Source organism: Flavobacterium silvisoli, from assembly GCF_004329815.1.
GTDB lineage: Bacteria > Bacteroidota > Bacteroidia > Flavobacteriales > Flavobacteriaceae > Flavobacterium > Flavobacterium silvisoli.
Window position 1 is genome coordinate 1 of record NZ_SJPE01000021.1, and the last position, 41,100, is coordinate 41,100.

Genomic DNA, 41,100 nt, shown 5'->3' on the forward strand with positions numbered 1-41,100 from the left:
CAAATTTCTCTGGGCTATTCCCCTGTAAAAGGTAGGTTGCATACGCGTTACGCACCCGTGCGCCGGTCTCAAAGTTACAAGTAACTTCTACCCCTCGACTTGCATGTGTTAGGCCTGCCGCTAGCGTTCATCCTGAGCCAGGATCAAACTCTTCATCGTATATTTTTTACTGCACTAAAGCAGCTTTTTTTATAGACAAAGGCTAGGCTTGTTCAAATCTTTCGATTCTCTTACTCTCTTTTTTATTTGTCTTAAAATCTCTTCTAAGACGGCTGTCAATTCAATATGTCTATGAACGTCTATTCTTTACTTATTCGCCTCTCTTTCGGTTAGCGGGTGCAAAAGTAAGCATCTTTTTTTAACCTGCAAGTAAAAATGAAAATAATTTTTAAATTTATTTTTTTCTACTCTTTTACCAGGTTTTTCTAAGAACTTATTCCCTCTTGCGGGGTGCAAATATAGAAATCTTTTTTCTCCCAATCCAAATCTTTTATGCCATTTTTTAGCCTTTTTTTTTAATTATCTGATTCATCGGTTTTTGTAGCTGAATTTTATTGGTATTTATTGAATAAACGAAACGAAACCACTTTGTGGAACGATTTCAATTCTATTACTTTTTGCCTGCAATTGTGGTGCAACAGCCGTTTTATCGGGAAAAATCTGTTTTGCGTAACTTTTAAGAATGTTGGTTTGGTGGCTTTCGACAAAGTTTCGGGGAAAATTCTTTTACTATATATATAGTACTGAGCAGAACCAATCGTCCTGATAGCCCCGATGGGAGTGGCATCCTTTTTTCTTGATCAAGAAAAAAGATATAACGGACAGCGGGAGGATTGCTCCATAATAAAGGTAGCGGTACCGCTCCTGATTTTGAATTTAAAATTTAAACTGTATTTTTAACCTTTATATTTATACTATTATATATGTCTAAACTTGCGCATGTAGGCACGAGTATATTTACGGTGATGTCGCAACTGGCAAACGAATACGGAGCCATCAACCTGTCACAAGGTTTTCCTAATTTTACAGTAGATGAACGATTGACTGAAATTTTGTCTAAACAGGCAAAAGAAAACGTACACCAGTATGCGCCTATGGCTGGGTTTAGTCCGTTGCTGGAGAAAATAGCAATACTGACCCGACAATCGTATAACCGGATTGTAGACCCTAAAGCAGAAGTATTGGTTACGGCCGGCGCAACAGAAGGTATTTTTGCCGCGGTTCAGGCATTGGTAGCAGCGGGGAAAGAAGTGGTGATTTTGGATCCGAGTTATGATTGTTACGAAACCCCCATCCTATTGTGTAACGCCAAGCCGGTTCACGTTTCGTTGCATGATGACTTCACGCCAAATTGGGAGGCGATAAATGCCGCGGTAAACCACAACACCCGAATGCTGATTATTAACAATCCTCACAATCCTACCGGCAAAACATGGACTGCTGCAGATTTTGACCGACTGGAAGCATTGGCTGAGGCGAATCCGCACCTTATTATATTGAGTGATGAAGTGTATGAATACATCACGTTTGAAAAGGCACACCTTTCAATTCATCAACGTCCGAAATTTTGGGAGCGCAGCATCAGTGTTTCCTCTTTTGGAAAATCGTTTCACATTACAGGCTGGAAAATTGGTTATGTTATCGCACCGGAACCATTGATGCGGGAAATCAAAAAAGTGCATCAGTTTTTGGTATTTAGTGTAAACAGTGTTGCGCAGGCGACCCTTTCGGAGTATTTGGATGTGGTGGACCTCAGTGCGCTTGGAAAATTTTATCAGCAAAAAAGAGATTTTTTCAGAGCCTTGATGAAGAATTGTCCTTTGGAGTTATTACCTTGTGAAGGCACCTATTTCCAAGTGGCTTCTTATGCCGGAATTTCAGAAGAAAGCGATTTGGATTTCAGCAAAAGACTGCTTATAGATTATGGAGTAGCCACTATACCGATTTCTGCTTTCTATCCGGACGGGAAAGATTTGAAGCTGATACGATTTTGTTTTGCCAAGGATGACTCCACATTAATTGAAGCCACTAAAAGACTCGAAAAACTACGGTAACAACAGATTGTTTACGTGTTGTCAACCTGATTTTATCAACCACCACTCTAAAAATAAAGTACTTTTGACACATGAATGCATTCCGAACCATTTTAGTACTACTGCTTTTAACTGTGGGTAAAATCAATGCCCAGTCTTCTGACAACAAACTGATTCAGAAAGGCTGGAACGAACTCATCAAAGACAACGAGAACAAAGCCTATCAATATTTTTGGGAAGCCAATGAAAAAGCCCGAAAAGAGAAAAACAGCAAAGACATTGCGGAATCGTACTTTTATTTAGGAATATGTTCTTATGGTTCCAGTTTGGAAAAAGGACTGCAGTTTGCCACCAAATCGCTAAACGAATACCACAATTTGGAAAAGACCGATAAGGAAAAAGCCACCATTGGCAGGTATAAATGTCTTCAACTCATCAGTACTATTTACAGCAGACAAAAAAAATACGATGATGCGCTGCGACTGAGTAAAGAAGTTATTGTTGAATTGGAAAACAAGGATGACTCCTCGGGTACTTTGGGACTTGCCTATAACAGCCTGGGCAGCATTTATGAATTACAAAACAAAGATGAAGAAGCGCAAAAGTACTACAGACTGGCTTTAACTGAATTTGAAAAAGCCAAAAACATTGCCTACTTACCCACTTCATACTGCAAATTAGGAGAGCTTTTTAAGAAGAAAAAACAAAAAGCAATCAGCTTTACCTATTTCAAAAAGGCTTTGGACTTGGCTGAAAAAACCGAAAACAAACAGGCACAAATCATGGCTCTGATTGCCTTGGGAAAATGGCATTTGGACTTTGAACAAAACTTTACCCTAGCCGAGAATTACTGCAATAATGCGCGAATCATAGCTATCGGACTGAGTGACAAGCTATTTGAAATCAAAAGCATTGAAACGTTGATTGACATCAAAAAAAATCAAAATAATTTTAAAGAAGTAAGCCAGTTACAAAGCGAAATCATCATGCTGAAGGACAGTTTTTATTCGGCCGAAAAACAACAAATTGAAAAAAGTCTGGAAGTACAGTTTGAAGTGTCTGAAAAAAACCGAAAACTAAAACTTATTTCAGCCGAAAAGGAAGTCACAAAACTGACCAACTATTTATTGATAAGCGTTTTAGCTATTTTAATTACGGTCTTCTCCTTCTTGTTTTTCTTTTTGAAAAGAATCAACAAACGAGACAAACAACTGCTTGCTGCCAAAGAAGAGTTGGTCGTATTAATGGAAGAACAAAAACTATTAAAAGAGCAACAGTTTCAAAACGACTTGGAACACAAGGAAAGTCAGTTGAGTGCCATTACCATACAAATGTTAGAAAAAAATGAATTGCTGGATGAAATAAAAACCATTCTCAATAAAAAGGAACCTAATGCAGAAACCGAACTCAAAAAACTAGTCAGCAAATACACCATTCAGGACAACAATTGGAAGGATTTTGACAATTATTTTGAAAGCGTCAACAAGAATTTCTACACGAGGTTAAAACAAAAATACCCAGACATCAGCAATAATGATTTGAAAATTTGCGCACTCATCAAGCTGAATTTATCAATCAAAGAAATGGCCTCTATCTTAAACATTTCTCCCGACAGTGTCAAGACAGCCCGTCATCGATTGCGTAAAAAATTACAATTGAACACCGAAGAAAACCTGACAGACTTTATTCTTTCAGTTTAAAACAAAACACTGAAATACAAGAAAATAACAAACATGTACACCTCATGTTTACCTGAAAAACAAACCAAATTTGAAACTTGTTCTTACTTTTGGTTTCAGAAATAAAACTAAAACACGTTTCAAAAATCAATCAAAAAAAAATTGCTATGAAAAAAAATTATCTTTTATGTACAACGCTGGCTCTCATGATAAGCAGCGTGAGTTTTTCACAAGTTGTCAATGGCAACTTTGAAGATATTAAATCCAATTTTCTTCCTGCTAACTGGGGAATGAATTTTGTGCAACAAGTTGGTTTTGATCCGGAAACCGGAGAAAGCTTGGGTGATGATATTCAGTATACTTGGTGTATCCCGTCAATGGTTTATGCTTCATTTGAACCTCAAAGCGGTAATTACGCTATGGAAATTTCAAATGCTTTCAATCTCACTCAAAATGTTGTCATTCCGGGAACGGCCACCATATTCAGCGATCCTGAACAAGACAGTCCGGGCTGGAACCCCGGCATCCCGGTTGAAGCAACCGACAACATTTCGATGATTGGGTTTTATTACAAATTTTTACCGGCCGGCGACGATGAAGCACAAGCCAGAATTTCGGTTTCAGACAGCAACGGCAATGAAATAGGACATGCAACCATCAATATAACGGAGGCCACCAATGACTTTCAATATGTATACCAGCCTATCAGTTACACTTCATCGGCAACTCCGGCTTCAATAATTATTTCATTTACAATGGCCCGAGAAGGCTCCACTCCTACTTTCGGAAGCCGATTAATTGTTGACAATGTGGTAACCAATTTTGATGCTTTACAGGTAGATGACAACGAATTCGATTCTAAAATAGCCGTTTATCCTACTTTGACTGAAAACGAATTGAATGTTGACACCAAGGGATTGACCCAAGGAGAAGTGAATTATAAAGTAATGAATATTGAGGGAAAAGTGGTGAAACAAAATACTGTTTCGGAAGACTCAGGTTACATTTACTCTATGGATGTCAGCCAATTAAGTTCAGGCATTTATTTTCTGAAAATAAACAGCTCATTGGGGCAAATCACTAAAAAATTCATCAAAAAATAGAACATTCAGTTGGTTTAGAATCAATTAATTGTGGAAACCGGATTATGGCCTTGCTGTAGTCCGGTTTATTTTTTTGGGTGCATTTAGTTTCATATATTTACACTCAAGACCTTTGTTCAAACAGAACGAAGTTAAAACACAAAGACTATGAATTTTTCAGCAAAAATGCTACGCGACAATGCGCTGGCCGATAAAGTAATTGTAGTAACCGGTGGAGGAAGCGGCTTAGGCAAAGCCATGACCAAGTATTTTATGGAATTGGGCGCAAAAGTAGCCATCACTTCACGCGATTTGGAAAAGCTAAAAACCACCGCATCCGAATTGGAACAAGAAACCGGCGGAAAATGTTTACCCCTGCCATGTGATGTCCGACATTATGAACAAGTAGAAACCATGCTTTCCGAAGTTTTAAAAACCTACGGAAAAGTTGATGTCCTTCTTAACAATGCAGCCGGAAATTTTATATCTCCCACCGAAAGGCTATCCGCCAATGCTTTTGACACCATAATTGATATTGTACTGAAAGGTTCCAAAAACTGTACACTGGCTTTCGGAAAACACTGGATAGCCCAAAAACAGACCAATTGTAATGTCCTGAATATTGTGACGACTTATGCCTGGACGGGCTCCGGTTACGTTGTCCCAAGCGCCACTGCCAAAGCAGGAGTTTTAGCCATGACCCGAAGCTTAGCTGTGGAATGGGCCAAATATGGAATCAGGATGAATGCCATTGCTCCCGGACCTTTTCCTACCAAAGGGGCATGGGACAGGCTTTTACCGGGTGACTTGGCTGAAAAGTTTGACATGTCCAAAAAAGTACCGCTCAGACGCGTGGGCGACCATCAGGAGTTGGCTAATCTTGCGGCCTATCTGGTTTCTGATTTTTCTGCCTACATCAATGGAGAAGTAATTACAATTGATGGTGGCGAATGGCTTCAGGGTGCCGGACAATTCAATATACTGGAAAAAATTCCACAGGAAATGTGGGATATGCTCGAAGCCATGATAAAAAATAAAGGCAATAAATAGGCTCAATTTAAACCATCACAAACAGGTTTCATTTGGCTAAATTATTAACTGAGAGCCATCACTGCAGCTCAAAACTCGACATGGAAAACTTTACCAGAATGTTAACAAAAATCGCTTGACATACCCATAATTAATTGTATTTTTACCGCTCAAAATCTACGAAAAACAAATGGGTAAAATCATTGCTATTGCTAATCAAAAAGGCGGTGTTGGTAAGACTACCACTTCGGTAAATCTTGCAGCATCACTGGGTGTTTTAGAAAAAAAAGTACTTTTAATTGATGCTGATCCTCAAGCCAACGCCAGTTCAGGTTTGGGTCTGGATGTAGAAAGCATCGAAATAGGAACCTATCAGGTTTTAGAGCACAGCAACACTCCGGCTGAAGCCACTATAGCTTCTTCTTCCCCAAATGTATGGGTAGTACCGGCGCACATCGACTTGGTGGCTATCGAAATAGAATTGGTAGATAAAGAAAACCGCGAGTACATGCTCAAGCAAGCTTTGGAAAGTGTCAAAGACGAGTACGATTATATTTTGATTGACTGTGCTCCGTCATTAGGCTTACTGACATTGAATGCCTTAACAGCCGCTGACAGTGTGGTAATTCCGATTCAGTGCGAATACTTTGCTTTGGAAGGATTGGGGAAATTACTCAACACCATCAAAAGCGTACAAAAAATACACAATCCTAACCTCGATATCGAAGGATTATTATTAACGATGTATGATTCGCGTTTGCGTTTGTCAAACCAAGTGGTAGAAGAAGTGCAGAAGCATTTTAACGATATGGTGTTCAAAACCATCATACAACGCAATGTAAAATTGAGTGAAGCGCCAAGTTTTGGAGAAAGTATCATTAACTTTGACGCCACCAGCAGAGGAGCCACGAACTATTTGAGTCTGGCACAGGAAATTATCAAAAAAAACAGTTAATACCCTATGGCAAAAGCTATAAAGAAACAAGCATTAGGAAGAGGATTATCGGCTTTGCTGAAGGATCCGGAAAACGATATTAAATCCGTAGACGACAAAAATGCCGACAAGGTTGTTGGTAACATCATTGAATTGGATATTGAATCGATAGAAATCAATCCGTTTCAGCCTCGTACCAATTTTAATGAAGAACAATTACAGGAATTGGCTTCTTCCATCAAAGAATTAGGACTTATACAACCGATTACCGTTCGTAAATTAGATTTTAATAAATACCAGTTAATTTCTGGAGAACGCCGTTTGCGTGCTTCCAAACTGGTAGGTCTGACCACCGTACCAGCTTACATTCGTATTGCTAACGACAATGAGTCTCTGGTAATGGCTTTGGTCGAAAACATTCAGCGTCATGACTTAGACCCAATTGAGATTGCGCTTTCCTACCAACGTTTGATTGATGAAATCCAATTGACACAAGAACAAATGAGTGAGCGCGTAGGTAAAAAGCGTTCTACTATTGCCAACTATTTGCGCTTGTTAAAGCTGGATCCGATTATTCAAACCGGAATCCGAGACGGATTCATCAGCATGGGACACGGTCGTGCTATCATCAACATTGAAGATTTAGACGTTCAAACCGATATTTATCAAAAAATCGTAAGCCAAAACCTTTCGGTGCGAGAAACAGAAGCATTAGTCAAGAACTATCAGGAAGGCTTGAAACCTGCGGCACCAAAAGCCAAAAAAGGAGCTACATTTACCGTAGCCGAAGAGCAAAAGAAAGCTTTTGCAACGTTTTTCGGTTCTAAAATAGACGTGAAAGTAGCCGGTAACGGCAAAGGAAAAATTACTATTCCGTTTCATTCCGAAGAAGATTTCAACCGTATTATCAAATTAATAAAGGGTTAGTGCGTCGTGTAATTTACATAACAGTTCTGTTTTTTCTTGTTGGAAATTACTCTGCCTTTTCTCAGGAAATTGCTGATGCTATTATTGCCAAAGACACCATAAAGAGAGAAGAAATTAATCCGTTAGCGCCCTCAAAAGCAGCTTTTTATTCAGCCGTTTTACCTGGATTAGGACAGGCTTACAATAAAAAATACTGGAAAATACCCATAGTTTACGGGGCTATCGGAACCAGTTTGTATTTTTACATTTCCAACAACAAAAAATACCACAAATACCGAGACGCTTACAAACAACGTTTGGCGGGAGAAAAAGACGAGTTCGGATACCTTGATGACAACCGATTGATACAAGCGCAACGTTTTTACCAACGAAACCGGGATTTATCACTCTTGGTTACGGTTGGTTTTTACATATTGAACATAGTCGATGCTAATGTTGATGCACATTTGTTGCAATTCAATGTTAGTGATAAACTTTCTTTTCAGCCGGATATTTACCAAAACGATATCAATTACAAAACCAATGTGGGCCTAACTTTAAACTACAAATTCTAAATGAAAATAGCACTGCTGGGATATGGCAAAATGGGAAAAGTAATCGAAAGGATTGCTTTGGAAAGAGGACACGAAATTGTACTGAAAAAAAGCAGTTCTGATACTTTTGACGGATTGGAAAAGGCCGATGTAGCTATAGATTTCAGCATACCAACAGCTGCGGTAATCAATATTTCAGCCTGTTTAAACCAAGGTGTCCCTGTTGTTTCGGGAACTACCGGTTGGTTGGAAAACTACGACGAGATGACAGCGTTGTGTCAGGAAAAAAAAGGAGCATTTCTGTATGGATCTAACTTCAGTTTAGGTGTAAATCTGTTTTTTGAACTGAATGATTTTTTGGCCAAAATGATGGCTAAGTTCAGTGCGGTTTACAAAGTTTCCATGGAAGAAATTCACCACACCCAAAAGCTCGATTCACCTAGTGGAACCGCTATCTCACTGGCAAAAGGCATTATTGCTCATTCAGAATACCAATCTTGGACAGAAGGAAAAGCAGCCGACAACCAAATTCACATCGAAGCCAAACGCATCGAAAACGTACCCGGCACACACAGTGTACAATACAGCTCTGATGTTGACTTCATCGAAATCAAACACGTGGCACACAACCGCGAAGGATTTGCCATGGGTGCTGTAGTAGCTGCCGAATGGATTATTGGCAAAAAAGGAGTGTTTTCGATGAAAGATGTCTTAGATTTGAAGTAACAAATTCAATCAGAGCCATACCAATTACAAAAAATAATAAACAAATACATTCAGAAAATGACACTATTTCACTGGTTTATATTTTTCCTAGCCGTTCAGATTATTCATGGCTTGGGTACATGGAAATTATACGAAAAAGCAGGAAGAAAAAGATGGGAAGCCTTTGTTCCGATATACAATGCCATCACTTTGATGAAAATCATCAATCGCCCAACCTGGTGGACGGTTTTGTTATTTATTCCAATCATCAACCTGATTATGTTTCCGGTGGTTTGGGTAGAAACTTTACGTAGCTTCGGGAGAAATTCGACAGCTGATACCTGGTTAGGTATTTTCACCTTTGGTTTGTATATTTATTACATCAACTATACTCAGGATGTTCAGCACATCTCCGACCGAAGTTTGATTGCCACCACTAAAACAGGTGACACCGTCAGCTCGCTTCTCTTTGCAGTTGTCGTGGCTACTTTGGTACATACCTATGTAATGCAACCTTATACGATTCCTACTTCATCTTTGGAAAAATCTTTATTGATAGGCGACTTTTTGTTTGTGAGCAAATTTCATTATGGTGCCCGCACCCCAATGACTACTGTTGCAGCTCCTATGGTACACGATACATTGCCAATCATAAAAACAAAGTCTTATTTAAGTTGGCCGCAATTGCCTTATTTCCGTTTTCCTGGATTTCAAAAAATTGAAAAAAATGATATAGTAGTTTTCAACTGGCCGGCAGATACCGTCTACAAATTTTTTGATACTTCGGGAAGAAGTGTCGTTAAACCTATAGATAAAAAGTCAAACTACGTAAAACGATGTCAGGGTACGCCTGGTGATTCGTTACAAATTAAGGATGGTACGGTTTACATCAATGGTAAGGAGTTAATTTTACCGGAAAGAGCCAAAACACAGTATTCATACTTCGTTACATACGACATGAATACACCTATGGATTTTGAATATCTGCTGAAACAAGTGGGTTCTACAGATGGAGCCGGTTTTAAAAATGAAACCCGAGACACTCTTTATCTAAGAGCGCTTACAGAAGATGGCGCAAAAACACTGCGAAAAGTACCCGGAATCAAATCGGTTGTAAAGATTGTAAATAAAGAAGGAGAGCCTAATATTTTTACTCACAATCCGAAATGGAACTCGGATAACTTCGGGCCTATTTATATTCCTGAAGCCGGAAAAACAGTAGCATTGAATCTTCAAACGCTTCCGTTTTACAAAAGAATTATTTCAGTTTACGAAGGAAATACTTTGAAAGTCGTAGGTAATGACATTTATGTAAATGGCAAAAAAGCAACTTCATACACGTTCAAACAAAACTACTATTGGATGATGGGAGACAACCGTCATAACTCAGAAGACAGCCGTTACTGGGGTTATGTACCCGAAGACCATATTGTTGGAAAACCGGTGTTCATTTGGATGAGTTGGGATAGTAATGGTGCCGGATTGGGAAGCAAAATTAGATGGGAACGCTTATTCACTACGGTTAGTGGAGACGGGCAACCACAATCATATTTCAAATATTTTCTTGGATTATTGATTTTATATTTTATCGGAGATTATTTCTGGAAAAAGAAAAAAGCAGATAAAAATTAAGTCTGAAAAATCCTTTTGAACCTCTAAAAGTCATATTGTCCTAACAGGCTTTATGGCTTTTTACATTAAACAAACTATTGAATTATGAGCAACAATATCATCATCCATCCCAGCTATTTCCCTTCGATTAGCCATTTTGTGGCCATGAGCAAAGCTGATGTGGTAACTTTTGAAATGGAAGATAATTTTCAAAAACAAACCAATCGAAACCGGATGTATATTTACAGTCCGAATGGCGTTCAATTGCTCAACATACCCATCAAACATACCAAAATAGCGCACCAAAAAATTAAAGATGTCAAAATTGAAACAGCTTTTGATTGGCAAAAACAACATTTTAAATCGTTGGATGCGGCTTACAGGTCCTCACCTTTCTTTGAGTATTTTGAAGATGATATTCGCCCTATTTTTGAAAAAAAGCACACCTTTCTGATGGATTTGAATTTAGAAACCATGTCAGTGGTGTCAAGATGTTTGGGCTTTGAGTTTGACTACGATGAAACAACGGAATATTTTCACGAAGTGACAGACAAATCAGACTACCGAGGTTTGATTAATGGCAAAAAAGACACTTCAAGCTTTGAACCCTATACTCAGGTCTTTGGCGAAAAATATGGTTATATAAATAATTTAAGCATACTGGACCTGCTGTTTAATGAAGGCCGTCAGGCATTGGATTATTTAAAAAAACAACAACTGTAGGTTTGTTTACTATCCATTAAAAATTTTATTTCTTCTAATCGCCCTGCCTTGTCTGAGTTGCCAAGCATGATAGGCAGAAGGAACATCGTTTGTCCAGTTTTTAATCATCAGGATAATAACCATAATTTCCAAACGGGTTGCTAATCCGATCCAAAAACAAAAAGCAAATAAAACATCCGATTGGCATTGCCAAATTATTTCCAACAAAGTGGCAAAAAGAAATAGGGTCCATATTTTGGCACCTATAGAATGTGTTGCAATTTCCTTTCTGAATTTCAAAAAACACAAGAGATAAGCCATCACTTCAAACCCGAAAAGTATACTCAATTGTAACCGATTATTTTCGAAAAAAGCGGGACATTGTATAAAAGTAGCTATAGCAAACGCAATAAAGAACACTTGATCTACAGTAGAATCCAATCGCCTTAATTTGGGAGTAGAGACATTCAATTGCCGGGCAATTATGCCGTCAAAGACATCGCTTAAAAGTCCAACCGAAAAAAGAACGGTTGCTATTATCCGGTAGTTATCTACTTCGCAGTAACTTAAAAAAAGTAACAAGAAACCAATAAGCAGCCGCAGATAAATCAATGCCAAGGGCAGTCTGTTGATGCTATTTCGAATAAACTTATTCAATAAACGAAAGACGTGTCATGATTGGAAAATGATCTGAATTTTCGAATTGTGAAAAACTGCTGAAGCTTTTTACTTTCATCTTCTTATCGGCAAAAATATAATCGATACGGGCCGGATAGTATTTGAAGCGATACGTTTGACCAAATCCTTTACCGGCTTCCTCAAAACAATCGTGCATGTTGCCTTTGATGTTTCGATAGATGTATGAAAACGGACTGTTATTCATGTCGCCGCAAATGATGAGCGGATAATGACATTCTTTCTTGTGGTTGACTAAAATCTCGGCTTGTTGTTCCTGTTTCTTGAAAGCATCGCGAATGCGGGTGAAAACCTGTTGTGATTTACTCTGATTGATGGCCTCAACATGCTCCTCAATTTCATTAACATCAGGAGAAATTTTGATTGACTGTAAATGAATGTTGTACACTCTGATGGTATCTTTTCCTTTTTTAATATCGGCAAAAATAATGTTGTTGCCGGCTTCCGGAATTTTAAAATCACCCTGATTGAAAATAGGGAATTTTGAAAAAATGGCCTGACCGGTTTTGATGTGATTGCCTTCCATAAAAATGGCTTTGTACTTATACACGCGCAAATCTACTTTAGCATTTTCTGAATATTCCTGTATGCACAAAATATCCGGATTTTGCTCGTTAATGAACGTCAATATGGTCTCGCCTACATTTCTGCCTTTTATCCAATCAAAAAGATTAAACAGACGAACGTTATAGCTCATCACGGTAAAATCTTTTTCTTCTTTTTCGATATCATTGGAGGAAAACTTGTAGAACTTATTGATGAACGTAATCCCGAGCAATAAAATCAACCCCGAGAGCATGACTTGTCTTTTTAATTGCAACAACCAATAAATGAAAAACAAACCGTTAAGAATTAAAAACAACGGCAAAATAAGAGTCAAAACTGAGAGCAACGGAAACATTTTCGGGGCTAAAAAAGGCAGAATATAAGCCACAAACGTCAATACCGTTACAACGATATTACACGCAAAAACAACTTTATTGAACCACGAGAGTTTCTTCATTTGTATTTTTTATTTGCCGGCTTTGAACAAAAATTCTTTTTCTTCGCTGGTCAGACTGTCATAACCCGATTGACTTATTTTATCCAAAATCTCGTCAAGTTGCTGCTGCGTTTTATCTTTGGTAACAATTTTACTTTCTCTTTTTACGGCAGGTCTTTTAGGATTAACATGAACTTTTTTAAACGGAGTAGACTGCTTTTTGGTAAACAAAGAAGCAAAGAAATCTAAAACTGAATTTACAATCCTACTCAAATCGGTTCCGTTTTGCAGCAACCTGATGTAAATATAACCAAAAAGAGCTCCGCTCAAATGAGCAATATGTCCTCCGGTATTATCTAATTGTATTTGCAGTAAATCCAACAAAAGAAGAACTGCTGTGATATGCCAAAGTTTTACGTTTCCGAGCAAAAGCAATCGTACATTCATCAGGGGCTGATAGGTTGTTGCTCCGACTAAAAGTGCCATGATGGCTCCTGAAGCACCTACCATTACCGAAACTTTATTCAAAAAATAAAAACTCACTACAAAGCACAAACCCGAGAAAACAGCGCTAAGAAAGTATAATCCCAAATATTGCTTTTGCGTAAAGAATGTCAGGAATAAACGGCTGGCAAAATTCAGCACCATCATATTAAAGAATAAATGCCAAAAACCACCGTGCAGAAAAGCATAAGTCAGTAACGTCCAGGGATAATGCAAAACAACTGTTGGTTCTGAAACAAGCTGCAGCCAATTTGGAAAAACAAACTGCCCGGTTTTAAACTGATAGAAAATTAATGACAACAGAAAGATGCCAACATTCCAATAAATCATCTTATTGGAAATGCCTCCTATTTTATACTGCCATTTTAAATCTTCTAGTATACTCATAATTTTATGGAAAATTGAAAAACTTGCTGTACAACTGATTCTAACTCCAACGGTTTTTGTTAAACTGATTGCGTTTCCAGTACCACATCATCAGAAAACCTGTTATCGCTCCACCCACATGGGCAAAGTGAGCAATTCCGGTTCCTCCGCTCCCGAAAAGCGAACTGCCTTGAAATCCTAAAAATAAATCCACCGCAATCAATCCCGGCACAAAATATTTGGCCTTGATTGGAATAGGAATGAACATAATCCCCAATTCGGCCATGGGAAACATAAAGGCAAAGGCCGTCAGCAATCCGTAAATAGCGCCCGAAGCACCAAGTGACGGTACATTAAATGAAAAATAAAATTGTTCCAAGGTTGATAACGGCACCATTTCTACAATCTTCTCGTTGTATTTCCCTTCTTTCAAAATGGTAGCAATAACATCATCAGGAATATGGGCATTTTGCAAGGCTTCCAAGGCGTGATGGTATTGCAGGTAATTGAAACCGGTGTGTAATAAAGCCGCACCTAATCCGCAGGAAATGTAAAAGAAAAGAAATTTTCTGGGACCCCAAAAATGTTCCAATGCTGAGCCGAACGAAACCAATGCAAACATATTGAACAAAATATGCATAAAATTGGGCATAGCGGCATGCATGAACATGCTGGTCAAAGGTTGCCAAATCCTGAAATTCGGGTGGCTCGGATAATACAGTGAAAACAATTGATAAGCCACATCGCCCACTATATTTGAGCCTATATAAAATATAATATTGATAATCAGTAACTGCTTAACAGTTTCGGTCATGCGCATCATAAGCTGAATTTTTTATCTAAATCTTCCACACTCATCGTAATGAAAGTTGGTTTTTGAAAAGGCGACACATTCGGTTCCTTGCAGGCAAAGAGGTTGTGCACCAAGTTTTCCTGTTCTCTTTCGGTCAAATACGTTCCGGTTTTTACGGCCAAACTGCGCGCCATCGATTTGGCGATGGTGTCATTCTGGCAAAAACTGCTGTCCGGAATGCCGTCTTGTAAATCACTCAATAACTCTTCCAAAACGATAGAAACCTCACTTTCGGTCACATTGACAGGTAAACCCGAAATAACAATACTGTCTTCAGTAATGGATTCAAAAAGAAAACCGGTGTTTTCTAACGAGTGTTGCAATTCTCTAATCAAATCTATCTCAACAGCCGAAAAATACAATTGTAGCGGGAAAAGCATTTGTTGGCTTGAGGCTTGGTGTACTGTCATATTGGTCAAAAATTCTTCGTACAAAATGCGCTCGTGAGCCCGTTTTTGATTAATAATCACCATCCCTGATTTGATAGGACTGACGATATATTTTTTATGAATTTGGTAAGTTCGCTTAACTTCCTGTTCTATTTCATTTTCTTCAAATAAAGAGGAAGATACCGCATCGTTTTCAAAAGTCATTTCTGTAACCTCCTGCCCTGCTTGTTTTAAACCCACATACAAACTTTCCCAACTGGGCTGAGTTTCCTTTCGATATCCTGATGGAGCAGCGAAAGCCTTAGCTGGTTTTTGCTTCGCCAGTTCCCTATCGTTCGAGTCATCGGCAAACGGATTGAATGTACTATCAAACTGAATGGTCGGATATTCAGCTTCCTTGTTTTGATATTGATATGGTGTATCCAGGTTAGGATCACGATCAAAATCGAGTACCGGAGCCACGTTAAACTGTCCTAAGCTGTGCTTGATGGCCGAACGCAAAATGGCATATAAAGCGTGTTCATCATCAAACTTGATTTCAGTTTTGGTAGGATGAATATTGATATCAATGGTATGCGGCGGTACTTCTAGGTATAAAAAATAACTCGGTTGGGCGCCGTCTTTCAGCAAACCTTCATAAGCAGCCATTACAGCATGATGCAAGTAACCGCTTTTAATGAAGCGATTATTAACAAAAAAGAATTGTTCACCTCTGCTTTTCTTGGCAAATTCGGGTTTCCCGATAAAGCCATGCAGGTTGACAATCTCGGTTTCTTCTTTTACCGGAACCAGTTTTTCATTGGTTTTACCGGCAAAAATATTGACTATGCGTTGTCTGAAATTTGATATAGGCAGGTTGAACATTTCACTACCGTTGTGGTACATCGTAAAATGAATATTCGGGTGTGCCATGGCCACACGCTGAAACTCGTCAACAATATGGCGTTGCTCCACCGTTTCCGATTTTAAGAAATTGCGTCGTGCCGGGATATTGAAAAATAAATTTTTTATGGCAAATGAAGTTCCTTTGGGTAAAACCGCCGGTTCCTGCGAAACAAATTTTGAGCCTTCAATAATGATATGAACTCCAAGCTCTTCCTGTTCCTGCTTGGTTTTCATCTCTACATGAGCAATAGCCGCTATGGATGCCAAGGCTTCGCCTCTAAACCCTTTGGTATGCAATGAAAACAAATCTTCGGCCTGACGGATTTTGGAAGTAGCATGTCGCTCAAAACACAAACGCGAGTCGGTAACGCTCATTCCTTTTCCGTTATCGATAACCTGAATCAGGGATTTACCGGCATCTTTGATGATTAATTTGATGTCGGTTGCGTTGGCATCAACGGCATTTTCCAACAATTCTTTTACAACCGAAGCCGGTCTTTGCACCACTTCACCGGCGGCTATCTGGTTGGCAACGTGGTCGGGAAGTAATTGAATTATGCTTGACATTTACTAGTATTCTGTGTTCAGTATTTTTTAATCTGTGGTAAAACCAGAGTAAGCAAATTTAAGCAAAAAGTAATCGGATTTACTGTTAATCATTGGCTAAAAATAAAAAACCTATTCACATAAGAATAGGCTTCAATTTATGCTGTAAACAGACGATTTACTACATAGTCTTTCTTCTCAACTCTGCCATTTTAATAGCAGCAATGGCGGCTTCAGTCCCTTTGTTACCGTGAACTCCTCCGCTTCGGTCAATCGATTGTTGTTCGTAGTTATCGGTCAACAGGCAGAAAATAACCGGCACATCGGTTTGCACGTTCAAATCTTTAATGCCTTGGGTTACGCCTTCGCATACAAATTCAAAATGCATGGTTTCGCCTTTGATGACACAACCAATGGTAATAACCACGTCTACTTCTTGAGTAACAATCATTCTTTGGGCTCCGTATACCAATTCAAAACTTCCGGGCACATTCCAGCGAATCAGGTTTTCGGGCAAAGCACCACAGTCTAACAAAGCCGCTTCGGCTCCGGCATAAAGCCCGTTCGTGATGTGATCGTTCCATTCTGAAACAACAATCCCAAACCGAAAGTCCTTCGCGTTTGGGATTGTATTTTTATCGTAATTGGATAAATTTTTATTTGCAGTAGCCATAAATAATTATGAATGTTAAATTATGAATTATGAATTAAAATCAATCGTAATTCCTAATTCGTAATTCGTAATCTTATTGAGCTAATCCTATCAAAGCATCCACACCTTGTGCTTCTGGAGAGGCTTCGTAGTTGTCTTTAATGTCTGTGAAATATTTAACAGCATCCGCTTTATTGCCCATTGCCAAAGCCGTTTTACCGGCCTTTAGTAAAAATCTTGGTCGGGTAAAATCATTTTTGCTGGCATCAGCCGCTTTGATGTACCACTCTAAAGCTTCTTTTTGTTTGTTTTGTTGAGCATAAGCATCACCGATAGCTCCTTTAGCCAAAGTACTTAACATGATATCATCCGAAGAAAATTTCTCCAAACTTGTAATGGCTTCAGCGTATTTTTTGGTGTTTAAGTAAGCAATACCGGCGTAGTAATTAGCTAAATTTCCGGCATCGGTTCCTGAATATTCTTCTGCAATTTTAGCTACACCAAATTTTCCTTCTGATCCTTTTAATACTAAATTATAAAGCGAATCTGCTTTAGCTCCGCCTTCAACGGCTTTTTGGAAGTTTTGTTGAGCAACGAATAGTTCATCAGCAGCTTCTTGTTGTTTAGGCTCTGCAATGAATTTTTGATACATCAAATAACCAACTGTAACCACCGCTACAGCGCCAAGGAAACCCAAAATATACTTTTGGTTTTTGGCAACAAAATCTTCTGCTTTTGATGCAGTTTGATCTAAGGTATCGAATGCTTTTGCTGTAGCACTGTTTTTTTCGTCTACATTAATTTGTTCAATATCATCAACAAATGTATTTACGCCTTTTTCTTCTTTTTCTTTTGGTGCTTTATATCCTCTTTTGTTAAAAGTTGCCATCTATTTTTAATTTAGTGTGGGCAAAAATAAAATTTTTATTGATAAATGAAAGCTATTTTTGTCGATATTTTTGAATAATTTGCACCTCTTTACTTAATGCATGAGGATTGTCTATAAAAAAACGAACATTTCTCCTCATAAATAAAGTGTTCAACCATTAATTTCAAACAAAACCAAATTGTTTTTAAAGCGAATTTCAGTACTCAATTACAAAAATTTTTCGGAAGCCACCTTCGAATTTGACTCCAAAATCAATTGCTTCGTGGGCAAAAACGGTATGGGTAAAACCAACATACTGGATGCGGTTTATCATTTGGCTAACGGAAAAAGTTACTTCAATCCGCTGGCACTGCAAAACATTAAACACGGCGAAGAGTTTTTTGTGGTTGACGGCGAATTCGAAAAAAACAACCGCTCCGAACAAATTCTGTGCAGCCTGAAAAAAGGCCAAAAGAAAATACTGAAGCGCAACGGAAAGCTCTATGAAAAATTTTCGGATCACATCGGGTTCATTCCGTTAGTAATCATTTCTCCAGCCGATCGGGATTTGATTGTGGAAGGCAGCGACACCCGAAGAAAATTTATCGACAGTGTTATTTCTCAGCTGAACAGCACCTATTTGCAGCATCTTATTCAGTATCAAAAAATAATCAGCCAACGCAATGCCTTGCTAAAATATTTTGCCTTAAACCATGTTTTTGAAAAGGAGACATTAAGTATTTACAACGAACAATTAAGCCAGTTAGGACAAGCCATTTTTGAAAAAAGAAAAGAATTTTTAAACGATTTTATTCCAATTTTCAACCGTTACCATCAGGAAATAACCAATTCGGCCGAAACGGTGCAATTGGTATACCAAAGTGATTTGTTTGAAAAAGATACATTGACGCTTTTAGAAGAAAACATTAATAAGGACAGGGCTTTACAATATACATCGGTAGGCGTTCACAAAGATGATTTGTCATTCGAAATTGACCACCACCCTATTAAAAAATTTGGATCGCAAGGGCAGCAAAAATCATTTCTGATTGCCTTGAAACTGGCACAATTTGATTTTGTTAAAAAGCAAAGCGGAGAAAAACCCATTTTACTGTTTGATGACATTTTTGACAAACTTGATGAGTTCAGAGTCAGCAAAATTATTGAAATGGTAAATCAGGAAGAGTTTGGACAGTTGTTCATTTCCGACACCCATCCGGAACGAACAGAAAACATCGTAAAAACTACGCATCAGAGTTATAAAATATTTACACTCAAATAAGCTGCAAATTTGTACTTTAGCGTCAAAATTTTAATTATGAAATCAAAAATATTCGCGTTCCTGTTTGTTGCCTTCTTATTCACAAGTTGCCAGGGACAACAGCCCAAAACTATACAAACGGTTGATGTAAAAACGTTTTCCGAAAAACTGAAAGGCAACGAAAAACCACAACTGGTAGACGTTAGAACGCCCGAAGAATACAACAGCGGACATATTGAAAAAGCAACCAACATTAACTGGTTTGATACCGATTTTGCTACCAGAGTTGCGAAATATGACAAAACAAAACCCATTTTCGTGTATTGCAAAGTTGGAGGCAGAAGTGCACAGGCAGCCGATAAATTGGCCGAATTGGGTTTTACCGAAATCTACAATTTAGACGGGGGGTACATGAAATGGAATACGGCTAACGAAAGTAAACCTAGCGGTAAAATTATCGGAATGTGCGATCAGGAATATGGCGAACTGATCAAATCGAGCAAACGTGTTATGGTTGATTTCAATGCCAAATGGTGTGCGCCTTGTCAAAAAATGAAACCTTATATCTTAAAATTCCAATCGGAACTGAAAGACCAAATAAAAATTGTACAGCTTGATGCCGATGAAAACAAAACGTTGGTAGATCAAATGAAATTAGAAGGACTTCCAACCATCATCATTTATGAAAACGGTAAAGAAGTTTGGCGAAATGTTGGCTTTATTTCAGAAGAAGATTTAAAAAAACAATTATAAGATGATTACCCGAGAAGCGCTTCAGTTTTTAGACGACTTGGTTGCAAACAATAATACCAATTGGATGCATGCCAACAAAAAAAGGTATGAAAATTATAAGAAAGATTACCACCTGTTTATCGCTTCACTGTTGGCGGAAATGAAACCATTGGATCAATCTTTAGAACCGTTGGAGGTTAAAAACTGCACCTTCCGAATTAATCGGGATATTCGTTTTTCTAAAGACAAATCGCCTTATAAAACCAATATGGGAGTTTGGTTGGCCCAAAACAAATTTCGCAAAAACAGTCCGGGATATTATGTGCATTTCGAAAAAGGCAATTCTTTTATAGCCGGTGGCGTATGGTGTCCGGAACCGGAAGAATTGAAAAAAATCCGCAAAGAAATTGCATTTTTCTACGAAGATTTGGATGCCATTGTCAACGATAAGAACTTTAAAAAAGAATTCCACGCCTTAACACGCGACGAAAATACTACACTGAAAAAAGCGCCTAAAGATTTTGAACCCAATCATCCCGCTATTGAGTTTTTAAAACTGAAAAGTTTTACCGCCTCTGAAAAAATTGACGACACTCTGTTTACCGACAAAAATTTCAGCAAAATAGTGGCTCAAAAATTAATTGCTCTAAAACCGCTGAACGACTTTTTAAACCGAGCGCTCGAAACCGAAGAGTAAACCAATGACCAAAAAAAGAATACTGTTTCTGGGGGAAACCTACCGCGCTGATGCCATTACATGGATGAATGGACTCAAGGAATTTGGTGACTTTGAAATTGTCACTTGGGAACTCCAAAAAAGCAGTGTAGGATTCAGCCGGATAAGCCGTTTAATGGAACTGCTGATGGCCTTTTTTACCATTCGGAAAATTGCCAAAACTTTTCAGCCCGATATGGTCATTGCCGAGCGAACCACCAGTTACGGTTTCCTGGCTGCCTTAACCGGAATTAGACCAATAGCCATAGCCCAACAAGGAATCACCGATCTTTGGCCTCACAATTCACCTTTGTTTATTTTTAAAAAAATGCTTCAGGATTACGCTTTCAGGAAAGCCGATTTAATTCATGCCTGGGGAGAAGTGATGGCTAATCATATGGAACAAAGCAATGTTGACATGAGTAAAGTTTTGGTGTTGCCCAAAGGAATCAATTTGTCTCATTTTCAGTTCAAAGACAACCAAGACAAGCCTTTGATTGACGCAATAGTGACCCGGGCATTGGAACCCGAGTACAAACACGCAAAAATCCTGAAAGCTTTTGGTATACTGAAAAAGAAAAATATTCCGTTTCGACTGACCATAATTGGCGACGGAAGTATGCGCAAAACCCTTGAAAAACTAGCCATTGATTTAAACATTGAAAACGAAGTTCTTTTTAAAGGAAAAACCCCCAATGAAGAAGTAGCTCAACTGCTACAGGAATCCAATTTTTATATCAGCATGCCGGCTACCGAAGGAGTTTCTGCCTCTCTATTTGAAGCCATGGCCAGCGGATGCTTCCCTCTTGTAACCGATTTGCCCGGAAACCAAAGCTGGATCAGAAATCACGAAAACGGCATTCTGATTCCCAACGGGAAATTTAAAATTCTGGCAGAAGAAATTCAATATGCCTTTGAAAGAAACCTGTGGCGCAAAGCAGTTGTAGAGCGAAATCGAAAATTTATAGAAGAACATGCTAATTATGCTATCAATATGAAAACTATAGCCGATGCCTACCACCATTTAATAATGAAAAGTACTAAGTAAGTATGTGTGGGATTAACGGTATACTGAAATTTAATCATACCAAAGTTGACGAACATCAACTCATAAAAATGCGCGATGCCTTGGAGCACCGCGGCCCGGATGACGCCGGTTATTTTATTCAAGACAATATTGGCTTAGGACATCGACGGCTTTCCATCATTGATACCAGCGCGGCCGGACACCAACCTTTCATCTCAGAAAACAAGCGGTATGCTATGGTTTTCAACGGTGAGATTTACAACTACAAATCGTTCTACCCCGAGCTAAAAAGCAAGGGAATAACCCTCAAAACCAGTTCTGACACCGAGGTTTTGCTGCATCTTTTTGAGCTGTACGGAATGGCTTTTTTGAAACGATTGCACGGCATGTTCGCTTTTGCCATTTGGGATACTTTAGAAAAAAAATTGATTTTGGCGCGTGACCGTATGGGCGTAAAGCCCCTGTATTATGCATTTTACCAAAACTCTATTTATTTTGCTTCCGAACAAAAAGCATTGTTTACGGCCGGAGTACCTTTAGAAATTTCGGAAAGCGGCATGGATGAATACTTTTTCAACCGATTTGTCGGTGGCGAAAATACGCTGTACAACAGAGTAAAAAAAGTGTTGCCGGGACATTACATGACACTTGAAAACAACGGCTATACAACTTACACCAAATGGTGGAACCTGAAATCAGAAATACAAAATCACCCTACCATACACAACCCTAAAAATTGGTTTGAAGAAACTTTCTTCGATTCGGTAAAACTCCGTATGGTCAGTGACGTTCCGGTTGGTGTGCTGTTGAGTGGCGGTCTTGATTCCTGTTCTATTTTGTCGTCATTGTACCATCAGAAGTTTGAAAACATCAACACGTTCAACATTGGTTTTGCGGAAGAAGAACACAATGAGTCTTTTTTGGCCAAAAAAATAACCGAAAGCTACAAGTATAACTTCCATCAAACAAAACTCGACAATGACGCTTTGTTTTTAAACTTAGCAGAATCTACATACTATCAAGACGAACCTCTGATGCACCTTAACGAACCGCATCTTTTGGCCGTTTCCAAAATTGCCAAACCCAAAGTAAAAGTACTGCTCTCGGGAGAAGGTGCCGATGAGTTGATGGGAGGCTACGTGCGCTACAAAGCATTAAAAAATCCATCGCTGTTGAAAGTAGTCTCGGGATTGAGTTTAATGGAACGTTTCAACAAAAAACCAAGATTTGACAAATTGGTTCGCTATTCCAAAATTGATAATGTAGATGATTTGGTAATTTTTAATGGTTCAAACGTATATCCGGAAGATATTCAGCGTTTTTACGGAAAAAAAGAAATGCCCGACAACGTTTACCGTTACAAAATTTTAGCGGAAGCCAAAGAATTGTACCCTAACAATCCGCAGCGACAGGCTTTATATTTTGACCAACACACTTACATGTGCTCGTTACTCGACAGAAACGACCGTTGTACTATGGGAACCTCTATCGAATGTCGCGAGCCATTTTTAGATTTCCGATTAATCGCAGGTTTGGGAACATTGGACGACAAATGGTTTTTTACCGGAAAAAAGGGGAAATTCATTTTGAAAGACACCATGCGAAACAAACTTCCCGATGAAATTCTTTATTTCAGAAAGATAGGTTTGAGTGCTCCCTGGTATACTTACTTAACCGAATTCCCTGCCTTTAAAGAAGAATTGGATCTTTTTGCCAAAAGCCCGATTTTTGAGCTGCCATTTTTGGAAAATCTGGACGGAACAAAATTAGTAGCCGAATTGCGACAAGGAAATTCAAAGCTGATGCCATACATCATGCCTATTTTCATGTTACACATTTGGCATAAAAACTATTTTAAGAAATTCGTTTAAATCTTTGGCTTACTTTTGTAACGCTCAATTTTACCATTATGACAATCCAACACCATTATTCGTTAAAAAAGTACAATACTTTCGGCATTGAGGCCAAAGCCCGCCAATTTGTTGCCGTTCATACCCCAACCGAATTGAAAACCGTTTTACAGGAAAACGAAAACGAAACCAAGTTCATTCTCGGCGGTGGCAGTAACATGTTGCTGACCAAAGACATCGATGCGTTGGTCATTCATATCGATTTGAAAGGTAAAAAAATTATAAAAGAAGACGATGATTTTGTTTGGGTAGAAGGCATGGCTGGTGAAAATTGGCACGAATTTGTACTTTGGACCATTGATCAAAATTTCGGAGGATTAGAAAACATGTCACTGATTCCGGGCAATGTAGGAACTACACCGGTTCAAAATATAGGAGCGTATGGCACTGAAATCAAAGACACTTTTGTTTCTTGTGAAGCCATGCACATCGCTACTCAGCAAATGAAAACTTTTACTAAAGATGAATGCCGTTTCGGTTACCGTGAGAGTATATTTAAGCAGGAAGCCAAAGGACAATACATCATCACTTCGGTAGTTTTTAAGCTAACGAAACGCAACCATAAAATCAACATTTCTTATGGTGATATCACCAAAGAATTAGCAAAACAAAACGTAATTACGCCAACATTGAAAGACGTAAGTAATGCCGTAATTGCCATTAGAAAAAGTAAATTGCCCGATCCGAAAGAACTAGGTAACAGCGGTAGTTTCTTTAAAAATCCGATTATTTCTAAAACTGATTTTGAAAAAGCACAGGCGTTACATCCCGAAATCCCTCATTACGTGATTTCGGAGACCGAAGTAAAAGTACCGGCAGGTTGGCTGATTGAACAGGCAGGATTCAAAGGAAAGCGTTTTGGTGATGCGGGAATTCATAAAAATCAGGCTCTGGTTTTGGTGAATTACGGCAACGCGACCGGTCAGGAAATTTTAGCTGTTTCTAAAGACATTCAGGCAACGGTTTTAAAAGAATTTGGCATTGCCATCGAAGCCGAAGTCAATGTGATATAAGTAAGGTAGTTTGAGTAAACTTTCACAATCATCATAATTCACAATTCAGATGTACATCCCGGAACTTTATAAAAATGAAAATCAGCAGGAGATTCAGAATTTCATTCACCAAAACGGTTTTGGGATTTTGGTCAATCAAACTGATGGAAAGCTCTGGGCTACACACATTCCGATGTTTTTGGATACTGATGCAGAAGAAAGACCAATCTTGACGGGACACCTTTCCAAACTCAATCCGCAGGGCGAAAGTTTTAAAACTAACGATGATGTGCTGGCCATTTTTTCGGGAGCACATGCTTATGTTTCTTCCTCTTGGTACGACCATGAAAATGTGCCTACCTGGAATTATCTGGCAGTTCATGTGTATGGAAAAGTCAAAATCCTGAACCGTGAAGAAGCAGTACATTCGCTCAAAAAATTAGTCGATAAGTATGAAGCGAAGTCAGTAAATCCGGTTCGTGTAGAAAATTTATCCGAAAAAACCATGCGGGAAGCCCGGGGAATCATCGCCTTTGAAATCAACATTACTTCGATTGAAGCCCAAAAAAAATTATCGCAAAACCGCGACGATAAAAACTATAAAAATATCATTTCGGAATTAGAAAAAACCAATGATGCTCAAGCTTTGTCTGTAGCACGTGAAATGAAAAAGAACCGCCCTTAGGCAACTCAAAAATTAGCCTTACTTCATTCAGTATTCATAATTCATTTTGTACATTTGCAGACCTTTTTAAAAGACGAAAAAGCATTATGTTACTATCTGTTTTCTGTTTATTCATCGCCGTTGTTGTTGTTCAGTTTTTGTATTATATCGTAATTTTTGGCAAATTTTCATTTGCTAAACCTCAGGTTAATACCCCGAAAAGAATTCCCGTTTCGGTAATTGTTTGTGCTAAAAACGAGGAAGAAAACGTGAAGAAGTTTGTGCCGCTATTGGCCGAACAGGATTATGCTACTTTTGAAATTGTTTTGATAGACGATGCTTCAAGCGACAATACTTTGGAAATTTTTGAAGAATTCGAAAAGCAATATCCCAATGTAAAATTGGTCAAAGTTGAAAACAACGAAGCGTTTTGGGGCAATAAAAAATTTGCTCTGACACTGGGTATCAAAGCAGCTAAATATGATTATTTATTGTTTACCGATGCCGACTGTCATCCGGTTTCCAAAGACTGGATTTCGAGTATGAGTTCCCAATTCACCATGAGTAAAACCATTGTTTTAGGATATGGAGCTTATGATAAAATTACCAATTCGTTTCTGAACAAAATCATTCGCTTTGAAACATTACTTACCGCTACACAGTATTTTTCCTGGGCCAAAATAGGAAAACCGTATATGGGTGTAGGGCGCAATATGGCCTATCGCCGCGATGAGTTTTTCAAAGTAAGAGGTTTTATGGATCACATGAAAATACGCTCAGGAGATGACGATTTATTCATCAATCAGGCAGCAACCGGTGACAATACAACCATTTGTTATTTGCCCGAAAGTTTCACTTATTCGGAACCTAAAAAAACGTTCAAAGATTGGTTTACTCAAAAACGTCGTCACGTATCAACCGCCAAACACTACAAACTTTTTGACCGAAATCAATTGGGCTTGTTTTATGCTTCCCAATTGTTGTTTATCATACTACCCATCATCTTGCTGGCTTTTCAATTTCAGTGGATAGCCGTAGTCAGCATAACCGGATTCCGGTATCTTTTTGCCTGGCTAACCATGGGATTTGCTGCCGGAAAACTAAAAGAAAAAGACGTAATGTATTGGTTTCCTATCATTGAAATCGTTCTGATTTTCACACAACTGAATGTATTCATCACGAATACTTTCTCAAAACCGGTGCATTGGAAATAAACAAATACATAGAAAAAGCCAAGAAAGGTGATCAGGTAGCGTTCACTTTTTTGCTCGACCATTATTGGAACGAAGTATACGGCTTCATGCTCAAACGAACAGAAAACGAAACTGATTCGGAAGACATTACCATAGAAACATTTTCTAAGGCTTTTGATAAAATTGCCACCTACAATCCTGAATTTCAATTTAACACTTGGTTGATTGCCATTGCTAAAAATGTTCATATTGATTTGCTTCGCAAAAAGAAATCTACTTTATTTGTAGAAATCACCGATGAAGAAGACCAACAGGCCTATAATATAGCCGACAGCTCGCCATCTGCCGAAGACGAATTGATTACAGAGCAAAACCTGTCGCGTTTATTGCAATTCATCAAAGAATTAAAACCGCACTATCAGGAGGTCATCCAGCTGCGTTATTTTCAGGAAATGAGTTATCAGGAAATTGCTGAGCATCTCGGCGAACCACTGAGTAATGTTAAAATCAAATTGCTCAGAGCCAAGAAATTATTGGCCGAAATCATAGAGAACACCAAATAATCCCGCATTCACATCTCTTAAAATTTCTTTTATATTCCATCATTTTAAGGATATTATTAATTTTTATTCAAAATTATTAACAAACTACATACTTTTTTTATTTCAGCACCGTTATATAAGTAAATCCTCTCGCTTATGTAACACAGATACCTAACTCTAAAACAATTTTATTATGTCAAACGTTAGTATCTATGACAAAAACTGGATTGATCTGGTTTTTGAAGGCAAAAACAAAGCTTATGGTGCCTACCAATTGCGGCAGGAAAATTCCAAGACTTCTCTTTTAGCTTTGCTTGGCGGCGCATTCTTTTTCTTAACGGTTATCGGCTTAGGCTTGTTCCTGACTTCTTTCGGTGAAAAATCGGTAACCGAACCCATTATTGATGATGCACTGCTAATACGATTAAGTGAAATCCATCCTCCCAAAAACGACAGCCCGAAAAAGGATATAGCAATTCCCTTGAAAGATAAACCGGCTAAAAAAATCGAAAATAAGGAATTGAAAAATCCAATCATCGTTAAGTCAAATGACAACCCGGATGATGTGAAGTCCAATAAGGAAATTAAAAACAACTCCCCTGAAAACTCAAATCCCAATGGCAGTAATGCAAGCGGAATCGGTATGGTTACCTCAGCTGAACCGGGAACAAAATCAGCAGGGACGGAAGATGGTGAAAAAAAAGAAAATATTGTAAACACCACGAACGAATTGGACAGGCTTCCTGAGTTTCCGGGCGGCATCAAAGCGTTTCACCGTTACATTGGCGAACATATTGACAAACCGGAAACCGATAGCGATGTTGCAACAATGACAGTCATCATGTCATTTGTAATAGAAAAAGACGGCAGCATGACCGACATAAAAATACTCCGCAGTACTGACAAAGAACTGGAAAAAGCGGCTATTAAAGTATTGAAATCTCTAAAAACCAAATGGGCTCCGGGCTACAAGGACGGCGAAAAAGTACGCACGCTTTATGTACAACCCATCAGAGTCAACTACTAAAATTCAAAAATTAAAATATAAAAAGAAACCCTGCCGGTTTGATAACTGACAGGGTTTTAATTTTGATTAATCGTGATTTTCAATACTCTTGTAAGCATCTATCACTTTTTTCACTAAGCGGTGACGCACGATGTCTTTATCATCCAGATAAATGATTCCGATGCCTTCGATGTCTTTCAATACCAATAAAGCTTCCTTTAATCCCGAAATGGTTCTGCGCGGCAAATCCACCTGTCCCGGGTCGCCCGTAATGATGAACTTGGCATTTTTGCCCATACGAGTCAGAAACATTTTCATTTGCGAATGAGTCGTATTCTGTGCTTCATCCAAAATCACAAAAGCGTTGTCTAATGTCCTACCACGCATAAACGCCAGAGGCGCAATTTGAATGATTCCTTTCAAAATGTAATCTTCCAAGGTTTGCGGGGGAATCATATCACGTAAAGCATCGTACAAAGGTTGCATATAGGGATCTAATTTTTCCTTCATATCACCGGGTAAAAAACCGAGGTTCTCCCCTGCTTCTACTGCCGGACGCGTTAAGATGATTCGTTTGACCTGTTTCTCTTTCAAAGCTTTTACTGCCAAAGCAACTCCGGTGTACGTCTTTCCGGTTCCGGCCGGGCCAACGGCAAACACCATATCGTTTTTTTGAACAAATTCTACCAACTTTTGTTGGTTTGGAGTCATCGCTTTAATCAGCTTCCCTCCCAATCCGTGCACCAAAATTTTATCATGATCCGGCATGCGTTGCTCTTCATGTGAATTGCTTTGTATCACGCGGTCAATGACGTTGTCATCAATATTGTTGTAGCGTGTAAAATGCAACATCAGTCGGTTAAAGCGATTTTCAAACTCATCGAGTTCTTCTTTTTCGCCAAAAGCCTTCAGCGTTGTACCACGAGCGACAATTTTGAGTTTTGGATAATACCGTTTAATAGTTTCAAGATGGGCATCTTGAGCGCCCCAAAATTCTTTGGGTGCGATGTCGTGTAATTCAATGATACGTTCGTTCAAAAGCAGTAGTATTAAAATTATTAATTCAGTGTCAGTCGAAATCCTAATCCGTGTGTATTAGCAATAAATTCCAACTCTTTATTGTTTGAAATATCAGCAGTATTTCCGTTTGGGGACAGTTTATTGAAACCGTCAACAGCTGTTTTTACTTTTTTAGAAAAACCGATTTTTATCGGAATTGATGCAACAATAAAAGCAGCACCAACAAAAGTTAGAGCACTAGGATACGGATGTGAGTTGGTCTCTGAAGTATTCATAGCTCCGTTAATCAAATCTACAGACATTAATCCCAAGCCGCTTACCATCAATACATTCCCTATGGTCTTCTTACTTCTTCCCGAATTGTATAAATCTAAATTTTTCTTATCGACGGATAAAATTTCACGAACTTCTTTCGGAGTTAATTTTTCTCTCCCGATGTTGTAAACTCTTCCATTGGATTTGTATACTAAGGTTTGAGAAAATGTATTTGAAATAAAAAAGAAAAAAAAGGTCAATGCAAAAAAAAATCTATTCATAGATAATGTTAAGTTGGTAAAAAATCTATTCAATCAATGCTAAAATAAATTAGCTTTGTATCCAAATTTAATCAAATAAAAGAATAGGTTTTACAATTTTGTAATCCTAATTTCAATCAAGTTATAAACAATCTATGTCAATAATCACCTTAACGACCGATTACGGACTGAAAGACCACTTCGTGGGTGCTTTGAAAGGTAAATTGCTATCAGAATTTCGCGAAGCTACGATTATTGATATTTCTCATGACATAGACCCGTTTAATGTGGCCGAAGCCGCTTACATCATTGGTGCTGCCTACAGTAGTTTCCCTAAGGGAACCGTTCATTTAATTGGTGTGGACATCGAATTGAATATCGAAAACCAACACATCGCCATGCAATGGAACGACCAATACTTTCTTTGCGCCGATAACGGAATCCTAAGCATGCTGATTCAAAAAATCGTACCTCAAAAGTTAGTCACCATCAACATTCACGACCGTTTACCAAGCGATGCTACCGATTTGGATGTGTTTGTTAAGGTAGCCTGTCATTTGGCCAAAGGTGGTTTGCTGAACGTCATTGGGAAAGAAATTAAAACCATCAAAGAAGTAACCGAGTTACAGGCAGTAGTTCAGGATAATCAAATCAAAGGATATGTGATTTACATCGATCATTACGGCAATGTGGTAACCAACATCTCTAAAAAATTATTTCTGGAAATGGGGAAAGGCCGACCGTATGAAATCCGATTTAAAAATCAAACCATCAAAACCATATTGCCCAAATACTCTGATATTAAGATATCGGAAAAATACCCGCTGAAATATTACGAAGGTGAAAAACTAGCAATTTTCAACGAAGCGGGCTTTTTGGAAATCGCCATCTTCAGAAGCAACCCCGACAATGTAGGTTCGGCTTCATCTTTATTGGGACTGAATTACCGTGACGGTGTAACTATTGATTTTAAAAATTAAAAAAATGTTTATCAGAATAGTAAAAATGAGCTTTCATGAAAAGCACATCCCGAAATTTTTAGAAAATTTTGATGTGATGAAAGAAAAGATTCGCGGTGCCGAAGGCAATCGTTTTTTAGAACTGTATCAGGACAAAAACAATCCGTGCATTTTCTTTACCTACAGTTTTTGGGAAACCGAACAGGATTTGGAAAACTATAGAACTTCGGCCTTATTTGACGAGGTTTGGACATTCACCAAAAAACTGTTCAACGGCAAACCCGAAGCCTGGAGTGTAGATAAAGTGGTTAGTTTGCCTTAAGTTAATATTGAGTAAAAAAGAAAAAATACAATGAAATCAATTGCATTACGAGAAATAAAATCCTTTTTCGGTTCGCCCATAGGGTATTTGGTGATTGCCATCTTTTTATTGCTCAACGGGCTGTTCCTTTGGGTTTTTGATGGTGAATACAACATATTACAAAGTGGGTTTGCCGATTTAAGTCCGTTCTTCACTCTGGCTCCTTGGATATTAATTTTCCTGATTCCGGCAGTAACCATGCGGAGTTTTTCAGATGAAAAGAAACAGGGCACCATTGAACTTTTGCTGACCAAACCCTTATCGGTTTGGCAAATTGTAAACGGGAAGTTTTTAGCCGCCTTGGTATTGATTGTTATGGCTATAATACCAACTCTTATTTATGTTGTTGTGGTATCAAATTTAGGCATGACAAATAACGATATATCAACGTTCAGTGTAGTTGTAAGATTTTTGATTCTTGCATTATACATAATTATCATTAGAAAAAAAATAGTTAAAATAATAACTGAATCAATTATTTCATGGATAAATATGATTCTAGTAAATTTTAGAGTTTCAATTTCTAAAAAATCGAAGGCTTTTGAATTCATATTATTAATAATTAACATCTTGATTCTTTTAAATCTGCTTATTTTCATAAGTTTTCCCTTTTTTGAATTAAGAAACATTGATATGGGCAGCACTATGGGTTCCTATTTTGGTTTACTGTTTCTGATTGCCGCTTATACTGCCATCGGTATCTTTACCTCTACCCTTTCCGAAAACCAGATTGTAGCGTTCCTGCTTTCGGTGTTTTTGTGTTTTTTGTTTTACTATGGTTTCGAAGGTGCTTCTGTTTTCCTAAAAGGATTTGAAGATGCCGTCGCCCGCATTGGTATGGATTATCACTTCAAAAGCATGGCCCGAGGCGTGATAGATACGCGCGATGTGCTGTATTTTATCAGTGTGGCTTTTCTGTTTTTATCATTTACCGTGTTTAAATTAAAATCTTTGAAATCGTAATGAGCGCTCCAAAAAACAACTTCAAAAAAATAGCAACCACAATAGCCTTGGTGGTGGTACTGAACTTGGCAGGTCATTTTGTTTTCAAACGGTTTGACCTTACTGCCGATAAAAGATATACGCTATCCAAAACATCTTTAGAAATTGTAAGCGAAGTCAAAGAGCCGCTGTACATTGATGTTTTTCTGGAAGGAGAATTTCCGGGAGAATTCAAAAAACTGCAAACGGAAACCCAACAACTCTTAGAAGAATTCAAAGCCGAAAACCCGAATATTATTTTTCAGTTTGTCAATCCGCTGGAAGACGAAGACAAAAAGGACAAAACCATGCAGTCATTCATGGAACGTGGCATGACTCCCGTCAATGTTACTGTAAACGACAAAGGACAACAAACTCAGGAAATGGTTTTCCCATGGGCGGTAGCTACTTGCGGCAATCGTTCGGTGAAAGTCCCTTTGCTTAAAAACATGATGGGAGCTTCAACTGCCGAAAAAGTGGTAAGCTCTGTTCAGCACTTAGAATACGCTTTTGCAAACGCTATCAACACTGTAGCCAAAGACAAACAAAAGAAAGTAGCCGTGATTAAAGGAAATGGCGAATTGCACGACATACTGATTGCTGACTTTGTAAAATCGGTTCGCGACAATTACTACATCGGAACCTTTACACTCGATTCGGTGGCTAAAAACCCAACAGAAAGTTTAAAATACCTCAAAAAATATGACTTGGCCGTAATTGCCAAACCCACTGAAGCGTTTACCGATGAAGAGAAAGAAGTTTTAGATCAATTTATTGTAAACGGCGGAAAAACTCTTTGGCTCGTAGATCAGGTTAATATGGAAATGGATAGTTTGTACAACCAAAACGGGGCTAACCTGGCCTTTCCGAGAGATTTAGGACTAAACGATATGTTTTTCAAATACGGTATTCGTTTGCGCCCCGATTTGATTAAAGACATTATGGCTACTCCAATAGCATTGGCAACGGGAGAACAAGGAAGTGCTACCCAGTATACTCAGTATCCGTGGTTTTTTTCGCCCTTAATTTATCCTTCGCAAGGAACCAAACATCCTATTGTAAGTAATTTGGACGGCATTAAATTTGAATTTTGCAGTCCGATTGAACCTTTAAAAAACGACATCAAAAAAACCGTTTTACTGCACTCTTCCCCTTACTCTAAACTCATCGGAACGCCTTCGGAAGTGAATCTGAGAATGGTATCGGAACGACCGGAACAGAAGGAATTTACCGGAACCGGCAATTTTCCTGTGGCTGTTTTGTTAGAGGGCAAATTCCATTCGGTATATGAAAACCGCATACTGCCTTTTAAAGATTCTACATGGAAAAGTGTAGGCAAAGACAATAAAATGATTGTCATTTCGGATGGGGATGTCATTAAAAATCAACTGGATAAAAATTTTCAACCATTGGAACTGGGATACGACAAATGGACAAACAACCTGTACGCCAACAAAGAATTTGTCATGAACTGTGTCAATTATTTGTTGGATGACAACGGACTTATTAACATTCGCAGTAAAGAAGTCGACTTACCAATTCTGGATAAAGAAAAAGTCTATTCAAATTACACCACATCGCAAGTGATAACCGTAGCAATACCAATCGTTATCCTTCTGATATTTGGTGTGGCCTTCACCTTTTTACGCAAGCGAAAATACAGCCGCTAATGTTGATAAAAAACTTTTTGAAATCTGTTAGTTTAAGATATATTTGTAAAAAATAAATAAAAATGAAGTTTATAGTATCGAGTTCATACTTATTAAAACAACTACAAGTTTTGGGTAGTGTTATCAACAGCAGTAATACATTGCCTATTTTAGATAACTTCCTATTCGAATTAAACAATAAAACCCTAACTGTTTCGGCTTCTGATTTAGAGACTACCATGTCGGCTACTTTAGAAATCGATTCAACCAGCCAAGGCAGTGTGGCGGTTCCGGCAAAATTGTTGTTGGATATTTTAAAAACATTCCCTGAGCAACCGTTAACCTTTACCGTTGAGGAAAACAACACTATTGAAATCAGTTCCAATTCGGGTAAATACGCTATTGCTTATGCTCCCGGAGAAGAGTTTCCCAAATCAGTAAGTTTAGATGATCCGTCTTCAACCGTAGTTCCTTCAGAAGTATTGGCCACAGCCATCAGCAAAACTATATTCGCCGCAGGAAACGACGATTTGCGTCCGGTAATGAGCGGAGTTTTTTTCCAGTTCTCTCCGGAAGGTTTGATTTTCGTGGCTACTGATGCACACAAACTGGTGAAATACGCCCGTACTGATGTTAAAGCATCGCAGGTAGCTGATTTCATTATGCCTAAAAAACCGCTGAACATTTTAAAGGGTATTTTAGGAACCTCTGAATCAGACGTGACTATTGAATATAATGATTCAAACGCTACGTTCTCATTTGACAGTTATGTACTGACTTGTCGTTTGATTGACGGAAAATATCCTAATTACGAAGCAGTTATCCCGAAAGAAAATCCGAATAAATTGATGATTAACCGCGTTCTCTTATTGAACTCTGTGCGTCGTGTTGCGATTTTCTCTAACAAAACCACACACCAAATCCGTTTAAAAATTGCCGGTGCCGAACTGAACATTTCTGCCGAAGATATTGATTACTCGAACAAAGCCGAAGAGCGTTTGACTTGTGATTACCAAGGCGACGACATGCAAATCGGATTCAACTCAAGATTTTTATCGGAGATGTTGACCAATTTACAATCGGATGAAATCATGTTGGAAATGTCAATGCCTAACCGCGCCGGAATTCTAACGCCTATTGACGGCTTAGATGAAGGTGAAACCGTTACCATGTTAGTAATGCCGGTAATGCTCAACAACTAATCTAAACTAACCTTTATAACCGAGAAACCGCAATTTCGAAAGAGATTGCGGTTTTCTTTTTATTCGTGTAAAGCCAAGATGGGTGTTTTAATACTTTGCGCCAATTTCTGAGTAGTGGTATTGGTGAACAACTCTACAAAGAAGTTTCTTTTGTAAGTGAGCATGGCCAGCATATCAGCTTCCTGATTCACCAAGAAGTCTTCAATAGATGTTTTCACGTGTTCATTCGGGATGATATAAAACTGTAAATTTTCTTCATCTTCAAAATGGGATTCCCAACGTTTAATGGTCTCTTCGGTTACGTCAGACGATGGTGTTTTTACGTAGAGGCATTTTACTTTGGCGTGCAGTTTTTTGGCTAGGGCCAACACTTTTTGCAAAGCTTCTATATCTTTCGGTCTGAAGCGCGTGGTGAATGCTATAGTTTCTATTTTGGTGTATTTGGCTTCAAGCGGCACACTCAAAACCGGCACCGAAACGTCCGATATAACGGCTGCCGTATTGGTTCCAATAAACGAATCAATCCAGCCGGAGGCACCTTTGGTACCCATGACTACAAAATCGGCATGCTCCTGTTTCACAACTTTTTTAATATTGAACGCCAAATCGCCATCCATCAAAATATGGTTCATCACAACATGCTCCGCATTTCGGGCTTCGGCCATGGCTCTCAACGTCGGCATCTTATCTCTGAAATGCTCAAAGTTGGTCAGCTCAATAGCATCGTAAATGGTAGCATAATTAATCGGCATCGACTGGCTGTCGACTATCGGCAAATCAAATGTATGCAGTAAAACCAATTCGGCTTTGAACAATTTGGCCAACTCCAATGCATATATAAAAGCGTTATCCGAGGTTTCGGTGAAGTCTAACGGAACGAGTATCTTTTTCATAAACTACGATTTATTTGTTTCAAAATTACAGTTAAAGATACTCATTTCCAATGATATTTATCAGCTAATTGGCTTTACTTAACCAAAATTTAAAGTCATCCCATTGATTGGTACTTTTTTGTTTCAGGGCCGGTTACTTTATTATTTTCCTTACATTAGCTAAACTAAACCAAAAACATGACCGATTATATCATCCAAACCGATGCGCTCAACTTTCAGTACTCAAAGTATAAAAAGGTTTTAGAAAATATTTCCATCAATGTGCCCAAAGGTTCCATTTATGGTTTTTTGGGTCCTAACGGCGCCGGAAAATCCACCACCATGCGCCTGCTTACCGGAATCATCCCGGAACAGGGAAACGCCATCAAACTGTTCAACGAACCATTACAAGAACAGCTCCCTTTGGTGTTTTCAAAGATTGGTTCTCTGGTAGAATCGCCTGCACTGTACCTGCATTTGAGCGGTATTGACAACCTGCGATATATTGCGAAACTGCGCAACATACCCGAAGACAAAATTCACGAAACACTGGCATTGGTTGATTTAACCCGAGACGGGAAACGCAAAGCCAAACAGTATTCATTGGGAATGAAACAACGCCTCGCCATTGCCATGGCCTTATTGAGCGAACCCGAATTGCTGTTGCTCGACGAACCGGTCAACGGGCTGGATCCGAATGGTATTATTGATATCCGCAAACTGCTCATCAAACTCAATCAGGAAAAAGGTGTCACTATTTTTGTTTCGAGCCATTTACTAAGCGAAATTGAAAAGATGTGTACTCATGTAGGCATTATCAGCAAAGGAAAACTGCGCTTCGAAGGAACCATGCAGGAACTGTCTAAGGCGGCAGGTTTATGCAAAATTCAGGTTACAGTAGACGATGCACGGCAATGGCAGGAAAAGCTTAGTACAGCTTATGAAAACGTTACGGTTATTGCCCAAAATCAAATCACTTTGGAGATTGGCAACAAAGATCAAATCCCCGATTTTATCAAAAACCTGATTGCTCAAAACGCCTCCTTGTATGAAATCAAGATTTTAGACGGATTAGAAGAATGGTTCATGACAATAACCGATGAAAAAAACACCTATGAAAAATAAATTCAGTTCCTTTATCACCGCCCTCAAAGCCGAACACATCAAAAAAAGAGGCACCGGTTTTTACTGGACCAGTGCTATAATCGGCCTCATATCGCCTTTGCTGTTCTGTATCGTTTCAATCGTTACCAACAACGATGAAATAAAACCGGAACTCCCATTTAATTTCTACCTCAAGTTCATCGAAAACAGTCTCTTGCCGTTTGCCGATTTCTTTTTTCCGTTGTTAATCATCATCACCGTAAGTCGGATTACACAGTTGGACCATAAAAACGGTGGTTGGCAATTGATGGAAACTCAGCCAATCTATAAATTTTCGATTTACTTTTCTAAGTTCTGTACGGTACTGATTGCTAATTTCATTTCGATACTCGCTTTTATAATAGTTTCGATGCTGGGTGCCTGGGTGCTCAGTTTCATCATCACCGTACCTAAGGTGGCTATTATGGAATTCCCTTTATCGGGCATCATACACATCATAGCTCGTCTTTTTGTGGCTTCGTTATTAATCACCGCACTGCAATTTGTAATCTCTGTGTTGATTTCCAGTTTCATCTGGTCAATCATCATAGGATTTTTTGGATTATTACTTACGGCCTTTCTGGCTCCGTTTGACTTGGTACCGTTGTGGTATCCGTATGATATTTTATCCAAAATAGCCGCCCATCCTAAAGGCAGCGACTTGGGACATTGGTTTACTTTTACCGATTATGTGGGTGTCACCCTCAGCATTATTTTACTGTACATAGGATTCAACTGGTACCGTCACAAAGAATTTAAAGCTGCCTTTTTCGGGAAAATGAACCGAACGTTGAGTTTGATTTCGGTTGTTGTTGTTTTTGGGGGCTTCACTTATTGGCTGTTGCGTCCCAATCAAATGCCTGATTATGACAAAACTGTTTTTTGCGGCAAGATTGACAGCGAAGAACCAATTCATACCATTTACATCGTTGACAATACCGTTCAGGATACAATAGCCATCATCCCGGTTAAAAACAATGCTTTTCATTATGTGTTTGACAAAAAAATCATCACCGACCACTACAGTTTTATTGTCGATCAAAAGTACAACGGCAACGTATTCTTCGGGGCTAAAGACAGTATTTACCTCGATGGTAAAATTTATGGTCCGAAATCCGATTTCAATTTAAAGGGAACCCGTTTGGCAGAAAATCAGATGGATACCAATGCCAAAATGAGTTGGAGCATGATTTCGTATTACATGCAGGAAAACATCAATATTGACAAACCGCAAATCATCACCGAAACCCTATACAAAGACTGGAAAGAGGAAATGACGGCTTCCAACAAGTTCAGAACTATTGACAATTACATTCCGAAAAACGACTACACCGAGCGCAACCAAAAGCTCATTACCACGCGCTATCTGAATATGTGGAATGAATTTTTGAAAAAAAGAGCCGCTTTGTATCCTAACGAAAAAACCCCGGAAGGAACGGCCATCAAGGAAATCAAAAGTAAACTGTCGCTAACCGATGAAAGTTTGCTGAGCAGCTCCGAATACTTTGATTATGTAAAAAGCCAACTCATTGCCAATAATCATGAGGATATAGACGAAAACACCAAGTCGATTTTGGCTATTTCAAAAATGAAACAAGGCTCTTTTAAAGACAAAATGTTGTACTGGCAAATGAATAAAAGCATCGAAGAATCGTCCAACAGTGCCGATCGCAATCAGTTTGTGGCTACTTATATCAATCAGTTCAGCAGCAAGAACTATCAGCGCAAAATCAACCATATCAACCGTTTGGCCGAAAGCTTGGGCAAAGGCAAAGAAGCACCGCTTTTTGAAGCTACAAGCCTAGAGGGAAAACCGGTAACGCTGACGGACCTGAAAGGCAAATTTGTACTCATTGATGTATGGGCTACCTGGTGTGGGCCGTGCAAGCAACAATCGCCTTACTTTGAAAAATTTGCACTAAAGTACAAAAAAGAGAACATCTGTTTTGTAGCACTCAGCACCGATGAAAACATTCAAAAATGGTATATCGCTGCCAAGAGCAAATCCAAATCGGTTATACAATGGCACATCAATACTGCTGATACTTTCAGCAAAGCCTACAATTTAGTAACCATCCCAAGGTTTATCCTGATTGATCCGAACGGAAATTTTGTCAACGCCAATCTGCCATTCCCGCATGAAGCCACGTTTGAAATCCTATTGCGTAAAGCTCTGCAATTGCCCGAAGAAGAATAACAAAATCGCTTGTATAGATTTAGTATCTTTGCCGACAAATGCGTAAACAATGATTTCACAGGAAACTATAGTGGCTTTAGCCTCTCCATCGGGGGCCGGTGCTATTGCCGTTATCCGAATTTCGGGTTCAAATGCTATTGCCATAGCAGAAAGTGTATTTCAATCGGTTTCGGGTAAAGCCCTGAGCCGCCAAAAAACGCATACCATCCACCTGGGGCACATTGTAGAAGACGGTAAGGTATACGACCAAGTGTTGCTGTCTATTTTCAAAAACCCGCATTCGTACACCGGTGAAGATGTCATTGAAATTTCGTGTCACGGGTCAACCTTTATCCAACAGCAAATCATACAACTGTTACTGCGTAAAGGCTGCAGAATGGCGCAAGCGGGTGAATTTACTCTGAGAGCTTTCCTGAATGGCAAACTCGATTTATCACAAGCCGAAGCTGTGGCCGACTTAATTGCTTCGGATAACGAGGCTAGTCATCAAATTGCCATGCAGCAAATGCGCGGGGGGTTCAGCAATGAAATTGCCAAACTCAGGGAAGAACTGTTGAACTTTGCCTCGCTAATTGAACTCGAATTAGACTTTGCCGAAGAAGATGTAGAATTTGCCGATCGCAGCCAGTTCAGAGAATTGCTCACCCGCATTGAGTTTGTACTGAAACGACTGATTGATTCCTTTGCTGTGGGTAATGTCATCAAGAACGGCATACCGGTGGCCATAGTGGGCGAACCCAACGTAGGGAAATCTACCCTGCTCAACGCTTTGCTCAACGAAGAACGCGCCATAGTTTCTGATATAGCCGGAACCACCCGTGATACCATTGAAGACGAGTTGGTCATTAACGGCATTGGTTTTCGTTTTATAGACACGGCGGGTATTCGCGAAACCGAAGATGTGGTAGAAAGCATAGGCATCAAAAAAACCTTCGAAAAAATAGAGCAGGCACAAGTCATTATTTACATGATGGACAGCTCGCAATTGGCGCTCGATGACGAAAGTCTGAAGGAAGTGTGGATAGAACTCGAAAAAATAAAAAATCAGTTTCCTCTGAAAGCATTGGTGGTTATTGGTAACAAAGCCGATAAGCTAACCAATGATCAGGTTGTTCATCTCAAAACCAACATCCCCAATATCTTACTCCTTTCGGCCAAAGACAAACAGGGCATAGACGATTTGAAAAACCAATTGCTGTCGTTTGTTAATACCGGAGCCCTGCGCAACAACGAAACTATTGTAACCAACACCCGTCATTATGATTCATTGTTGAAAGCGTTGGAAGAAATTCAAAAAGTGCGCTTTGGACTTGACAGTAACCTTTCGTCTGATTTGATGGCTATCGACATCAAACAGGCCTTGTACTATTTCGGCGAAATTACCGGTGAGGTGACCAATGACGAATTGCTGGGCAACATTTTTGCTAATTTCTGTATCGGAAAGTAAGTCTAGATTTCAAATGACAGGCCGATAGATAATGGATACCGGACTTTTCTCTGTTTCATTAAAAACATTTCGGTTATCCTAATTTGTATAATACCATTTTTTGTCACATTTGATGCTTTAGCTATGCCTTTGGTATGCTTTAGCTATGCCTTTGCTATATAGGATGACCCGTCCTGACCCGTCCTAAAATAACTATACAGGTTATTAAATAAATCCTATTATGGCTATACAAATATACTTTTTAATCCTAAAGTTGCTATACAATTGCTTTTTCATGATTAAAACTTCTATTATAGTTTTTCCATCTCTTGTTTAATATTTCTGATTGTAAATGTGCTTGGTTAGGGGTTAAATAATCACAACTGGCATGTGGCCTTAGTTCATTATAAGACTCAATGCTTTTACTTATTCTATGTTTTGTTTGATCAAAGCCTAATGAGCTACTGTAAAGGTTGAACTCTGTTTTAATGATGCCGTTAACTCTCTCTGCCAATGCATTTTCATAGGGATCTCCGTTCTCAGTCATACTTATAGCAATATTATTTTTCATTAATAAATCAACGTAGTTATGAGAACAATATTGAGAGCCTCTATCGGAATGATGAATAATCGATTGACCATACCGTCTGTTATTCAATGCCATTTTTAAAGCTTCAATACAGCCTTCTGCTGCCAGGTCCTGACGAAAACTATATCCCATTATTTTTCTTGAATAAGCATCGGTTATTAAACTCAG

39 protein-coding genes and 1 rRNA gene are annotated in these 41,100 nt (G+C 38.8%); 28 read left to right on the forward strand and 12 right to left on the reverse strand.

The window, feature by feature from the left end:
* A 16S ribosomal RNA gene (locus EZL74_RS12490) occupies positions 1–159 on the reverse strand; the annotation flags it as partial.
* Positions 160–923: 764 nt separating this feature from the next.
* Here EZL74_RS12490 and EZL74_RS12495 point away from each other — a divergent pair.
* The 10 genes from EZL74_RS12495 (at position 924) to EZL74_RS12540 (ending at position 11,256) form a co-directional block, all read left to right on the forward strand.
* The gene (locus EZL74_RS12495) at positions 924–2,054 is read left to right on the forward strand and encodes a methionine aminotransferase (protein WP_131477005.1); all 1,131 of its coding nucleotides are present in this window, start codon (positions 924–926) and stop codon (positions 2,052–2,054) included.
* A 71-nt stretch (positions 2,055–2,125) separates the two neighbouring features.
* Positions 2,126–3,733: a hypothetical protein gene (locus tag EZL74_RS12500; RefSeq protein ID WP_131477006.1), complete on the forward strand. Its 1,608-nt coding sequence runs from the start codon at positions 2,126–2,128 to the stop codon at positions 3,731–3,733.
* A gap of 146 nt (positions 3,734–3,879) precedes the next feature.
* Positions 3,880–4,815, forward strand: coding sequence for a T9SS type A sorting domain-containing protein (locus EZL74_RS12505; protein ID WP_131477007.1), 936 nt, complete (start codon positions 3,880–3,882; stop codon positions 4,813–4,815).
* Between the two features lie 147 nt (positions 4,816–4,962).
* Positions 4,963–5,844, forward strand: a complete 882-nt coding sequence (locus EZL74_RS12510) for an SDR family oxidoreductase (protein WP_161971734.1) — start codon at positions 4,963–4,965, stop codon at positions 5,842–5,844.
* A 169-nt stretch (positions 5,845–6,013) separates the two neighbouring features.
* On the forward strand, positions 6,014–6,778 hold the full coding sequence (locus tag EZL74_RS12515; protein WP_131477008.1) for a ParA family protein: 765 nt from the start codon (positions 6,014–6,016) through the stop codon (positions 6,776–6,778).
* 6 nt (positions 6,779–6,784) lie between these two features.
* On the forward strand, positions 6,785–7,684 hold the full coding sequence (locus EZL74_RS12520; RefSeq protein WP_131477009.1) for a ParB/RepB/Spo0J family partition protein: 900 nt from the start codon (positions 6,785–6,787) through the stop codon (positions 7,682–7,684).
* Entirely contained in the window at positions 7,684–8,238 is a 555-nt protein-coding gene (locus EZL74_RS12525; protein WP_240034601.1) for a DUF5683 domain-containing protein, read from the forward strand. Before EZL74_RS12520 ends, EZL74_RS12525 begins: the two co-directional genes overlap by 1 nt.
* Positions 8,239–8,943 carry a 4-hydroxy-tetrahydrodipicolinate reductase gene (gene dapB / locus EZL74_RS12530; protein WP_131477010.1) on the forward strand — a complete coding sequence of 235 codons (705 nt, stop codon included), beginning with the start codon at positions 8,239–8,241 and terminating at the stop codon, positions 8,941–8,943. It abuts the gene before it with no gap.
* 57 nt (positions 8,944–9,000) lie between these two features.
* Entirely contained in the window at positions 9,001–10,554 is a 1,554-nt protein-coding gene (gene lepB, locus EZL74_RS12535) for a signal peptidase I (protein ID WP_131477011.1), read from the forward strand.
* An 84-nt stretch (positions 10,555–10,638) separates the two neighbouring features.
* A complete protein-coding gene (locus EZL74_RS12540; RefSeq protein WP_131477012.1) occupies positions 10,639–11,256 on the forward strand; it encodes a WbqC family protein in 618 nt (205 codons plus the stop codon).
* Positions 11,257–11,265: 9 nt separating this feature from the next.
* Here the strand turns inward: EZL74_RS12540 and EZL74_RS12545 are convergent, their stop codons facing one another.
* The 7 genes from EZL74_RS12545 to EZL74_RS12575 all read right to left on the reverse strand — a co-directional run bounded on the left by EZL74_RS12545 (position 11,266) and on the right by EZL74_RS12575 (position 17,997).
* Entirely contained in the window at positions 11,266–11,892 is a 627-nt protein-coding gene (locus tag EZL74_RS12545) for a CDP-alcohol phosphatidyltransferase family protein (RefSeq protein WP_317125838.1), read from the reverse strand.
* The gene (locus tag EZL74_RS12550) at positions 11,885–12,934 is read right to left on the reverse strand and encodes an endonuclease/exonuclease/phosphatase family protein (RefSeq protein ID WP_131477013.1); all 1,050 of its coding nucleotides are present in this window, start codon (positions 12,932–12,934) and stop codon (positions 11,885–11,887) included. The genes EZL74_RS12545 and EZL74_RS12550 overlap by 8 nt, the downstream gene beginning before the upstream one ends.
* A 9-nt stretch (positions 12,935–12,943) precedes the next feature.
* A complete protein-coding gene (locus EZL74_RS12555; RefSeq protein WP_131477014.1) occupies positions 12,944–13,804 on the reverse strand; it encodes a rhomboid family protein in 861 nt (286 codons plus the stop codon).
* A 40-nt stretch (positions 13,805–13,844) separates the two neighbouring features.
* The gene (locus tag EZL74_RS12560) at positions 13,845–14,606 is read right to left on the reverse strand and encodes a rhomboid family intramembrane serine protease (RefSeq protein ID WP_131477015.1); all 762 of its coding nucleotides are present in this window, start codon (positions 14,604–14,606) and stop codon (positions 13,845–13,847) included.
* The gene (gene mutL / locus EZL74_RS12565; protein WP_131477016.1) at positions 14,603–16,477 is read right to left on the reverse strand and encodes a DNA mismatch repair endonuclease MutL; all 1,875 of its coding nucleotides are present in this window, start codon (positions 16,475–16,477) and stop codon (positions 14,603–14,605) included. The genes EZL74_RS12560 and mutL overlap by 4 nt, the downstream gene beginning before the upstream one ends.
* Positions 16,478–16,637: 160 nt before the next feature.
* Positions 16,638–17,129 carry a 6,7-dimethyl-8-ribityllumazine synthase gene (ribH, locus tag EZL74_RS12570; protein ID WP_131477017.1) on the reverse strand — a complete coding sequence of 164 codons (492 nt, stop codon included), beginning with the start codon at positions 17,127–17,129 and terminating at the stop codon, positions 16,638–16,640.
* 73 nt (positions 17,130–17,202) lie between these two features.
* A complete protein-coding gene (locus EZL74_RS12575) occupies positions 17,203–17,997 on the reverse strand; it encodes a tetratricopeptide repeat protein (protein WP_131477018.1) in 795 nt (264 codons plus the stop codon).
* Between the two features lie 178 nt (positions 17,998–18,175).
* Here EZL74_RS12575 and recF point away from each other — a divergent pair, with 178 nt between their 5' ends.
* From recF to EZL74_RS12625, 10 genes are all read left to right on the forward strand, one after another.
* The gene (gene recF, locus EZL74_RS12580) at positions 18,176–19,258 is read left to right on the forward strand and encodes a DNA replication/repair protein RecF (protein WP_131477019.1); all 1,083 of its coding nucleotides are present in this window, start codon (positions 18,176–18,178) and stop codon (positions 19,256–19,258) included.
* A gap of 36 nt (positions 19,259–19,294) precedes the next feature.
* On the forward strand, positions 19,295–19,990 hold the full coding sequence (locus EZL74_RS12585; RefSeq protein WP_131477020.1) for a rhodanese-like domain-containing protein: 696 nt from the start codon (positions 19,295–19,297) through the stop codon (positions 19,988–19,990).
* A gap of 1 nt (position 19,991) precedes the next feature.
* Positions 19,992–20,666, forward strand: a complete 675-nt coding sequence (locus tag EZL74_RS12590) for a DUF2461 domain-containing protein (protein ID WP_131477021.1) — start codon at positions 19,992–19,994, stop codon at positions 20,664–20,666.
* Between the two features lie 4 nt (positions 20,667–20,670).
* Positions 20,671–21,732: a glycosyltransferase gene (locus EZL74_RS12595; RefSeq protein WP_131477022.1), complete on the forward strand. Its 1,062-nt coding sequence runs from the start codon at positions 20,671–20,673 to the stop codon at positions 21,730–21,732.
* A 2-nt stretch (positions 21,733–21,734) separates the two neighbouring features.
* On the forward strand, positions 21,735–23,582 hold the full coding sequence (gene asnB / locus EZL74_RS12600; protein WP_131477023.1) for an asparagine synthase (glutamine-hydrolyzing): 1,848 nt from the start codon (positions 21,735–21,737) through the stop codon (positions 23,580–23,582).
* Positions 23,583–23,620: 38 nt separating this feature from the next.
* On the forward strand, positions 23,621–24,634 hold the full coding sequence (gene murB, locus EZL74_RS12605; RefSeq protein ID WP_131477024.1) for a UDP-N-acetylmuramate dehydrogenase: 1,014 nt from the start codon (positions 23,621–23,623) through the stop codon (positions 24,632–24,634).
* A gap of 49 nt (positions 24,635–24,683) precedes the next feature.
* Positions 24,684–25,298, forward strand: coding sequence for an FMN-binding negative transcriptional regulator (locus tag EZL74_RS12610; protein ID WP_131477025.1), 615 nt, complete (start codon positions 24,684–24,686; stop codon positions 25,296–25,298).
* Positions 25,299–25,384: 86 nt separating this feature from the next.
* Complete coding sequence (locus tag EZL74_RS12615) at positions 25,385–26,491, forward strand: glycosyltransferase (protein ID WP_131477026.1); 1,107 nt, start codon at positions 25,385–25,387, stop codon at positions 26,489–26,491.
* On the forward strand, positions 26,482–27,033 hold the full coding sequence (locus EZL74_RS12620; protein WP_131477027.1) for an RNA polymerase sigma factor: 552 nt from the start codon (positions 26,482–26,484) through the stop codon (positions 27,031–27,033). Before EZL74_RS12615 ends, EZL74_RS12620 begins: the two co-directional genes overlap by 10 nt.
* A 172-nt stretch (positions 27,034–27,205) precedes the next feature.
* Positions 27,206–28,039 (forward strand): energy transducer TonB, encoded by an 834-nt coding sequence (locus tag EZL74_RS12625; protein WP_131477028.1) that lies wholly within the window; start codon positions 27,206–27,208, stop codon positions 28,037–28,039.
* A gap of 66 nt (positions 28,040–28,105) precedes the next feature.
* On the opposite strand, the gene EZL74_RS12630 is transcribed toward EZL74_RS12625, so the two are convergent.
* Positions 28,106–29,056 (reverse strand): PhoH family protein, encoded by a 951-nt coding sequence (locus EZL74_RS12630; RefSeq protein WP_131477029.1) that lies wholly within the window; start codon positions 29,054–29,056, stop codon positions 28,106–28,108.
* Positions 29,057–29,076: 20 nt separating this feature from the next.
* Positions 29,077–29,574, reverse strand: a complete 498-nt coding sequence (locus EZL74_RS12635) for a hypothetical protein (RefSeq protein ID WP_131477030.1) — start codon at positions 29,572–29,574, stop codon at positions 29,077–29,079.
* Between the two features lie 134 nt (positions 29,575–29,708).
* Here EZL74_RS12635 and EZL74_RS12640 point away from each other — a divergent pair, with 134 nt between their 5' ends.
* The 5 genes from EZL74_RS12640 to dnaN all read left to right on the forward strand — a co-directional run bounded on the left by EZL74_RS12640 (position 29,709) and on the right by dnaN (position 34,705).
* A complete protein-coding gene (locus tag EZL74_RS12640) occupies positions 29,709–30,533 on the forward strand; it encodes an SAM hydrolase/SAM-dependent halogenase family protein (protein ID WP_131477031.1) in 825 nt (274 codons plus the stop codon).
* Positions 30,534–30,537: 4 nt separating this feature from the next.
* Positions 30,538–30,834 (forward strand): putative quinol monooxygenase, encoded by a 297-nt coding sequence (locus tag EZL74_RS12645; protein ID WP_131477032.1) that lies wholly within the window; start codon positions 30,538–30,540, stop codon positions 30,832–30,834.
* A 30-nt stretch (positions 30,835–30,864) separates the two neighbouring features.
* Positions 30,865–31,836, forward strand: coding sequence for an ABC transporter permease subunit (locus EZL74_RS12650; protein ID WP_131477033.1), 972 nt, complete (start codon positions 30,865–30,867; stop codon positions 31,834–31,836).
* A complete protein-coding gene (gene gldG, locus EZL74_RS12655; protein WP_131477034.1) occupies positions 31,836–33,524 on the forward strand; it encodes a gliding motility-associated ABC transporter substrate-binding protein GldG in 1,689 nt (562 codons plus the stop codon). Before EZL74_RS12650 ends, gldG begins: the two co-directional genes overlap by 1 nt.
* Positions 33,525–33,586: 62 nt before the next feature.
* Positions 33,587–34,705, forward strand: coding sequence for a DNA polymerase III subunit beta (gene dnaN, locus EZL74_RS12660; protein ID WP_131477035.1), 1,119 nt, complete (start codon positions 33,587–33,589; stop codon positions 34,703–34,705).
* A 59-nt stretch (positions 34,706–34,764) separates the two neighbouring features.
* Here dnaN and EZL74_RS12665 read toward each other — a convergent pair whose 3' ends face one another.
* Positions 34,765–35,598: a universal stress protein gene (locus tag EZL74_RS12665; RefSeq protein ID WP_131477036.1), complete on the reverse strand. Its 834-nt coding sequence runs from the start codon at positions 35,596–35,598 to the stop codon at positions 34,765–34,767.
* A 177-nt stretch (positions 35,599–35,775) separates the two neighbouring features.
* Between EZL74_RS12665 and EZL74_RS12670 the strand changes: the two genes are divergently transcribed.
* Genes EZL74_RS12670 through mnmE form a run of 3 tightly spaced genes read left to right on the forward strand, consistent with a single transcriptional unit; the run spans position 35,776 to position 40,364 of the window.
* Positions 35,776–36,702 carry an ABC transporter ATP-binding protein gene (locus EZL74_RS12670; protein ID WP_131477037.1) on the forward strand — a complete coding sequence of 309 codons (927 nt, stop codon included), beginning with the start codon at positions 35,776–35,778 and terminating at the stop codon, positions 36,700–36,702.
* Complete coding sequence (locus EZL74_RS12675) at positions 36,692–38,917, forward strand: redoxin family protein (protein ID WP_161971735.1); 2,226 nt, start codon at positions 36,692–36,694, stop codon at positions 38,915–38,917. Before EZL74_RS12670 ends, EZL74_RS12675 begins: the two co-directional genes overlap by 11 nt.
* Before the next feature lie 49 nt (positions 38,918–38,966).
* Positions 38,967–40,364 carry a tRNA uridine-5-carboxymethylaminomethyl(34) synthesis GTPase MnmE gene (gene mnmE, locus EZL74_RS12680; protein WP_131477039.1) on the forward strand — a complete coding sequence of 466 codons (1,398 nt, stop codon included), beginning with the start codon at positions 38,967–38,969 and terminating at the stop codon, positions 40,362–40,364.
* A 256-nt stretch (positions 40,365–40,620) separates the two neighbouring features.
* Here the strand turns inward: mnmE and EZL74_RS12685 are convergent.
* A partial coding sequence (locus EZL74_RS12685; RefSeq protein ID WP_161971736.1) for a DDE-type integrase/transposase/recombinase occupies positions 40,621–41,100 on the reverse strand: 480 nt, incomplete at its 5' end.

What these genes read in the sequence shown, in the direction of transcription:
- EZL74_RS12495 (WP_131477005.1), top strand. Translation starts at nt 924, where the DNA reads ATGTCTAAACTTGCGCATGTAGGCACGAGTATATTTACGGTGATGTCG.
- EZL74_RS12500 (WP_131477006.1), top strand. Translation starts at nt 2,126, where the DNA reads ATGAATGCATTCCGAACCATTTTAGTACTACTGCTTTTAACTGTGGGT.
- EZL74_RS12505 (WP_131477007.1), top strand. Translation starts at nt 3,880, where the DNA reads ATGAAAAAAAATTATCTTTTATGTACAACGCTGGCTCTCATGATAAGC.
- EZL74_RS12510 (WP_161971734.1), top strand. Translation starts at nt 4,963, where the DNA reads ATGAATTTTTCAGCAAAAATGCTACGCGACAATGCGCTGGCCGATAAA.
- EZL74_RS12515 (WP_131477008.1), top strand. Translation starts at nt 6,014, where the DNA reads ATGGGTAAAATCATTGCTATTGCTAATCAAAAAGGCGGTGTTGGTAAG.
- EZL74_RS12520 (WP_131477009.1), top strand. Translation starts at nt 6,785, where the DNA reads ATGGCAAAAGCTATAAAGAAACAAGCATTAGGAAGAGGATTATCGGCT.
- dapB (WP_131477010.1), top strand. Translation starts at nt 8,239, where the DNA reads ATGAAAATAGCACTGCTGGGATATGGCAAAATGGGAAAAGTAATCGAA.
- lepB (WP_131477011.1), top strand. Translation starts at nt 9,001, where the DNA reads ATGACACTATTTCACTGGTTTATATTTTTCCTAGCCGTTCAGATTATT.
- EZL74_RS12540 (WP_131477012.1), top strand. Translation starts at nt 10,639, where the DNA reads ATGAGCAACAATATCATCATCCATCCCAGCTATTTCCCTTCGATTAGC.
- EZL74_RS12550 (WP_131477013.1), bottom strand. Translation starts at nt 12,934, where the DNA reads ATGAAGAAACTCTCGTGGTTCAATAAAGTTGTTTTTGCGTGTAATATC.
- EZL74_RS12555 (WP_131477014.1), bottom strand. Translation starts at nt 13,804, where the DNA reads ATGAGTATACTAGAAGATTTAAAATGGCAGTATAAAATAGGAGGCATT.
- EZL74_RS12560 (WP_131477015.1), bottom strand. Translation starts at nt 14,606, where the DNA reads ATGATGCGCATGACCGAAACTGTTAAGCAGTTACTGATTATCAATATT.
- mutL (WP_131477016.1), bottom strand. Translation starts at nt 16,477, where the DNA reads ATGTCAAGCATAATTCAATTACTTCCCGACCACGTTGCCAACCAGATA.
- ribH (WP_131477017.1), bottom strand. Translation starts at nt 17,129, where the DNA reads ATGGCTACTGCAAATAAAAATTTATCCAATTACGATAAAAATACAATC.
- EZL74_RS12575 (WP_131477018.1), bottom strand. Translation starts at nt 17,997, where the DNA reads ATGGCAACTTTTAACAAAAGAGGATATAAAGCACCAAAAGAAAAAGAA.
- EZL74_RS12585 (WP_131477020.1), top strand. Translation starts at nt 19,295, where the DNA reads ATGAAATCAAAAATATTCGCGTTCCTGTTTGTTGCCTTCTTATTCACA.
- EZL74_RS12590 (WP_131477021.1), top strand. Translation starts at nt 19,992, where the DNA reads ATGATTACCCGAGAAGCGCTTCAGTTTTTAGACGACTTGGTTGCAAAC.
- EZL74_RS12595 (WP_131477022.1), top strand. Translation starts at nt 20,671, where the DNA reads ATGACCAAAAAAAGAATACTGTTTCTGGGGGAAACCTACCGCGCTGAT.
- asnB (WP_131477023.1), top strand. Translation starts at nt 21,735, where the DNA reads ATGTGTGGGATTAACGGTATACTGAAATTTAATCATACCAAAGTTGAC.
- murB (WP_131477024.1), top strand. Translation starts at nt 23,621, where the DNA reads ATGACAATCCAACACCATTATTCGTTAAAAAAGTACAATACTTTCGGC.
- EZL74_RS12610 (WP_131477025.1), top strand. Translation starts at nt 24,684, where the DNA reads ATGTACATCCCGGAACTTTATAAAAATGAAAATCAGCAGGAGATTCAG.
- EZL74_RS12615 (WP_131477026.1), top strand. Translation starts at nt 25,385, where the DNA reads ATGTTACTATCTGTTTTCTGTTTATTCATCGCCGTTGTTGTTGTTCAG.
- EZL74_RS12625 (WP_131477028.1), top strand. Translation starts at nt 27,206, where the DNA reads ATGTCAAACGTTAGTATCTATGACAAAAACTGGATTGATCTGGTTTTT.
- EZL74_RS12635 (WP_131477030.1), bottom strand. Translation starts at nt 29,574, where the DNA reads ATGAATAGATTTTTTTTTGCATTGACCTTTTTTTTCTTTTTTATTTCA.
- EZL74_RS12640 (WP_131477031.1), top strand. Translation starts at nt 29,709, where the DNA reads ATGTCAATAATCACCTTAACGACCGATTACGGACTGAAAGACCACTTC.
- EZL74_RS12645 (WP_131477032.1), top strand. Translation starts at nt 30,538, where the DNA reads ATGTTTATCAGAATAGTAAAAATGAGCTTTCATGAAAAGCACATCCCG.
- EZL74_RS12650 (WP_131477033.1), top strand. Translation starts at nt 30,865, where the DNA reads ATGAAATCAATTGCATTACGAGAAATAAAATCCTTTTTCGGTTCGCCC.
- gldG (WP_131477034.1), top strand. Translation starts at nt 31,836, where the DNA reads ATGAGCGCTCCAAAAAACAACTTCAAAAAAATAGCAACCACAATAGCC.
- dnaN (WP_131477035.1), top strand. Translation starts at nt 33,587, where the DNA reads ATGAAGTTTATAGTATCGAGTTCATACTTATTAAAACAACTACAAGTT.
- EZL74_RS12665 (WP_131477036.1), bottom strand. Translation starts at nt 35,598, where the DNA reads ATGAAAAAGATACTCGTTCCGTTAGACTTCACCGAAACCTCGGATAAC.
- EZL74_RS12670 (WP_131477037.1), top strand. Translation starts at nt 35,776, where the DNA reads ATGACCGATTATATCATCCAAACCGATGCGCTCAACTTTCAGTACTCA.
- EZL74_RS12675 (WP_161971735.1), top strand. Translation starts at nt 36,692, where the DNA reads ATGAAAAATAAATTCAGTTCCTTTATCACCGCCCTCAAAGCCGAACAC.
- mnmE (WP_131477039.1), top strand. Translation starts at nt 38,967, where the DNA reads ATGATTTCACAGGAAACTATAGTGGCTTTAGCCTCTCCATCGGGGGCC.